This is a genomic window from Pedobacter sp. P26 (genome assembly GCF_050632135.1).
Lineage (GTDB): Bacteria > Bacteroidota > Bacteroidia > Sphingobacteriales > Sphingobacteriaceae > Pedobacter.
In genome coordinates this window covers 5,132,767-5,190,437 of the sequence record NZ_CP192574.1, presented here as the reverse complement: position 1 = coordinate 5,190,437, position 57,671 = coordinate 5,132,767, and the positions used below count along the sequence as shown (strand labels likewise).

Genomic DNA, 57,671 nt, shown 5'->3' with positions numbered 1-57,671 from the left:
GTATATGCATCATTGTGTCTTTGCTAAAGACTAACCCAATATGAAAAGAAGAACCTTAATTAAAGGCATAGCGTTAAGTTTACCATCGCTATACCTATCCAAAAGTTATGCAGGCCAACTGATTAATGTACCCTATGCGGCAGGTCCATTTAAGCCCACCTGGGATTCGCTCTCTAATTATCAAGTGCCCGAATGGTTTCGTGATGCCAAATTTGGGATGTGGGCACATTGGGGGCCACAGTGCCAGCCAGAATTTGGCGATTGGTATGCCCGGGAAATGTACATGGAAGGCGGGCACAAATATAAATATCACTTAGAAAAATATGGACACCCCTCTAAATTCGGTTTTAAAGACGTAATTAACGAATGGAAAGCGGATAGGTGGGATCCTGAAGAATTGGTTGGATTATATAAAAAAGCAGGTGCAAAGTATTTTATGGCTATGGCCAACCATCATGACAATTTTGATATGTTCGATAGCACCCATCAGAAATGGAATTCAACCCGGATAGGTCCTAAAAAAGATATCATCGGCGGTTGGGCGAAGGCGGCTAAAAATAATGACCTCCGCTTTGGGGTGAGTGTTCATGCTGCGCATGCCTGGAGCTGGATGGAAACGGCACAACGAGCAGATAAACATGGGCCAATGGCCGGCATTCCTTATGATGGAAATGTAACCAAAGCTGATGGTGCAGGAAAATGGTGGAATGGTGAAGATCCACAGGAACTTTATGCACAAACTCACCCACTTAGCAAAAACAGTGAAGATAATGGCATGATCCATAGCCAGTGGGCCTGGGGCAATGGCGTTTCGGTACCTTCAAAAGCTTATTGCGAAAAATTCTACAAACGTACCATTGAACTTTTAGATAAATATGAACCAGATGTGATCTATTTTGATGATACCATATTGCCATTATATCCGATCAACGATGCCGGGTTAAGGATTGCTGCCCACATGTACAACCAGAGCATCAAAAAATATGGTAAGCTGGAAGCGGTGTTGTTCGGTAAAGTATTGAACGAACAGCAACGTAAATGTATGGTATGGGATATCGAAAGAGGACAAACCAGTGGAATTGAAAATGAACCTTTTCAAACCGATACCTGTATCGGTGCATGGCATTATGATCGCCCTATTTATGATCATAATGGCTATAAAGATGCTAAAACGGTGATCCATATGTTACTGGATATTGTGAGTAAGAATGGTAACCTGATGCTGAATGTTCCGGTGAGGGGCAATGGCACAATCGATGAAAAGGAGCGGGCAGTAGTGGAAGGCATAACCGCCTGGATGCAGCAAAACAGTGAATGTATCTATAGTAGCCGCCCATGGAATTTCTTTGGTGAAGGTCCCGCGATGGCATCGGCTAAACCACTAAGCGCGCAAGGGTTTAATGAAGGTAGCGGAGTGCCGTTTGGTCCGAACGATTTCCGCTTTACCACTAAAGGCAAAGATTTGTATGCTGCAATGCTGGGCTGGCCATCAGATCGAGCGGCACTTATACAAAGCTTATCATCAAACAAAGTAAATAAAATACAAAAGGTAAGTTTGTTAGGTTATCCAGGATCAATTGAGTTTGAACAGAGTGGAGAAGGTTTAAAAATTAAGCTTCCTGAACAGGCACCAGGTGCTATTGCCTATGTATTTAAAATTCATGGAGCTATTGTGTAAATAATATCAGGCTGCTGAAATGAGTAGGTTATCTCTCAATCCTGAAATCAAGGGAACCAGATATTAAATTGTTAAAACACATCATTCAGGCGCTATATTGCTGCATGAATGACTTATTCAAGTCGATATATGATTGTTAATAAAGTGATACGAAAGCATCTGCTTATGCTGCTTTTCGTGAAGCTATGTTTATACACCTTTACTTTCGCACAATCTCCGGTTGCTGCACCCACCTGGGGCAATTGGACACATTGGGGAGATCAGGGTGATGGTACTTATCGTAATCCCGTTTTACCTGGCGATTACAGCGATGTAGATTGCATCCGCGTGGGTGATTATTACTATGCTGTCTCCTCTACTTTTCAATATTCACCCGGATTTGTGATCCTGAAATCTAAAGATCTGGTAAACTGGCAAATACTGGGCCATGCCGTTAAAGATATTACTACCATTTCTCCAGCTATGAACTATAACCAGATGAACCTGTACGGAAAGGGAATATGGGCCGGCGCCATCCGTTATCACAACAATCGTTTCTGGATTTATTTCGGAGATCCGGATGAAGGCTATTTTATGAGTTCTGCAGCTAAGCCTGAAGGACCATGGTCACCCTTACACCGGGTGTGGGCTGAAAAGGGTTGGGATGATTGCTGTCCTTTCTGGGATGAAGATGGGCAGGGTTATCTCATCGGAACCCACTTTGCAGATGGCTATAAAATTCATCTTTTTAAAATGACGGACGATGGCAAGTCGCTGATCAAAGATTCAGATCAGGTAATTTATCAATCCCATGGGAGCGAAGCCAATAAACTGTACAAAATCAAAGGCTATTATTATCATCTTTTTAGCGAGGTGCGCAACAACGTTCGCGTTTTAATGATGGAGCGGTCTAAAAATATTTATGGGCCTTATGAAGGGCCACGACAGCTGAGCGAAGGTCAACCTGAGTTTAATGAACCCAATCAGGGCGGATTGGTACAAACCCAAACCGGAGGTTGGTACTTCTTAACCCATCATGGTTCGGGCGATTGGTCCGGACGGGTTTTAAGCCTGCTGCCTGTAACCTGGCTGGAGGGCTGGCCGATAATCGGAAAACCTAATGACAAAGGCATCGGCGAGATGGTATGGTCGGCGCCTATGCCCGTAAAATCAACCCGTAAAACCCAACCGCAAAGCAGTGACGACTTTAATGCCCGTATCATTCAGCCGCAATGGGAATGGAACTACCAGCCGAAAAAAGATAAATGGTCTTTATCTGAAAGAAAAGGCTGGTTGCGGTTGCATGCCTTTAAACCTTTAAAAGATCATATTTTTTCTGCCGGCAATACCTTGACGCAAAGGGTTTACCGCACATCGAAAAATACAGTTACCGTAAAGTTTGATCTCCGCGGAATGGCCAATGGGCAAAAAGCCGGTTTATCGCATTTCGGTGTGCCTGATTATGCTATGCTGGGGTTTGAATGTAGCGGCGGGACTAAAAAGCTATCCTTTACTACGAAAGATAAAGCTTTATCAGGTCCTGAATTTCAGGGAAATGAAGTTTGGATCCGCTCAGCCTGGGGACTCGATGGTCAGAGTACCTTTAGTTACAGTACAGATGGCCAAACATTTAAATCATTTGGTGAGCCTTACCAACTTCGCTGGGGATCTTACCGGGGTGATCGGATTGCCATTTACAATTACAATCCTCTTGACAAAGGCGGTTATATTGATGTAGATTACCTTCATTATGATTATGATAAATAAAATATTAAGACACATAAAATTCCCTACACTTTTTATCCGGCAGTATTTTAAACGGTCATTAAAACTAACATGCTGTGCTTTGCTATTCATTTTAAGTGCATCAAAGCTTTATGCCCAAAGCTCCTGGACGGCAGATAATGGAAATGGTACTTATACCAATCCGCTATTTTATGATGAATTCTCCGATCCGGATCTTATTCGCGTAGGTGATGATTTTTACCTCACGGGTACCACCATGCATAGCGTACCCGGATTACCGGTGCTGCATTCTAAGGATCTGGTTAACTGGAAGGTGATCGGCTATGCAATGGACCGTTTTCAGCAGGGAGCAGAATTTAATCTTAAAGATGGTAAAGAAGCCTATGGACAAGGTATATGGGCACCCTGTATCCGGTACCATAACGGGGTTTTCTATATTTTTTCCAATATAAACAAATATGGTTTGCAGATTTTTACGGCCTCCAATCCTGCCGGGCCGTGGAAACAGCACCAACTGAAAGGTCACATTTATGATTTGTCGGTATTGTTTGAGAACGGAAAAATCTATGTTGTTTATGGTGTCGGAGAAATTAAACTCATTGAATTAAAACCTGACCTCAGCGGTTTTATAGAAGGTAGCGACCGCGTGATCATCCCCAGGGGAAATGCCATGGGCGAAGGTAATCACCTTTACAAAATCAACGGAAAATATTACATTACCAATGCCGATAACGGCCGCCTGCAATGTGCCCGGGCCGCTAATATTGAAGGGCCTTACGAAACTACCGTAGTAAGTGCTAAAGAAACAATGGGTACAACCCTGGGTTGGTTTACCCAAGATATGGGGCAGGATTCTGCCTTACCTGCTGCGGATGCCAAATTATCGATGACAAAGCAAAGCGATCAGTTGTTGGGATCGGTTCCCATGCACCAGGGTGGTATTGTAGACCTGCCCAATGGGGAATGGTGGGGCTTTTCAATGATGGATTTCAGGGCAGTGGGTAGAACAACCTTTCTATCACCTGTTACCTGGAAAGAAGGCTGGCCTTTCTTTGGCCTTGAAGGTAACCTGGGCAGATCTCCACGAACCTGGTTTAAACCCAATGTGGCCCAACCCGATCGTCCGCAGGTACCTTACCAACGCAATGACAACTTTAATGCGCCACAGTTGGCCTCTGCATGGCAATGGAACCACAATCCTGTTGATGGCAAATGGCAATTGAAGGGAGGAAGCCTGCGCCTGCATACCTTACCGGCAAAGGATTTCCTTTGGGCAAGAAATACCCTGACCCAACGGGGTGTTGGCCCTGAATCCGAAGCTACTGTAGAATTAAACGCTCAAAAACTGAAAGACGGCGATATTGCCGGTTTGGGTTTAATGAACATCCCTTATGCCTGGATGGGCATCCTTCGGGAAGGAAATCATTTTGTTTTCCGCATATTTGACCAGTACCGGCAAAAAACAATCAACAAACCCTTAAAATCGCCACGTATTTATTTACGTGCCTTCGGGAATTTCGACGAGGATATTGCCCGGTTGAGTTACAGTACCGATGGCAAAACATTTGAGAACGTAGCCGACAGCATCAGGCTTCCCTATCAGTTGAAAACTTTTCAGGGAACCCGGTATGCCTTATTTGCTTATAATACCAAAGGAAAGGAGGGTGGCTATGCTGAGTTTGATCACTTTCAGTTAAATGAACCCTTAGCCGACCGTACTAAAAATCTTCCGCTGGGAAAAATAATTACATTAACCAATCTGGCCGACAGTCGTCAGCTTTGGCCAAATCCTCATGGTATGCTTTGCCCGGGACGTAGTTTTACCGTGAATAGCGATTCTGCCTATCAGTTTCGCGTGTTAGACCGTGAGCAGGGTAAAGTAGCCCTGCAGGCACTTAACGGAACTGGCTTTTTAACTATTACCAGCCAGGGTTTATCTGCAGATGTACGGCTGATCAAGGAGGAAACACCGGGCAGCCTGTTCGTATGGCAGGATATGTTGAAGGGGCAGTGTATGCTGCTATCTTTAAAAACTAAACGTTTTGTCGGCTTAGATCCGCATACCGGAGAATTATACGGTGCAGATTGGCCAGGCACTTTACCTAACCGGAAAGACGGAACCGTTTTCAGCTGGCAGGTGGTGAATGAATAAACATTAAGCTGAATAATTAAAATATTAAAAACACAAATCACAAATGACACTTCGAAAATCTTTTATCTTTTATACCTTGTTAACTTCGCTTTGCTGCAGCGTCACTTACGCGCAAAAAGGCCAGTCATACCCTATAATATCGCCCAATGGCAAAATCAAGCTGGTAATGGAATATCATCAGCTGGCAACTGCTGACAGTACCACATCCGCGCAGTTTGATGTCTATTATCAGACCAATGGAAAATGGGAGCCAATTCTTTCCGACACCGAAATCGGTATTGCAACCAAACAGGAGCAATTTAAAAATCTTACCTTGAAAAGTGCCGGATCAGTTAAGCGCCTGAACACCCAATATGAAATGGTAAGCGGTAAAAGAAAGCTTTGCAGCAACCAGGCAAATGAAAGCACATATACCTTTGTCAATGCGAACGGAAAGTCGCTCAATGTCGTTTTTCGTGTCTATAATGATGGTATTGCTTTCAGGTATGAATTTCCGAAATGGTCAGACCAACTGGTTCATATCGAAGATGAATATACCACCTTTAACATTCCCGTACAAACGGATCGATGGGCACAGGCTTATGATCCGGGATATGAAGATTTTTATCCCTACAACAATAATGGTAAAGGAGAAAAAAGCCAGGAATGGTCTTATCCTGCATTGTTCAAAACCAAACAATTGCAAGTGTGGTATCTCATTTCTGAAGCCGGAAACAGCGAATTTAATGCAGCTTCCAGGTTGGTGAATAATAAAGATATTAACCGGTACAAAATCAGCTACTCGGCAGGACGGAAAAGTTTTCCGCAACAAGGTGACATGAGCACTTTACCATGGAAGTCACAGTGGCATACCGTCATGATTGGAAGCCTGGCAACTGTTGTAGAATCTACCCTGATTACGGACGTGAGTGAACCTAGCCGCATTGCACAAAAAGAATGGATTAAGCCTGGTGCGGTGGCCTGGATTTATTGGGCCTACAACCATGGATCTAAAGATTACCAAAAGGCAGTGGCATACACCGATCTGGCCAAAAATATGAACTGGCCTTATGTACTAATCGATTGGGAATGGGACGTGATGGGCAATGGTGGCAAACTGGAAGATGCCGTTAATTATGCCAAGTCGAAAGGTATTAAACCCATGATCTGGTACAATTCAGGCACGACCGACTGGTCTGATGCTACACCTGTGGACCGCATGAGAACCCGCGAAAAACGCATCAAAGAGTTTGAATGGTTAAATAAGATCGGGGTTTACGGAATTAAGGTAGATTTTTTTGCCGGCGACCAGCAGGACATGATGAAATTATACCTGGATATCCTCAAAGATGCTGCCGATCATCACCTCATGGTAAACTTTCATGGTGCTACTATTCCGCGTGGGTGGTCAAGAACCTACCCGAATTTAATGTCTGTAGAAGCGGTTTACGGTGCAGAATGGTATAATAACCGTGATATTTTGACTAATAAGGCGGCCGTACATAATACCACTTTACCTTTTACCAGGAATGTAATTGGTCCTATGGATTATACACCGGTTACCTTTTCTAACAGTCAACACCCGCACATTACTTCTTATGGACATGAACTGGCACTCTCCGTGGTATTCGAATCGGCCTTGCAGCATTTTGCAGACCGTCCGGAAGCATACTATGCACTACCGGATGCCCCAAAAAACTTTTTAAAGGCCTTACCAACCGCCTGGGCTGAAACACGTTTGTTGAGCGGTTATCCGGGTAGTCATGTGGTTATGGCGAGAAGAAAGGGTACAAAATGGTATATTGGTGGATTGAATGGACTGGAGGATGCTAAAGTTTTACAATTTAGTTTAGATTTCCTGAAAAATAAGGAAGCCAGGATCAGCATCATCCAGGATGGTGAATACGATAAATCTTTTAAAACAAAAATGCTGGTATGGCGCAAAGGACAGCCGGTGAAAATTAACTGTTTGCCTCGTGGCGGTTTCGTAGCGGTGGTTGAATAAAGGTTTTGCATCAGGCCCTGAGCCGTGATGATTCCGAAAACAATAAAAAAGCAAAATGGAAAACCATAAAAGAAGGAAATTTTCAGGTATCGATCACAACTGGGCAATATTTCAGAGAAGGTCCTGATCTTTTGGTAGTTTGTTAATTTAACTGAAGCGCATTCTGGCTGTTTTTCCACGTAGGGCACTAAGACTTGTGTTACTAGATATGGGATTTCATATATTTTATTCCTTACTACAATATTTGCCCAAATTTAAAACGCAAAAAGCCGATCTTTTGGTGAGCTTTTGATCAGTAGCCCGCGTTAGACAATTCTCGAACTGTTTTTTGGATGATTTACGTGAATTAGCTTTCTTAAACTATGATCTGAATGTTTGAAATCAATTTGTTCTGTTGCAACCGCGTTATGCAAAATCCACAAGGTTATTTATATTCACAAGATATTTACTAACCTTTTCGCCATTAATGAAAAAACTGTTAACATTGATTACCCTGTTTATCGTAGCGCAAAATGCAATAGCACAAAAAAATGCGCTGAGAAAGATTGCTGACAGCATTAATACAGAGGGGGAAACACTTTATCGTTCTGAATGGGCTTCAGGTCATAGTACACAGATTTTTACCTCCGGTTTCGGCGGGAAGAAGCGTTTATCCGGGGGATATTTTTCTTATGAGAAAGAAAAAAAATGACCACTATCTTTTTTTCTAAAAATAACGATCCGGTAGTGTTGGCGACAGTTAAGTTTGGCCATAGTTTAGACTCGTCTAAATATAGTATAGACACTGCAACAAGAAAATTTACCGAATTTGAAAAAGACTTGTATGCTATCCGGTCGAAAGCTGCACAGGCTGTTTTAAACGACACGCTTTTTAAATTTTATGAAAATACCAGTTTAAATCTTATCCCCATTATAAAAAATGGGGCAAAAAAAGTATATGTCATCACTGCGCAAACAGCACCGGATGAAGTGTTATTAGGAAATGATTACCTGATTAATTTTGACAGAGACAATAATATCATTAAAAAGACAAAGCTTCATAACAACCTTATTCCCCTGGGAACCGGTGGTATAGACGCGATAGAAGCATCCTCACATCAACACTTAGGTGAAACAAGTCCTTATATTACCGCGACAGATATTTGTGCATTTAAATTATGGAAGGCAAAGACCACTTGGGTGATCAGTTTCACTGTCTCAGCTGGATATGTATCTGCATGGCACTTTCGCGATGAATTTTTAGAAATTCTAACCCAAGCCGAATGGGAAAAAATAATGAAAAACAAATAGTATAGGCATTCAAGCTTTATAAATTCGAAATAGAAAATCTACCTATGTCTTACCGGCACCTTTTAGATCAGATGTTAACACAAAAAAGCCCCGGCTTTTCAGATCCGGGGCTTTATGTTTATATCTCTGCGAGCAGTTTTTCTGCTGATTTGGAGGGGATTACGTCAGGTTGCTTCGCCAAACTTTTCCCCGGCTTCTTACTCTTTTTCTTAAACTTCCGGCCATACCATACCAAGAATCCTGTAACCGGTAAGCTAGCGCCAATAAGTGAAGCCAGGAAGGCCATTACCTTACCCGGAAATCCCAGGATACTGCCTACGTGGATATCGTAATTCATTTTTCGCAGTTTCTGACCAAACGAGGCTTGCGCATATTCTACCGAATAGGCATCCTGTCGCTTTAACTCCTTCAGGCTATGTTGGTCAAAAGTGTAGCCTTGGCTATTATAAAACTGCCCTTTATTTGGATAGACGGTGATGTTGATGGCAGCCTTAGCTTCTGCCGTATCCGCAAAACTGTAATAAAAACCCATCGATTTAGGATGGCGCGAAATGACCTGATCCCAGGCCATATCCATTGCTTTTTCCGGTGCATAACCCTTTCCTTTTAATGTCGAGTCTGAGTCTAAACGCTTGTATTCTGCGAGCTTATCGCCACCTGATGTAACCCAATACATCCCCTCACTATACCATTTAATACCATATACCATTCCTGTAAGGGCTATAGCTGCCAGGAACAATAAGGCATAAAAGCCAGGTACGTTGTGCAAGTCGAGGTTTACCCGTTTAAAAGATGCACCCCATTTAATCTTAAAACTTTTATCGCGGGTTGATTTATTCCATTTCTTCGGGTACCACCAGATCAGTCCGGTGATCAGCAGAACTACAAAGATCATGGTACCGTAATTAACAATTGGTCGCCCTATTTCAGAAGGCATCCAGAGAAAACGGTGCCCGTTTAAAATAAACCTGAAGAAATCTGATTCACCTGGTTTATGTTCCTCGATACTAATCACCCCACCTGTATAAGGATTTATTTTTAGTATGGTATTTCCCGTACGGCGATCCCGCGGACCGGCATTAGCCGCCCGTAAATTTAAGTTGATGGCCCTGCCTTGCTGGTAATTGGCGTACGATGGCACTTTCTCCGGGTACAGCTTCGCAGCTATCCGCATCAACTCGGAGGGTTTAACCACAGGCTTATCTTGCCAGGCTACTTTTGTTTCAGGCTCCAGCAAACCGGTAATTTCTTCATTAAATACCCACATGCAACCGGTAAGGCATACAATCAGGACAATGATACCAGATATCAAACCTAACCACAAGTGCAGCCAGTTGTTAATGCGCTTAAAAAGCGTGTCCTTTTGCTTCTTCTTTCCCGGATTTTGATTCTTCGTCATTGTGCCTGTGTTTATTGATCAGATATGCTTATTTAAACCTGTAGGTAATGCTCAATCGTGCGTTGCGCGGAACCTCATAGATATAGGTATAGTAAGAAACAGATGTTGCAGTTTCAGTTGCCAGCTTGGTATATGATCCCTGTGTCAGCAACCTGCGATCCAAAAGGTTATTCACTACCGCAGCGATGGTTATTTTACCTTTTTCATAAGAAACACCTGCGTCAAAACGGTAATAAGCAGGTAACATCAATGGAACAGAAGTTGATCCCGCGTAACGATCCAGTTGAATCTGGTAACCCGCGCTCAATCCAAAGCCGTTTAATAAAGCACCTTGTTTCTGATAGCGGTAAGATAACCAGCCATTGGTAATGTGCTTAGCAGAGTTAGGGGTGTGTCTGCCTACCAATTCTGGTTTAGCATCTTCACTTACCTTGGCATCAGTGAGCGCATAATTTAATACAAGGTTCAATCCAGGGGTAATTTCCCCGTTTATATCCAGTTCAATACCTTTTGAGATAACACCCCCCAATTGGATCTGGGCATTTGGGTTTGCAGCCAGATGTGCCGGATCCAGGTCTGCGGTTAATACATTTTTCTTCTTAATGCGGAAAGCGGCAGCCGTTACGTTCCATCTACCGTCAAAGAAATCCTTTTTCAAACCCAGTTCGATGTTATTACCGCGGATAGGCTTGAAAGGGTTTCCGGCATAGTCCTGGCCGGCAACAGGCAGGAAGCTCTGATCATAGAGTGTATAGGCACTGAAATCTTTTGCCAGGGTTACACTCAAACCAGCCCTGGGGCTGAAAACATTATCAGATATCTGTGTAAGGTTTGTTTTTCCCACCGTTACCGCATGTGTGAAACGGCCGGCTAATGTTAAACGCACACGTCCATCCAGCATGCGAATTTCGTCCTGTAAATAAGCGCCGGTATAGGTCAGGTTGGTGGCATATACATTTGATCCCGAACGGTTCTGAATGCTTCGCGAACGATCAAAGACAGGAATATTGGCAAAAGGAATCCCGTAAACCGGGTTGTAAATGTTGAATTTAGTGCCGTTTGCCAACTGAAGATCAGACTGCGTTACGCTGGAAAAATCACCCCAGGTTTTCAGGTTGCCCATATCTAGTCCGCCTAAAATACGGTGTACAACAGATCCCGTAGCAACATCGCCCATCAGGCTAACCTGTATGTTTTTGTTAATGGCCAGCTCCTCACTGATATTGAGGTAACGTTTCATATCGCCATTTGGTGCAATTGTTGAAGGCCACGGGGTACCTCCATCTAAACCATAACGGAGATAAGCAGCTTGTGCATTAATCTTCCAGTTATTATTTAAACGGTGGCTCACATAAAGCGTGGCATTGTGGTCATAAAGCTTTGCAGGGTCCAGTGCCGGGTCGCCCAGGAAGAAACTGGGATCTGTATCGGCGAAGCCTTTCGGCGAAAAACCATAAGAGCCCAATGCCTGTGCCTCTACATGCTGGGTAGTATATTCAGCTGTGATTAAAGTATTGCTGTCTACCTGATAGCTAATTACGGGTGCGATAACGTACTTATCCGTGTAATTGTATTTGTTGTAGCTGTCTTTACTTTGTGCTGCCACATTCAGGCGAAACAACAATTTACCGTCGCGACTTAACTTACCATCCAGGTCAACAGCGGCGCGTCCCAGGTTATAACCTCCGCCTGCTACACTTACCGAACTGTGGTTTTGACCTGTAGGCTTCTTAGTTACCACATTATAAATACCGCCGGGTTCACCGTTGGCCATCATAAAGCCAGAAGGACCTTTTACGAATTCGATGCGATCAATAGTTGCCGCATCGTCAGCTAACGGGCCCCATGGCATTTTTTGGTTCATCCCGTTCCGGAAAGCAGGAATACTCGTGCCGCGCATGAAAATATTGGCATATTGAGCGTCCCAATGGCCTACGCGCATGGTACCGCTCACATTCCTGGTTACGCCATCTACAATATCAAACACCTGCTGATCAGCCAGTACCTTGCTGGTTACCACCTGAATGTTCTGCGGTACTTCGATCAGAGGAGATTGTAACCGTAATGAGGAGGACACTTTATCCACCTTATATTTTTTCTTATTCGTGCTTACCTGTACCTCGTCTAACTCTGAACGATTTTCTTTTAAAGAAAAATCAACAATTACGGTACCACGGAATGAAACATGTATCTGTTTTTCTTTTGGATAAAGGCCAACCGCAGAAACTACAAGTGTATAATCGCCAACCGGAACACGCCGGATTTGGTATAAGCCATCCTCGTCGGTAACCGAGCCAAAGCGGGTGCCTTTCAGCACTACCGTTACATTAGCAGCTACGCTACCATCAGAAGTGGTGATCCTGCCTCTCACTATCCCGGTTTGTTCATCATTCCGGCTTTGAACAAGACTATCTGTAGGATTTGTGTAACTTCCTGTCAGAACATGAGCAGAACTGGCATGAGCTGCAAATATTCCGGTACAGCACACACCTAAGCGTAAAATTTTCTTAAATTGCATTTACTTTTAATTTGATGTTAAAGGTGTCAGGGCTTAGCGCCTGTATCGCCACACGGGGTCGGACCCGTGTGGCATTTTTTTGCAAAGTTAAGTTTATTAAGAATAAATCCAAATAGATGGGCAAATTTGAAAATTATACCTTGAAAATAATGAGGCGTGTAACCAACTCATAATTTCGTACTGTATCCGATGGCATATATAGAGATCAGTATAAATTACAAAGATATTTTTTTACTAGCGCTCCAAAATTTTTGGTACTGCTCCGAAAATGTCGAACCGGTATTTTATACTGCTCTCCGGCCCAGTGTATATGATGACCTAAAAGCCGTCGGTAAAAAATCTTATAGCTAGAACAAGATAAATATAGTGCTGATACAGATCTGATTGATTATATAAAAGTACTGGAGGGACAAACAGAAAATCTGGTTGATGGCCATGGAGAATTGCTTGAGATAAAGCAAAAACAGATGGAACACATCATGCTCCACCTGAATTCAACTTATAGAAAACATAAGCAGGAACTTTTTTCTCTGGTCATTTTATTAATACAGGATAGAAAGCGGTAGATTGTCGTTTAAATATTATTAATTGGTTTTTAATTTCCTTTTAATAGATGACCTTGTAAATGCTATGTGCGTAAGAATGTTTTAAGTGGTTGTTTATATGTGATTATATCTGAAATAATACAACGATTTTGTTGTGGTGCATGCCGAAGGGTTATTCCAGTAATTTTCTGTAAAAAGGAAGAAGCTGCTCGGCAAGTATCAAGTGGTCTTCTGTGCTGGGATGGCCTGTGCATCCATGTGGGGCCATTGCCGGGAAGAAAAAGTTTTAACTCCTCGGCCTGATGGGTACAGGGAATCAACTCTTTTTTATGCTATTGAGACAGTTTTCAAGAATATCACGGGATTTTCCTTTTACCATTGGGCTACTTAATAAAGCGATCTGTGCTTTTGGGTATTTTGATTTTACAAGTTTAATGAAGTTTACATATTGGTCTAGGAATATCTTTTCATCAAACGGCTTTCTTACGTTTTTTCCGTCGCCATTACTAAGGTCGTTGGTGCCTAGTGCAATACTGACGATTTTAGGGCTATACTTTTTGAAGTCCCACTTTTGTTGTGTATCTGTTTTAAAATCTATTTGCTCATAAACCTTTGGCATAGAAGGGCCTTCCATATTCCATGTCCTGTAAATTCCGATACCACTTACACTGCTCATGATATAGTTGACTCCCAGTTTTCGAGATACCCTTGGGCCATAGGCCAGATAGGCGTTGTGCTGATCATGGTATTCGCCGGTTCCACAGGCAAAATCTGTGGTGTCTGATGCAGCTCCACAGGTAATGCTATTGCCAATAAACTCGATTAACGGGGCTTTGTGGACTTTTATGGCTTTGATATGGTTTGCCGCGATCTTTGAGATCTGAATTGCCCCTGTGTGTGCTTCGGTGGCCTTATAAATCCATATCGTATGTTCTCCACGGCCTTTTACGCTTAAAATTATGGGGCTAGTGGTATTCCCTTCAATACGGATGCGTTTCTGGTATACGCCGTCTATTTCATATTGGATATAATTATGTCCTTGGCTTTGATTTAACTGGGCATATATAGCGCAACTGTCACCAGTAAACTTAAAACCAAAATGCACTGCTGAGCTGATCATTTCCAGTTTATTCTGATCATTGAGCAAGTACCTGCCGTAAGGTTTTAGTTGTTTGGCATAAAGCGTATCCGTATAATTTTTGACCGTATTGGCCTGACTTGCCTGGAATAGACAGATTAATGCCGTAAATAAATAGAAAATCTTGAGTTTCATTGTTGGATTTATATTGTGGGTACCACAATAATATAGAAACAAAAAATCTTAATGGCTAAAAGACAGAAAACTATCATCAAATGTTTGGAAAGTATAATTAACAAGACTAAAACCGAAGGGGCTATTGTGTTTAATCGTTTTCTTTTTGCAACCGATTGCTTTTAGCTGTTTTTAAAAGGTATTTTCATATAACTGGCTGTATTCATTTATATATAGTCTAGAAGGCTTTGATGTAGGTATAAGCAAAATAGTATCAATAATTAATTAATTTGGGAGAAAAAAGTATAGGCTTGCTGTAATCGTATACTCAGTTAAATTAGTTGATAATGATTATTTTAAGCTTTTATTTATTTATATGATAGTATTTTTTAGATTATTATAAGTTAAAATAATACTATAAAAGCGATTAACATTGCTGTTAAATTTGAGTTAACAAATAATAACTAAATATAAACATTATGAGTACAACTTTACGAATAGTAATTCTGTTTGTGATGTGTATGGGCTTTCTAACCAGGGCTTCTGCGCAAAATGCCTCCAGGGTAATCACAGGAACAGTTTATGATGAAAAAGGTACAACCTTACCTGGAGTAGGTGTTATGGTAAAAGGAACCGCCATAGCAACCAGTACCAATATTGATGGAAAGTATACAATTACAGTACCGGCCAGCGGAACAGTTTTAGTGTATAGCTTTATCGGTTCTACAAGCCAAGAAATCGTAATCGGCACAAAAAAACAGATCGATGTTAACTTAAAATCAGCATCAACTGCCTTGTCGGATGTTGTGGTAATAGGTTATGGTACACAGAAACGTCAGGATGTTAATGGTTCGGTGTCTTCAGTTCTGGCAAAGGATATTGCAAATATTCCCCAGCCAAGTTTAGATCAGCTGATTCAGGGTAAAGCTGCAGGTGTTACCATTACGCAAAATTCTGGCGGCCCTGGTAGCGCAACTTCTGTGCGTATCCGCGGTATTACTTCATTTGGGGGCAGTGAACCTTTATATGTTATCGATGGTGTACCTATCCTGGGAGATGCAACCAATAAAAGCGGAAACGGAAGGTCTCCCCAATTGACCCGCACCGGCGGTGGTCAGGAAGAAACAGGCGTGAGCCCACTTTCAAGGATCAATCCCAACGATATAGAATCAATCGATATATTAAAAGATGCTTCTGCAACGGCTATTTACGGTAGCCGTGGTGCTAATGGGGTAGTCATTGTAACTACTAAACGTGGGAAAAATGGTAGTGCCAAGATCAGTTATGATGGTTATTATGGTTTTCAGGAGCAGGGTAAGTTTTTGGATATGATGGACTTAAAGCAATTCGCGAATCTTCAAAATGCATTGGCCGATAAGTTTGGTTTGCAGAGAAGGATAGAATTTGCAGATCCAAGTATTTTGGGTACTGGTACAGACTGGCAGGACGCCATTTTTCAGACCGCACCGCAACAGAATCATCAATTGTCATTCTCGGGAGGAAAAGACGGTGTCGATTATTACGTATCTGGAGGATACCTTAAGCAGGAAGGAACCATTATTGGAAGTGATTTCAAACGTTACTCGTTCCGTACCAATGTGAACGGACAGGTAAAAGACTGGCTAAAAATCGGTAGTACAATCGGCGCGGCACGAACCAACCAGAATATTGGCCTGGGCAGTAATACAGGGATTGTTTATAATGCACTTTCCAGTGCACCGGATAATCCGATCTATAATGCAGATGGATCTTATGCAGGGCCCACGCTTGATGCAGGAGGGCTAGCGCAAGGTACAGTTAATCCGGTTGCGCAGGCATTAAGCCTGACAAATACTTTGTTGAGCAATAACATTAACGGAAGTGCTTATGCTGATTTAAAGATTTTTAAAGACCTGAGCTTACGTTCGGAACTGAATGGCGATTTTAACTGGTCGGAAGCCCAAACTTTTAAGCCAACTTATCAATGGGGGGCATTTTCAAATCAGACGGCACGACTTGATCAATACAACTCCAATAGTACTTATTGGGGCTGGAAAGAGTATTTAAACTACGCACATACATTTGGTACCAAGCACAATTTAACCGCATTGGCCGGATATGAGGTTTGGCAGGCCACCTGGGGCGGGGTTTCGAACAAAATAGAAAATTTTGCATCGGGAAATACCATTCAGACACTTGGTTTTGGTGATCAGACCACCGCTCTGATCGATCAGAACAAAGGCAGTCAGGTGATGGAATCTTTACTGGCAAGGGCAATCTATACCTATAATAACAGATACAGTATCACGGCAAGTATCCGCTCTGATAAATCTTCGAAATTTGCTGAAGGGCACAAAGTTGGTTATTTCCCTGCTGCGGCTATTTCCTGGAGATTATCGGAAGAATCGTTCATGGAAAGCACCAAGTCTGTAGTCGATAACATCAAAATCAGGTTAAACTATGGTGAAACCGGAAACCAGAACATTCCCAACTATCTTTATGGTTCATCGATTAAGGCAGTTGCCACAGGTTTGGGTACTGGTTTTGTAACCAACAACGTAGCCAATTTAGATTTAACCTGGGAATCTGCCATTCAAAAAGGTGCTGGTGTCGATTTTAGTTTGTTTAAAGGAAGAATTGATGCCAGTTTTGATTACTACATTAAAAACTCTAAAAACTTCCTTTTCCAAAAACCACTTCCGGCGTTCCTGCTCGGAGGACCAGCCGAATACTCTGATGTGGCTGCAATTAAATCGCCTTATTACAATGCTGGCCAGATAGAAAATAAAGGCTTCGAATTCAGTATCAATACAAAGAACATTGTAAATGACAATTTCAAATGGAATACAACTTTAATCTTTTCGAAATATAAAAACAATGTAGTATCCTTAAACGGTTCTCCGGCATTAATTGGTAGTATCAACAGCAGTTTTATCAGTTTGCCTGTAACCAAAACAACCGAAGGCGGGCCTGTAGGAGAGTTCTTCGGTTATAAAGTTAAAGGTGTGATTAAAAACACTGCCGACCTGCAGTATATTGCTTCCCATCCTCAGAACGTAACCGGGGGGACATCGCCAGCAGTGATTACAAACGATCCTTCAATTGCCAATTCGATTTATCTGGGTGATCTAATGTATGAGGATACCAACGGTGATGGTAAGGTGGATGCGAATGACCAGGTTGCGCTGGGTAACCCGAATCCGGATTTTACCTACAGTATTACCAATAACTTCACTTATAAAAACTTCGATCTGTCTATCTTTTTGAATGGATCCTATGGAGGTAAAATCCTTAATGCATTAAATTATCAGATCGCAGGACTTTCGGGACTATATACCAATCAGCTGGCTACTTCCAGCAATTTCTGGAGTCCAGGCAATCCAAATTCTGATATCCCTGCACCAAAGGGCGGTATAGCCAACAACAACTTGGTGATGTCTGACCGCTTTTTGGAAAGTGCCTCCTTTTTAAGGGTTCAGAATATCAGGCTAGGTTATACTTTTCCTGAAAAATGGATTAAGCATGCAAAGCTAAGCCGTTTGAATGTTTTTGCCAGTGGTCAGAATCTATATGTATTTACCAAATATTCAGGTCTGGATCCCGAGATCGGTTCGTTGAACCAGAACCCGATTTATACCAATATAGACATGGGTAGATATCCGATTCCACGTACCATTACATTTGGATTAAACGCACAGTTTTAACATTTAAAGAGATCGATATGAAACGATATATAAAACAGATCATAGCAATGGCAACCCTAGTATCTTTATCTGCAACAGGTTGTAAGAAAGAATTTTTAACCGGCCACCGGAAGATCAATATACTGTTGGCGGATATTATACTACAGCGGCTCAGGTCCAGTCCAGTACAAACGCACTTTATGCCGCGCCATGGTTTGGCTGGAACACAAAAGTAAGCTGGGCAATAACCGAAATGGCAAGCGGTAACGGAAGAAGCGGTTCGGATGATGTGAAGGCCTTTGGAAACTTTTCAGTTTCAAACGGTAACTTTGAATTAAGTGCGGCCTGGAACTCATTGTTCACCGTCGTTGCACAGTCTAACGCCGTAATCTACAATCTTCCAACGGTGCCTGCCTCAGTTCCTGTTTCGGTTGTAAACAATGCGCTGGGCGAAGCACATGTATTAAGGGCGCTGGCCTATTTTCATCTGGTTAGGATTTTTGGAAATGTTCCGATTATCGAAAATCCCCTTGATTTCGTAGGTAGTCCATCAACAATACGTACAAATCCGGTAACTGATGTTTATAAGTTCATTATCAACGATCTGAAATTTGGTGAAGCGAACTGTACGCCCAATGTTGCGGGTAGCGGGCATGTTTCCAGTGGTTCGGCATCTGCATTGATGGCAAAAGTTTACCTGTATATGCAGGATTATGCAAATGCAAAGGCCCAGGCAGAAAAAGTGATCAACAGCCATGAGTTTGGTCTGTTTGGCGTAGACGTTGCAGGCAGAACTTATGCTGATCTTTTCAAGATTGCCAACAATAATAATAAAGAATCTATCATCGCTTTACAGTGGCTGTCAAATGGTGGTTATGGTTTTGGAAATGGAATGCAGGCTTCGTTAGCCTATAGTTCTGCCATTACACAGACCGGCGATGGTTATGGTGTGCTGGCTCCAACTTTTGACCTGATTGATGCCTACTCTTCAAATGATCAGAGAAGAAAAGCAACCATTATGCTGCCTGGCGATTATTATCCCGAACTGAATCAGGCCGGTGGCGGTTATACCCTTCCTGCAAATGCAGGTTCTCAGGGTACACACGCACAGATCAAAAAATATGTAACCGGTTCGCCTGCAGATAATGGTGGCAAAAGTGCTTTCCAATCTACCGGTATGAATACTTATATGCTGCGTTTAGCAGATATGTACCTAATTGCTGCGGAAGCAATTTTGGGCGCATCTGCAGGAAGCAGTCCAACAGGTTTGTCATTAACAGCAAGTACAAGTGATTTAACAGCTGTTAAATACCTTAATATTATCAGGCAACGCGCAGGTTTAGGCGTTGTATCATCATTTACCTTTCAGGATCTACTAAAAGAGCGCAGGCTTGAATTTGCAATCGAAGGCGATTACTGGTTTGATTTATGCCGTATTGATGGCTTTAATGTAACCCGCCATCCTAAAGCAATTGCAATTATTAAAGCGCAAGATAGGGGCGATTCAAGTAATGACACACCTCCTGTTAGATTTGGAAACGGATATTTTACACCTGTCGACGCAAATTTCCTGTTGCCTTACCCGGCTACGGAAGTTGCCAACGATCCGGCTTTAGCCCTTCCGCCGGTACCTTACACTTTTAAATAAAATATGTTTTGGGGTATCACATTTAAAAAGAAAAGAAATGAAAATATTAATGAATAAAAAAAGCATAATCCCGTTTCTGTTATCTGTATTGGTAGCTTTGGGGATCGCATCTTGTAAGAAAGATGATGCAGAAGGCGGAAAGGGTGCGCCAACCATTACTAGGGTACGTACCATCAGTAAATCTTACATCGATAGTAAATTAACAACAACCATCACCACTTACGATGCGAATGGAAAAGCGACATCAGTTACCTTTCCGAATACTACGCCTCAAGTTGTTGCAATGGATTCGACAACAACCGATGGGAATCTGCAGAATATGTACGCCATTATCGGTACTAATTTAGCAAGTGTTACCACGGTTTCGTTTAATGGGCTTTCTGTATATTTTAATAAAGCCTTGGGCTCAGATAGTACAATTTTGGTGGGTATTCCAAAAAATACCCCTGCTGGGCCAACCCAAAGTAATACTTTGTCAGTTACAACCCTTTACGGAAAGGTGGATTATAAATTTTCGATATTACTTCCTCCACCAACGGTTACAGAAGCTTCGAACTATAATTTTTCTGCTGACGCTGAAATTACTTTAACCGGTATCGGGCTTGCCAGTGTTACTGATATTCAACTGGGAACCTCCACTGCTAAAGCAATAATTTTAACTAAAAACGATACAGAATTAACGCTTAAAATGCCAAGCTCTACGCTCACTTCTACAACCTTACTGCTAACTTATCCAGGAGGACAGGTTGCACCAAAGCAGGTTTATGTTAATCTCGATCAGGCCTATAAGTTCTTTACTGAAGATTATGGTACAAATTGGAGTGGCAATTTTTGGGGAAGTGGTGAAGTATCTTCTGCAGCTGCAAAATCCGGAGTGAAATCACTGAAGCTTAACTATGCAAAAGGTAACTGGAGTGCTAATGGTGTGGCCAACTGGAATGTGGGGTTGCCTAGTACCGGCGGATATACTTACCTGTCTTTTTACATCAAAGGCGGTTCCCAGGATTATACTTTATACATCACTGGTGATAAACGTGCCGGAGGTTATGGAAACGGAGACCAGTCTGCTCCAATAACGGTAAAAGCAAATGTGTGGAACTATTATAAAATTCCACTCTCTACATTAGGGCTTTGGGCTACAGGATCGCCTTCAAATGCTTTGGGCTTCTGGATTAAAGGACCCGATGCGCAGGATGAAAGCTTTTATATTGATGATTGGATTCTTGTAAAATAAAACTAAAATAACTTTAACCCGGCCCGTCATAAAACAGGAGTGATGTGCCGGGTTTTTTATGCCCTGAAATAAAAAAGAATATGGATTTTTTTCAAAAAAGAATGTTTAGGATTATTTTGTTATTTACGCTGATACTTTCCTTTTCAGCTTCAAATGCTCAGAAACCAGCCTTTGTTAAATCGCTTGGGCCACCAGTTTGTAATTAGTGGAGCACCTTACTATTATGTGGGTGCAAATTACTGGTACGGCGGGTTGCTTGCTTTACAAAAGGACCCTATTAAGGGCAAACGGAGATTGATCAGTGAACTTGATTTTTGAAATCGCAGGGTGTAAATAACCTCCGTATTTTGGTTGGCTCAGAGGGTGAAGGAAAAATTAATGGAGTTGACCGTGTTAAACCCGCATTGCAGGCCCGGCATCTGGTTTTTAATGCTGAACTTTTAAAAGGATTGGATTTTTTACTGGTAGAAATGGCAAAACGCAAGATGTATGCTGTTTTGTTTTTAAGCAATAACTGGGAGTGGAGTGGCGGTTTTCTCCAATACCTGAACTGGAATGGCCAGATTGACAATGAAACACTAAAACGAAAGTTAAATTGGGATGAGCAACGCGATTATACGAGTAAGTTTTATAGTTGCGAAGCCTGTAAAAGCGATTATCAAAAGCAGTTAAAATTTATACTCGGGCACAAAAATACTTACTCAGGTAAAAAATATGTTAATGAGCCTGCTATTATGGCCTGGGAGCTTGCAAATGAGCCCCGCCCAATGCGGACTGATGCTATTGATAATTATAAAAAATGGATTTCTTCCACTGCCAATTTTATTAAATCAATTGATAAGAACCATCTTGTTACTATAGGCACCGAAGGTTTTATGGGGACTGATGAGAATTGGGATCTGTTTAAGGAGATTCACGCAGATAAAAGTATTGATTATTTAACTATCCACATCTGGCCAAAAAACTGGGGCTGGTTTAAAGATGCGCCCACGGCTGAAAACCTACCTTTGGTTATTGAAAGAACAGCTGCTTACATTAATAGGCATGAAAGCATTGCCCGGCAATTAAATAAACCGCTTGTAATTGAGGAGTTTGGCCTGCCCAGGGATGGGCATGCTTTTGATCCATCATCAACAACCAAATTACGGGATGAATATTTCGGAAATATTTTCGCATTGTGGGCAGATAGCCGGAAGAATAAAGGGGCAATTGCGGGCTGTAATTTTTGGGCATTTGGAGGAACATCAAGACCTATACCAGGACAGTTGTTCTGGAAAGATGGCGATGAATTCTCTGGCGACCCCCGCAGGAAGAGCAAGGGTTAAATGCTGTCTTCGATTCTGATAAATCTACCTGGAAAACTATACAAACCTATTTAAAAAAATAATCCAGCCCATAAACCAACTATTCATGAACCTTAAAAATATATGCTTCGGAGTTGCAATGGCTGCTATTGCATTCTTTTCCTGTAAAAAGAGTGGAGAAGAGGCAGTTGAAAACCCAACTGTAATCCCTGTTTTGCCAGTTACCACTTCAACGGATCTACCAGAGGTTAAAACCTGGTTGGTAGATAAAAATGCAACAGACGAAACCGCTTCCCTTTTCTATAACCTCAAACAGATTTCAAAAAACAATGTTCTTTTTGGTCATCAGGACGATACGAAAAGAGGGGTAACAGGTGCGACATCGCAATGGGCTAACGAACAGCAGTTTTCGGGGATTTCTTCCACGCAAAGTGATGTTAAAACGGTTACAGGTGTTTATCCTTCAGTTTATGGTCACGATTTTATCCATATGACAAATTTTGCAACGGGTGCCTGGTTCGATTACGAAAAATCTATCGCCCGCACCCTCACTATCGAGGCTTATAACCGTGGAGGAATAAATACCTATTGCTGGCATTATGCAAATCCGGTTTCAAAGGGCGGGTTTTATTGGTCAGATTCTCCGGTTATGGCAGTTAACCAGGTTTTGCCCGGCGGATCGGCAAACGAAACTTTTAAGGCTTCGTTAAAAATTGTAGCAGATTACGCCAAAACCCTTATTGGTGCAGATGGGAAACTGATTCCCGTTATTTTTCGCCCTTTTCATGAAATGGATGGCAGCTGGTTCTGGTGGGGAAATGGACATTGCTCAGCCGCAGAATATATTGACATGTATCAGTACACGGTTAAATACCTTCGGGACGATTTGGGAGTGAGGAATTTTCTTTATGCATGGTCTCCAGACCGGAATTTTAATTCCCAAACCCAGTATCTTAATTATTTTCCTGGCGATGAATACGTAGATTTGGTGGGTACCGATAATTATGAAGATATGAAAGCAGGTATTTCGCCAGATATTGCAGCGTCAAAATTTAAAATCGTTTCCGATTACGCAAAGGCACATAATAAATTAGCAGCACTAACAGAAACTGGTCTGCAAAACTTAACCAAAACAGATTGGTTTACGCAGCAACTGCTAAAATCCCTGAAAAATCAGCGCCTGGAATTTGCTTATGTACTGCTTTGGGCAAATACCAAAGATGCTTATTGGACACCCTATGCCGGGCATCCTGCGGCAAGTGATTTTAGGGCTTTTAAGAATGATGGTTTTGTGCTTTTTGCCGATAAAATGCCTTCAGTGTACCTTATTAAATAGATTCCTTATGAAAAAAGTTGTGTTTCTTTCAGTATTTGTCTTTTTCGCTATCACCTCCTTTGCCCAAAAAGTAAACTGGGTGGGGCGCAACGGAGCATTAAAAGTTGTTGACGGGAAAATTTTAAACAGTAAAAATATCCAGCCGCAACTTCGTGGTGTAAGTTTATCATGGAGCATTTGGGAAGGAAAAAATATTATAACCAGGATGTTGTAAACTGGCTTCAGTCTGATTTTAATATTAGTTTATTGCGCGTTTCAATGGCGGTACAGCCAGATGGAGGTTATCTGCAGAATCCGGTAGAACAGGAAGAACTGGTAACCAGAACAATCGATGCTGCGGTTAAGAAAAATCTGTATGTGCTGATTGATTGGCACGATCACCATGCAAACGAACATCTGGATCAGTCAAAAATGTTTTTTGCAAAAATGGCTAAAAGATATGCTGGCAAACCCAATATCATTTATGAGATATTTAATGAGCCAGAAAAAATAACATGGCAGGCTGTTAAAGATTACGCGGTACAGGTGATTGCCGAAATCAGAAAATACGATACCGAAAACATAATTGTTGTAGGTAGTCCGCATTGGGATCAGGACATTGATGTAGCTGCCAAAGATCCAATTAAAGGATTCAGCAACATTGCTTATTCATTTCATTTTTACGCTTCAGAACCAAGCCATCAAGAAATTTTAATGAAGCGGGCCGATGAGGCTATTTCTTCAGGTCTGCCAGTTTTTGTAACAGAGTGGGGCGTTGGAGAGGCCAATGGCGACGGTAAGTTTGATGTTGAAAAAACGGATAAATGGTATTCCTGGATGGAGAAAAATAAATTGAGCTGGGCAAACTGGAATATTACCGATAAAACAGAAACCACTGCACTGCTGGCACCTGGAGCATCTCCGAAAGGGAAATGGAAGCCTGAAATGCTCACACCAGCAGGAAAATATATTAAGATGCAACTCAGAAAACTGAATAAATAATCAGGCTGCCCGATTTAAATAAATACCCTTGTTCCTGAAAAATTCTCTCTAAATTCTTTGGGTGTGCAGTGTTTCTTTTTCTTGAATAGCCGGTTAAAGTTTGAAATGTTGTTAAACCCACAATTGTAAGAAATCTCCGCTACTGAATGTGTAGTTTCGATAAGCATGCGGGTAGCATGACCCAGACGAATTTCATTCAGGCTATCAATAAAGGTATTTCCCGTCCGTTTTTTAATAAACCGGCTGAAAGAAATCTCTGCCATGTTAACCAGTTTGGCTAAATCTTTCAGGGTAATGGGCTTATCAAAATTGGCATTCATAAATTCGAAAGCCTTATCAATCCTTCTACTGTTGTAATTTAATACCTGGTCGTTGTTAAAAGTAGCATCTGACAGCACCCGCATACTTTTCGAGGTAGATAAATCATGAAGGATACTCATCAGTTCAAGAACAGAATCAAAACCCTGCAGCTGGTTTATATCCAAAATACGTTTGTAAACCTTTTCAATGGTTTCACGGGGGAACAGAATACCCCTTGCCGAGCGTTCGAACATTTTACGGATAAAACTTAGCTGGTTCCTGCGCAGCATTTTGTCATCAAAAAGGTCCTTATGCCACTGGATTGTGACTTCGGTAATTTCTTCACTTTTGCAATTGTGGGTAGTCCAAACATGGGAAAGATTAGGGCCAACGAGTACCAGTTCCATGTCTGTAATTTCTTCAATATTATCGCCAACAATCCGTTTAGCACCCGGTGCATTCAAAATTAAATTAAGTTCAAATTCTTCATGGAAATGGAGCGGGAAATCAAAATCCTGTTTTACCCTGGAAAATATAGTGAAACAATCATTCTGGGTAAGGGGGTAATTTCTTTAATGATGTTATTCATAACTTTTGGTCCTGAAAAAAATATTTTTAAGATAAAAGAACATTGATGCAATGTAGTAAAAAAATACTTGTTTACTTATATTTTGAGCTGTAATTGGAGGTGAAATAAGACGGATTATATATTGATTGGTTAAAATAGTATTATTGTTTATGTTAATTACATCAGTATTTTAGATAATTATTATGAGTGCCAAAATACTAGCCAAAATAGATTCGAATGATTAAAAAAATAGTCCCGTTGTTCTTGTTTTTTTGCATGCTTTTCGTTGTTGTTTTCGGGCAGTTAATAGATAGAAAAGCTACGCCCGAAACTAAAAACCTATATAAGAATTTAATCAGGCTTTCTGGTAAAAAAGTGTTGTTTGGTCACCAGGATGATATGGCCTATGGTGTTGGTTGGAAATATCAGGAAGGCAGAAGCGATATCAAGGATCTAACTGGAGAATATCCGGCTGTTTTTGGCTGGGATGTCTCGGGGCTGGAGACGGGTAAAGCGCAGAATATTGATGGTGTTCCATTCGAAAAAATGCGGAGGTACATCAAAAAAGCCTATGACATGGGAGCAATAAATACCCTGAGCTGGCATATGGATAATCCCTTTAATGGAAAAACTTCATGGGATACCGTTTCAATAGCTGTTAGATCGATTCTTCCAAAAGGGGAAAGGCATGTGCTTTATAAAAGCTGGTTAGACAGGTTTTCTGTATTTGCAAACTCATTGAAAGGAACTGACGGAAAATTGATCCCTGTTTTATTCAGGCCATTCCATGAAAATGGTGGCGGCTGGTTCTGGTGGGGTAAAAATCCTGCAGTCCCCAGGAATATGAGGCGTTGTGGCAGTTTACTGTTCAGTATTTAAGGGATAAAAAGCATCTGCAAAATCTGATTTATGTGTTTAATCCATGTGATTTTAGAACCGAAGAACAGTATCTGGAGCGCTATCCGGGCAATAATTTTGTTGATGTACTCAGTTTTGATTACTATCAGTATGGTGGGATAGAAAAAGGTGTATTATTTAAACAAGATGTTTCCACCTGCCTGGCCATCCAGAACAAGATTGCCAAAAAGACTAGAAAATTAAGTGCACTTGCTGAAACAGGCTTTGTGGAAATTCCTGATGCCGCTTGGTGGACAGGTGTTTTTTCTAAGGCAATTGAGGATAATAAACCATCTTATGTGCTATTCTGGCGAAACGCAGGTTATCGCGAAAAAGAAAAAGACAACCATTATTATGTGCCCTATCCCGGGCAGGTTTCCGCGCCAGATTTCCTGAGGTTTTTAAAGGGTAATAATATTCTTCTTCAAAAGGGGCTAAGAAGATATTCAATCTATAAATAGCGTGGGTAAGAAATCATTTCATTCATATTATAACACAAATAACCATATACAACAGTGCAATAACCAAATAAATGAAATTACAATTAATAGATGTCTTAATCATTATCCTCTACCTCGCCACAATGATTTTTATCGGCTTTTGGTACCGGAAAAAGGCAAAACAGAATAAAGAAAGTTATATGATGGGCGGTAAATCACTGCCTTGGTATAAACTCGGCTTGAGTGATGCATCAGATATGTTCGATATTAGTGGAACCATGTGGATGGTGGCATTATGTTTTGTTTATGGCTTAAAAAGCATTTGGATTCCCTGGCTCTGGCCGGTATTCAATCAGGTTTTTATGATGATGTTCTTAAGTAAATGGTTGCGTAGAAGCAATGCAAATACGGGTGCAGAATGGCTTCAAACACGGTTTGGCTCAATAGGTAAAGGAGTGAAAAGTTCTCATATTGTTGTAATTGCATTTGCATTAATCAGCTGTTTCGGGTTTTTGGCCTATGGTTTTATCGGACTGGGCAAATTTATGGAAATTTTCATCCCATGGGATTATGTAAAAGGCTATGTACCCTTTGATATCCCCACCAGGTATATTCCCCATTTCTATGGGATCGTATTTACACTTTTCGCTATGTTTTATTCCATTTTAGGAGGTATGCACAGTATTGTTCTGGGCGATATGATCAAATATGCGTTTATGACGGTTGGCTGCCTGGCAATTGCCGTTATCGCCATGAACCATCTCCACGGACAAACTTTAAATATTCCCAAAGGCTGGGACGATCCGTTTTTTAGCTGGAAACTGGATCTGGACTGGAGTAAAATTGCCGCCGATGCCAATAAAAAAATTGCCGATGACGGTTTCAGTCTGTTCGGGATTTTCTTTGGAATGATGCTTTTGAAAGGTGTTTTTGCCTCTTTGGCGGGTCCGGCGCCAAACTACGACATGCAAAAGGTACTCAGTACCAGAAGCCCCAAAGAGGCGAGTAAAATGACCGGCTTTGTGAGCATCATATTACTGCCCATCCGCTACTCCATGGTAATCGGTTTAACCGTGCTCGCGCTTTTATATTACAACCAGATTTATTTAAAAGGGCCGGACGGGGTTACGGACTTTGAAAGGATTTTGCCCGCAACAATCAATAATTTTTTACCGGTCGGGATTTTAGGTATTGTACTTACAGGATTGTTAGGCGCATTTATGGGTACTTTCAGCGGAACGCTTAATGCTGCCCAGGCTTATATCGTCAATGATATTTATTTAAAATACATCAATCCAAAAGCCAGTACAAAGAAGGTCATCAACATGAATTATATCGTTGGTATAATCGTGGTAACAATAGGGGTAGTTCTGGGCTTTTTCGCTAACAATGTAAACGACATCCTTCAATGGATCGTCGGTGGCCTGTACGGTGGTTATGTAGCCGCCAACTGCCTGAAATGGTATTGGTGGCGGTTTAATGCCAATGGGTTTTTCTGGGGAATGGCTGTTGGGATAGCGGCTGCGCTGGCAATGCCCTATGTTACCCACGGTTTACCACTTTACTGGTGGCCATTACTGTTTGTACTTTCTGTGATCGGCTGTATCGCAGGTACTTACGCTGCTCCTCCAGCAGATGAAACGGTCTTAAAATCATTTTACAAAACCGTAAGGCCATGGGGATTTTGGAAACCCGTCCATGAACTTGTTGTTGCTGAAGACCCAACTTTTCAGGGGAATAAAAGGTTTAAGCTCGATATGTTCAATGTACTGCTAGGGATAATTGCCCAGCTGTGTTTAACCATTCTGCCAATGTATTTTATATTGAGTATGCACACGCCGCTGTTTATCACCGTTGCTGTTTTAGCTGTAATCGTATTGATCCTGAAAAGAACCTGGTGGAATAAATTAGAAGATTAAAAAAAATAATAGCATATTTTTATGATAGATTTTGAGAAAAGAAAAAAGCAGTTAGAAGAAGAACACAAAAAATAGTTGCGCTTAAAAATAAGAAGCTGACTTTGGGGAATGGGATTTTCGATAGATATGAAAACCCTATTTTAACTGCTGCACATGTACCATTAAATTGGAAATACGATTTCAATTCACAGACCAATCCTTATTTATTGGAGCGGATCGGTATAAATGCAACTTTTAATGCTGGTGCGATTAAGTTTAATAACAAGTATATCTTAATTGTAAGGGTAGAGGCAGCCGACCGGAAATCGTTTTTTGCCGTGGCGGAAAGTGACAACGGAATAGATAATTTTAATTTCTGGGAGGAGCCTGTAACGCTTCCGGAAGGGGATAATCCTGATACCAATGTTTACGATATGCGTATTATTGCGCATGAAGATGGTTGGATGTACGGTCTGTTTTGCACTGAAAGAAAAGATCCTGATGCGCCTGTACACGACCAATCGATGGCGGTAGCACAATGTGGAATTGTTCGCACGAAAGATTTAAAGACCTGGGAGCGTTTGGCCGACCTGAAAACCCCTCTCCACAACAGCGCAACGTTGTATTGCATCCAGAGTTTGTTGATGGACAATATGCTTTTTATACCCGTCCGCAGGATGGCTTTATTGAAAGCGGTACCGGTGGTGGAATTGGGTTCGGATTAAGTGCTTCAATTGAAAATGCGGTTATTGAAAAGGAACTGATTGTCGACAATAAAAACTATCACACCGTTTACGAAGCTAAAAACGGAATGGGACCGGAGCCGATCAAAACAAAATATGGCTGGTTGTTTTTGGCCCATGGGGTGAGAAATACAGCCGCAGGTTTACGCTATGTGCTATACATGTTTATGACCGATCTAAAGGATCTGACCAAGGTGATCTATAAACCTGCAGGTTATTTTTTGGCTCCGGAAGGCGAAGAACGTATCGGGGATGTTTCTAACGTGGTTTTTAGCAACGGCTGGATTCTGGACGAGCAGGGAATGGTGTTTATCTATTACGCCTCATCAGATACAAGGATGCATGTTGCAACCAGTACACTTGATATATTGGTGGATTATGTGATGAACACACCAGCAGATGGATTGCGCTCAGCTGCCACGGTTGATCGGATTTTGGGCAATATTGAAAAAAATAAAGTGGGTTATGTAATTTAGGCATAAATTGAGATCGGATTTAATAAAATATAAAGAAGAATTAAGCCTGGAACTGGAAAATATTCTGAGTTATTGGAAGAACTTTACTGTTGATGAAGTTAACGGAGGCTTTGTAGGTAAGATTGATAATAATAACAATATTGATTATTCTGCTCCAAAAGGGAGTGTTTTAAATGCAAGGATTCTATGGTCGTTTTCTGCTGCTTACAATCTAAATGCAGATCCTGGATGTCTGGAAATGGCAGATAGGGCCTTTCAATATATAAATGACTATTTTATCGATAAAGAATTTGGCGGTGTTTATTGGCTGCTCGATGCCAAGGGTAGCCCTGTTGATACCAAAAAGCAGGTTTATGCTATAGCTTTTGCCATTTATGCTTTTAGTGAGTATTTTAGTGCAAGCAAGAACCCCTTTGCAAAAGAAAAGGCTATCAAGCTGTACAATGACTTAATCAAACATAGTTATGATATTGAAAGAGGGGGTATCTCGAGGCCTTCAACCGCGAATGGAATTCTTTAGATGATCTAAGGCTTAGTGAAAAGGACGCGAACGAAAAAAAGACGATGAATACGCATCTCCATGTTCTGGAGGCTTTTACAACACTTTATCGGATCTGGCCGAACGAAAACTTAAGACGTAAAATTATTGAGCTTGTGCACTGCTTTACCACGCAGATAATCAATAAGGAAACGGGGAGCCTGATTTTGTTTTTTGATGAGAACTGGGAAGCCAAATCAGATATAGTTTCTTATGGACACGACATAGAAGCCGCCTGGTTACTGCTGGAAGCTGCAGAAGCTGTTCACGATGAGGCGCTGACGGGCATGGTAAAAACAGTTTCGGTGAAGATGGCCCAAGCTGCCAAGAATGGCCTTGACGCTGATGGAGGACTATGGTATGAATATGAGCCTTCCAGGAATCATCTTGTCAGGGAAAAGCACTGGTGGGTACAGGCAGAAGCTATGGTTGGGTTTTTTAATGCATGGCAGTTATCAACAGATGAAAGCTTTCTGGAGATCAGTCTGAAAAATTGGGAGTCTGTGAAACGTAAAATCATCAATTATCAAAAAGGAGAATGGTTTTGGGGTGTAAATGAACAGGATGAGGTTATGCAAGGTGAAGATAAGGTAGGTGTCTGGAAATGTCCTTATCATAATAGTAGGGCCTGTGTGGAGTTAATTAAAAGGATTGATTTATACCCCTAACGGAAGGATTATCTTCGCGTAGCACATTCTGTCGTAGCCTCTCGCTAAGGCCATTGCAAAATCAATTTATAACAAAAAAAGCCCATCTTTCGTGAGCTTTAATGGGTAGAGTCAATCGGCGGAAAATCGACTCTGTATGAGCATTGCGAAGCAGTAGTTAATTTTGAGAATTTGGTTAATAACCGTGCTAAAGGTGAATATCAAAAGAAGAAGCAATAGCTAGAAAAAATACTCATTGTCAACCTAAGCTAGTCCACTTTAATACCCCTTTATCCTTTAGTAGCAGTCTTCCATAATTTAGTCCTTTTTTTATTTATACAGAAATGTGACAATTTGCCGAATTTCTGGCTTCTCTATCTTTTCCAGTGCAAAGTTGACGTTCTGATTATTGGTTTAAAATATTAAGTTTGTAAAAAAAATCATGTCTAAGCTTTTTGCATTTTTGACAGTCCTGTTTGTCTTAGTATCCTGCAAAAAAGACAAATCACGGGAAGTGTCTTTTAATGAAAGTATATTGCAATTAAGTACGCATAACCTGGCAACCTATTCCATTGGGTCAAGCAGTAAATACCTGGTTGTTTTTGAATCAGGGCTTGGTAATGACCATTCTATATGGCAAACCAAGAGAGTTGCTGAAAATATTGGTGCTAAAATGGATGTGGTGATTTATGACCGGGGCGGCTACGGAAAATCTACTATTGATCATACACCAAGGGATATCAATAGACTTAGAATTGAGCTCCAATCAGTAGTAGGCAAATACGCTAATGGCCGAAAAGTGATATTGGTTGGACATTCTTTAGGAGGCATGGTTATAAGGGATTTTGCCATTAAAAACCCCGGCAGGATTGCAGCATTATTGTTCGTTGATCCCTCACACGAAAACGTTCTTCGTTTTACACAGGAGGCAGAGGATATGCTTTATAATTCTATCAATAGCAGTAATGGTCCAGATTTTGGAGGAACGAAAGAAACCAGACAATTAATTGAAGATGTACAATACATGACAACCTTACCCAATCTACCGAATGTTCCGGTGGTTGTTTTGACTGGAATGAAATCAGATCCAGGCTCAACTGGAAATACTCAGGATCTATATAACGCCCACGAATTGTTAAAAAGCGGTGTTACGGACTTTATTCATATCTCGGATACAAATTCCGGGCATTTTATTATGATAGATAACCCAGCTCTTATAATTGAACAATTTAATCTTTTGATTTCTAAATTGCCGTAAAATCAGGTTTTTTACACAGTATGTAGTTTCCCATAATAGTCTAAGTCAAATATAATAAAATTGAATTTAGCTCTATGTCAAGTGTGCAATTTCCATTTTGTTCCTAGCTGGGCATTTCGGCAAAAATGGCCGCCCGTTTCGCATTTAAACTGTCACCCCATTTCGCTTTCACCGAAATACACACCATAAGCTTCTGTTGGTATTCCAAACCTATAAGCTAGAACTGGCATATTTTCAGTTTTCAAAGCTTCTGCCTTGTCTTCGTCCTTTATAATTTCATCAGTTTGTGTTCGGCCGCAAAGGGACACGAAATCGAATGATACATCGTTAATTACCTAAAATATTTTAATCAGCAAGTTAGCATGGTCAAAGTGCAGCGGAACGCTCTGAATTCTTTTCCGAAACACCGTGGTAATTGACTCCGGAATATCCAGATAAACCGGCCTATGATAATTCGCTATTGCCGGTTAAAAAGCAGAAAAGAAGAGGACACGAACAGAGTCAGGGAATGGGATTGTCATCTGTGAGCTTTTATACCAACATAAAAAAGTCAATTCCTTTACTATACCTGACGAACAGCTATTTTAAATTTATTAGACCACTCAGCTAAGTTGAGATAGTATTGTAATCATTTAACCTTGCCTTATATGCCATCGATTTAATGGTTTTTATTCCACTCTTACAATTTCTATTTGCTTAGTAACGTAAACCTTTACAGGTGTTGAGTTTTTTTGAGCATTAACTAGTCGCCCCCAATAACTATTAGCATCAACCCTATTTAAGTCAAATCTGTAATTTCGATCTGAACCAACGAAAGACACCGTTGCTATACTATTTTTATCCATAGCAACAGAGCGTGGTATCAGCTCACCCAATAGAACAATTTTAAGATCGCCACCAATAAGGGATTCTGTTTGTTTGCTTTTTTTGCACCCTACACTAAGAACTATTAGCAAACTTAAAAAGCAAATTTTAATAATAATTTTCATGCATTTTTCATTATAGGTTAGTCTAAATTTAATGATTAAATATTAAACTGTAATGAACAGATAGAATTATTCCTTAATTATTTTTTTAATTCGGGCAAGACAGTTTTTAGCTCCGTTTAGTGACAGAAGGCAGGCATACGACATATAGCCTTTTTAAAAATCGAAATCATCATAACTTACCTTGATATAATTTCAAAGCAGTTAAATTATATGTACTTCACCAAATCAATTATTCAAACAAGCTATAATCTGTTTGAAAAGATGAAAGATAGGCGGGCTTGAACACATGGGCATTAAATATTATCCTTGATAATCCTGTGTTTAATTAACCAATAATGGTTTTTAATATTAGCTAAGTATAATAAAAATGGCGGAAAGGCTTTCACCTTCCGCCACTCACTTCCTTATTTGATTTTTTTCTCAACTCGTAGTTTCGTATTTAAATGACATCTTGGTAACATCACATAACATGTTTACTTAGGTCTGGCGTTACCGGCCATCTGCATATCCAGACCATATTGGCGTGTATCCCACGCTACATCGAAAGATAAATTCCAGTCAGTACCTACTAAAAACCATCCGGTATCACTTCCTCCCCATCCCAAGTTCGCATGCAAATAAAGGTCATACTGGTGAACCAAATCACCAGGGGTGCTGCCATTCATTTTATCACAGATCGCATAGCCATCCACTACCCAGGCATGCCTGATCTTTTCTGTGCCGCTCAATCTGGATCCAGCGGCTATAACAGACCGATTATTATCTAATGAAGCCTTGATCTGTTGTACGTTAAAAGCTGCTGCGTTATCTATATTAATATAGCCTCTTAAGAAATCGATCATTTTATTCATCTGAGTTCCTGACCCTTCACAGGCCGGAGTTGTTTGTGTACTGGTGAAAATTTTATAAATTAAACGACTATACATGGTTTGCTTATCTTGCGGGTCATAATAGCCGATATAGGGATTCTGCTTCAAATAGGACCAATTCACATTTTCATATATTGGTATATATGGACCAGCAATTGGGAATAAGGGGCCTGATGGTCTTTGTCCCACAACAACTGGAAAAGTTGGCGTCAATTGAGCTAGCACCTGAGCACCGGCAATAACCAGGCAGCCTGCCGGTACACGAGTACAAGTACTACCGCTAGGAAGCAACTGGTCTGCTACGCCTGACTGGTCCCACTCCGTAGTGGCAAACGGTCCTACCTGGCTAATAACCTGTGTGGGTAACCATGATTCAACCGGGCTTTTCGTCTTTGGTGCGGTCGATTGCACCCTGATCTTATTTTTTACAAAGCTAAACACATCCTGTTCAGGCAGCTTGCCCAGTTTTTCTTCCAGTTTACTTAAAGTCTTCGAGCGCAAAGAATCACGCAGGTGCCCGATATAAACTAAGCGATCTGTGATATACCTCTTAGAGCTTTGGTACATCAGGTTTTCACCAAGTAACTCTGGCCTTAAGTGGTTTACAGGCATGTAGGCCAGCACGACAGGCGCACGTTCATCAGCACAAACCAATGCGCTACCGGTCTTATTACCACTCGTAATGTTCACGTTGTAAACAGCAATCTTATTATCACTGACTTGGCTTTTGGTGGCTGGACTAACTGATGCCTTTTCAAGCGCACCCTTCTGATCAATGTAATATTTTTCGGCAACCTCGAACTGGATATCATTACTGCCTTTGGTGGCAGGGTTGCCTTTCAACGGATATGCCTGAATCACTTTCTTGATCTCGTCAGCACTAAGCTCTTTGGGGTTGTCATAAGCAATACTGGCATATTCGTCAGGTGTGATTTCTAATAAAGTTTTGTCAATACTGACTGATTGCTCTGCGTCATTGCCCTTCTTACAAGAGTAGATAGACAAGCAAATTGAAAAAATGAGCGTGGCCTTAAAAAGATCTTGTCTTGCGGTAGATTTAGATTGCATACATTGTAGTGAATTAATGTTTACGTGGTTTTGTTATGGTTAATCAGGAATTATATTAATAGAAAAGGCTGCTCCATGCAGAATCCGAAGCCCAGGCAAAGCCATTGTAGTAGTTTTTCAACGGATCGCCCTGCTTTGGAAGGTATACACTAAGCCCACAAAACACTTTGATAGGTATGTTAAAAGAGTTTTTAGTATGCGCTTTGTAAATTATGGCTTTTTCTAACTGTGCGTTAACAGCAGCATATTGTTCCACACTAAAATTTTGTTGTAAAAAACTCAGAAAATCATAGGCGGGAATACCTGAATTTATTTCAAAATCCAGTTGTTGCAAAGCTTTTACGTTATAATCAACTCTATTTACTGAAAGCAATAATTTTTTAGTTTCAAAACTTAAATTTTCCAACTGCTTAGTATCTATGAGAGATACGGTTGCCGAAGCGGCCAAACCTGTATAGGAATCATAATATTGAACGAATTGATTGGCAATTTTTTGTAGATCTTCCACACCCCCAAACAGGTTGGGAGTGATAATTTCATATGGAAAGCTATCAGACAATACCTCAGAAGGAGATGATAAGATATATTTTGTTTTTATTCTTAAGTTCATACGCCACTTCAATGCTTCCCATCGAACAGGCATCAAACATGATATAAGTAAAATCTGAAGGAATGGCATTTTTAAAATCCTTAATGTCCATTTCAACTTCGTCATCATAACCGAAAGACTTTGTTTTTTTATTGGAAGGTGGAGCCCAAGATGTAGCATGCGACCACATAACAAGGCTATATGAGTTTGCTGGTGATAGCTCCCGCGAGTCTTGTATCACTTGCCTAAGAAACTCAGGATCGGACGAATTTCTTTTACCATAAGTCTTGATAGTGTCACTTTTTATTAAGCTTGTGTTATCATACTTAATTTTGAGAAGATGGGAGTTACCCGAATTTGTCTTTACAAATACAATCAGATTTCCTGTAAGTCCTTTAGCTCCCTTCTCCATTCTATTAATACTGTTGATAGCATCGAATTCAAGAGTGTTATTAGCTGCTATATACACGAGTACTGTTCTCTGGACTGGCTGAACTGGTTTGGGCTCGCTCTTATCTTTTTTGCATCCAACAAGGATAGCTAGCATCAAGATAAACACCAGCAACTTATAGATTTCTATACGTGGCTGTATCATATTAAAAATTATTGTGGCCATTTCTCATCACTCCATTTAGTTTCACTTTTATTAATTACTGTATAATTGGTATTGTCTTGATTAGCTTCTAACATCAGATTATAATGGCGGTCTTGTTTGACGTCCTGCGCGTTGATTATTTTTTTGCAATAAATGACTTATCTACATTATAAATTAATACTGTAACATCGGCAGGAGTATACCAGCTTCCTGTAATAACAGCTCTGTATCTATTGTTCGTTAAGCGAAGAGGCTTAAACTGTTCATTACGAATAACCAGCTTAATACTTTCGATTTTATCAGAAACGATATTTTTGATTTCAAAGTCCAAAAGATTATTAGCATGCGTAAAGTTTATGTTAGCTAAATTATTCGATGGTACACCGAAAAACTTACCTATTAGCATATCAGCGTTAATCAAGTTCTTTTCAGTTTCCTGATCTTTTATTATTGGTCTTGGAGGGGAGGATCCTTAAGTTCGTTGTTTTGAAACAAATATCCCGAAGCTACAAGTTGTATAATTAGAGCTTGTTGCTCAGATATGGGTTGTAAATTACCACCGGTATCTTTTTTATATGGAAGTTGGTAAGGGGCCCTGACCGGTGATGCTACCAATTGTGCCTTACTCAAACTATAATTATATTCAATGCCTCTTAAAAGGATGCGATAGTTATCCCTTAAAGTTATATCTATGTTATCAACAACAGTTGCCTGAATTTTTTCAACTGCAATAGTTGGTTCAGGTATTGTTAAACGGTCGGAGCCCGATTGTTTTTTACAAGATGATACGCTGCCAGCTATCGCAATTAAAGAAATAAAAACAAGCTTAGTCTTTTTAAATTTATGCATTTTGAGTTTAAAAATGATGATCAGATATATCGGCAAAGAGACATCTGTTATTGAATTTAAAAGTTAAATCTTTATCTGGACTATTTTGCTCCGTGAATCGTCGGCGGAAGTATAGGCTACCTCTATTACTTTTTTTGTTTTGTAACTGTCTTTTAACGACTTGAGAATTTTTTTATAATTCTTATCGTTTTTATTCAGATAAAAGGCCCTTGCTGAAATTCCTAATCCTACAACATAATTACCGTTGTCATAATTGTAAAGCGAATTAACCGAGGCCTTATACCAAGTCAAACCAGATTGACTCTCAGATTTATTACATCCATTGCACAAAATAAAGGTGTACATAGTCAGAACTTTTATGATACTCATGAGTAATAAGCTTAATTAACGGATGACTATTTATAATGCTTTAAAAAATGATATTCAAATATAAACACTTGACTAAGTGTTTGAAATCACCCAATCAAGTGTTCATTTTTACTAATTAAATGCAAGGAGGATTAGGTGCGCCTGAACAACCAAAATAATTTATAAAATGGCTTATAGTGCAATTTGTACTCGTATAATTATCATCATAAATTGTCGAGCTTCCATTTTGAGAAGTATAATACACGTTTCCAGCAGTTAATTTGGTTGCGGACTGTGAAGCACTTGAATTACATGACGTTTTTACGCAAGCAGCAAACCATTGGGCCTGTGTAACTGGCTGATTGAATAACGATGGATCTAATATCCTTAATTGTATTTGTCCGTTTCCGTCTCTAAAGCGAACTAAAGGTGCAACGTGATAAGACCAACTGGCGCAACATCCACTAACGCTTTGAGCGGCAAGGTTACCATAGATGAATTGTTTTGCACAATCATATCCTGCATTGATTATAATTTGCCTCATTTTATGTGCTCTTGCATAACAACCGTCACCGGCATAATTATACGAAATTGAGGGTGTTGAACAAGAAGAAAAGAGTGAATTTAACGCCGCTTCGTTTGGAATAATGGGAAGGTTCTCTTTTGTGGTAAGAGAGGGCTCCCCTTTTTGTAAATTGAATGCTTTAACCGTTGCTGTACTAGCTGTTTTAACTTCAGCAATTTCGGTAGTTTTATCATAAACATAAACTTCTACAGGAATACCATTCTGAATACCGGCTTTTAAAATAGCTTCATATTTTTTGCATCAGGCGAAGACAAATCAAGCGTATACTGCGCAGCTGATGGTAATAAGCGCACGATCGCCACATTATTCTTTTGGACATTAATATCATCTGGCAGATAATTTCCAAGCAGTGATTTAAGACCTTTGTCAGTTTTAACCGCGGAGCCACTTCCAGCTACACCGTTCTTGTCTTTGTTACAGGAGATTACAATTAAGGCAACAAAACATATTGCCGTTAATAAAGAAAGGATTTTTTTCATAAATTATAATTGTTTAAGGTGATTTATTCGGGTAATTACTTATTTCGGGCGTTGGTGGCCATCTGCATATCCAAGCCATATTGACGTGTATCCCAAGCTACATCAAAGGATAAATTCCAGTCAGTACCTACTAAAAACCATCCGGTATCACTTCCTCCCCATCCCAAGTTCGCGTGCAGATAGAGGTCATACTGGTGAACCAAATCACCAGGAGTGCTGCCGTTCATTTTATCACAGATCGCATAGCCGTCTACTACCCAAGCATGCCTGATCTTTTCCGTACCGCTCAATCTGGAACCAGCGGCTATAACAGACCGATTATTATCTAATGATGCCTTGATCTGCTGTACGTTAAAGCCAGCTGGATTATCTATATCTATGTAATTTCTTAGTAGATCAATCATCTTTTGCATCTGAGTGCCTGACCCTTCGCAACTCGGTATTGTTTGAGTCCTATTAAAAATGTCGCGAATGAGGCGGCTGTACATAGTTTGCTTATCTTGAGGATCATAATAACCGATAAATGGGTTTGCCTTTAAATAAGGCCAGTTTACATTTTCGTAAATTGGAATTGTAATCGTTCGTGTTACGCCCCCGTGCCCAGCACCGGGAATATTTACTTCCCTAGTTTCGTATCTAACAATAACTGGAAAAGTTGGCGCCAATTGAGCTAGCACCTGAGCACCGGCAATAACCAGGCAGCCTGCCGGTACACGAGTACAAGTACTACCGCTCGGAAGCAACTGGTCTGCTACGCCTGACTGGTCCCACTCCGTAGTGGCAAACGGTCCTACCTGGCTAATAACCTGTGTGGGTAACCATGATTCAACCGGGCTTTTCGTTTTTGGTGCGGTCGATTGCACCCTGATCTTATTTTTTACAAAGCTAAACACATCCTGTTCAGGCAGCTTGCCCAGCTTTTCTTCCAGTTTACTTAAAGTCTTTGAGCGCAAAGAATCACGCAGGTGCCCGATATAAACTAAGCGATCTGTGATATACCTCTTAGAGCTTTGGTACATCAGGTTTTCACCAAGTAACTCTGGCCTTAAGTGGTTTACAGGCATGTAGGCCAGCACGACAGGCGCACGTTCATCAGCACAAACCAATGCGCTACCGGTCTTGTTACCACTCGTAATGTTCACGTTGTAAACAGCAATCTTATTATCACTGACTTGGCTTTTGGTGGCTGGACTAACTGATGCCTTTTCAAGCGCACCCTTCTGATCAATGTAATATTTTTCGGCAACCTCGAACTGGATATCATTACTGCCTTTGGTGGCAGGGTTGTCTTTCAACGGATACGCCTGAATCACTTTCTTGATCTCGTCGGTACTAAGCTCTTTGGGGTTGTCATAAGCAATACTGGCATATTCGGCAGGTGTGATTTCTAATAAAGTTTTGTCAATACTGACTGATTGCTCTGCGTCATTGCCCTTCTTACAAGAGTAGATAGACAAGCAAATTGAAAAAATGAGCGTGGCCTTAAAAAGACCTTGTCTTGCGGTAGATTTAGATTGCATACATTATCGAGAATTAGTGTTTATGATAGTTTTATTACCGTTAATTAATAGAATGCTTGTATTAACTGATATGTAAATTTAGCTTTCAGTATAAAGGAATGATACATTTCGAGTATGTATATGCACAGAATTTGGGGTGATTCATGCCGAAAATTTAAGAAGTCGCGAATCAGAAAAGTACCTTCTATTTTTTCCAAGGGAATATTTGGAATATCTATTACCTTGGGTGTTTGATTTTCCTTCTTGCATGCTACTATAAAGCATATCATAGACACAAAGGCTATGTACCTTGATTGTTTCATGAAATTTTTACTTAGAATTATTTGAATTTCGATTTATTTAGACCTCGCATTAGTCGCCATTCGTAAATCAATCCCATATTGTCGATCTCCAAAAGCTACATCAAAAGAAAGGTTCCAGTCTGTTCCAACAAGAAACCAACCTGTTTCTGCGCCACCCCAACCCATATTTGCATGTAGATATAAATCATACTGGTTAACTAGATCGCCAGTACCGGTGCCGCCAGGTTTCTGACAGATAGCATAACCATCCACCACCCAAGCATGACCTATCTGCTGTGAACCAGACAGTCTGATCCCGGTTACAAGAACATTATGTGAGTTATCAAGTGAATTTTTTATCTGCTGTACATTAAATGTCTGAGGGTCATCTATATCAATGTATCGCCTTAAAAAAGTAATCATTTTTGGGAGTTCAGTACTGGAACCATCGCAAAGTGGGGTTGAATAACTTTGTGTGAATACGTGATTGATTAATCTTTCCGTTATTTTCTTTTTTTGTGCTGGAGCATTTGTTCCAATATAAGGAGTTTCTTTTAAATATGGCCAGTCAACCGCTTCAGTAATAAATCTTAATTCCATAGTAGGAGGATATACGTATGTTCCGGTAACTACTGACATTGGTGGTTCAATTGTGGCTAATACCTGAGCGCCAGCAATTACAAGACAGCCAGCCGACGCTTGCGCACAGCCATTTGCTGAAGGGATTCCTTGTTTAAATACTCCATCTTGCTCCCATTCGGTTGTGGCAAAGGGTCCGACTTGAGTTAATACTTGTCCCCATAAATAATACTCTACTAAACTTTTTGTCTTTGGTAAAGCATCAGTTATCTTAATTTTATTCTTGATGAATGCCGCTAAATCACTTGACGGTAATCTTCCTAACTGAGACTGAAGTTTAATTAATGTTTTCGTTCTTAAAGAATCTTTTAAATGGTTCAAATACTTAATTCTTTGCCTGAGGTAAGACTTTGCGTTTTCCAACATGAGATTCTCTGCATCCTTCGAGTTTTCTCCATCTTTGTACGATAAAACACCAGGAATCCTTTCGTCAGCAGATAATAACACGGTAGAGAATTTACCGCCTACATTAATTTCAACATTATATAAAGGAATACTATTTTCCGAAAGACCCTTTGTTCGGACTACTTCGGATGGAGATTGAGAAATACCCTTGCCGTCAAGATAATATTTTTCAATTTTATTAATTTTAGAATTTAAATCCTTAGTTCCAGGCTTTTTAAGTAAAGGATAATTGACAGCAATTCTTTCAATTTCTTCAACTGTCAATTCCCGAGGATCATCATATACAACACTGAAATATTCATCTGCAGATATTTCTATAAGTTTACCATCAAGCTTATAAGCTAAATCATCAAAGTTCTTTTGGCATGAATAAAGGCAAATAGTTATTGCCATACCCGCTAAATACATAGCGCTTGTTTTGAGAGAGAGAGTTTTCATTTAGATTTTAAAGTTTCAAGGAAGGTATTAGTAGTTGTTACATAAAGCAATAATAGCTATAAAAATTTAATAGCGCAATAGGTTTTGTGATTTTATTATACTTATTTTTATAATTTATACTATAATAATATAAAATTAATGATACATATATTATTCGTGCATCAATGATAACGCGACTTCACCGATTGGAAAATCTTGATGGAAATGTTTAAATTTAAACACCATTAATATAGCTTATATGGCCTTTAAGCGCCCTTAGTTAGTATTTCTTTATTTAATTTGTGTAGATAATATAACCTCTTCAGATGGACAAATTCAGAGGTTGCCTACACAGGATTAAAATTACTTCTCCTAGAATACAGAGCTATTCTAAATGCTAAGCCTTTAAATGGAAAAAAATAACAAACCTATTTGGATTTGTATTAAAAATTTCCTCTCGCTGTAGCTTTTCATTAATGGAACTTTATCAGAAGTAATTTTAACTGTATCTCAAAAAACTAAATTTATTAGCTTATGTTATTTATAATTCATATAATATTTAGTGCTCATGTCCAAACCAGTTAACCATTATTTCGTTTCTTAGACCAGACATAAAAATTTTGTGCGTTGTAATTTGATGTTTAACTAATGTTCTTTAATCTGTAACTTGTACTTCGGCCACCACTTTCCTCCTGTTCGAGTACACCTTTTTTTATCAGGTCCTGTATATCCCTTAGTGCAGTATCTGTAGATGTTTTGGTGATTGTCGCCCATTTGGAAACATTTAGTTTACCAAAAAAATTGTCAAGCAGGACCTGCAGCATTTTTTGCTGACGCAGGTTGAATTCCTGTCCGCTATGGTTTTCCCAAAACCTTGCTCGTTCTAAAATCCTGGATATGGTTTGCTCTGTTTCCTCCATCGAATGATAAAGACAGTCAAGGAACCATTCCAGCCAGGGTGTTATATCTAGCTCACCTCGCTGAGTGGATTCTAAGATCTCATAATAGCCCTTCCTTTCTTTGAGTATTTGGGCCGACATGGAATAAAATCTTTGCCTGCTTTTATCTGCACGAGCCAGTTGCATATCGGCAATAGCTCTCGCGATACGCCCATTTCCGTCATCAAAGGGGTGAATGGTTACAAACCAAAGATGCGCTATCGCTGCCTTGATCACCAGGTCCAGTTCCTGCTGATCATTCAGCCAGTGTAAAAAGCCGTCCATCTCTGCTGGAACTTTTTCTGCGGCAGGGGCTGTAAAATGCACCGTTTCCCGTCCCATTGCACCCGGGACGACTTCCATTGGACCGTCTCTCCAGTCGGCCACCTTTATTTTATACATACCGCTGCGTCCGGTTGGAAAGAGTGCCGCATGCCATCCGAAAATTCTGTCCTGGCTGAGGGGATGGTCGTATCTTTGGGTAGCATCAAGCATCATTTCAACCACACCTTCCACATCCCGCTCTGTAGTTACAGTACCCGCAACCTCTATACCTAAACGCCTGGCGATAGAAGACCTAACCTGTTCTTCGCTGAGCAGTTTGCCTTCAATTTCACTAGATTTCACAACATCTAAAGTCAATGCCTGAAGCATCGCTTCTTCCTGAATCTTGAAACCAAATGCCTGCATCTGACCTAAGATTTTGCCTTGCCGATGCCTGACATCACCTAATTTTGCGAAGAGTTTCTCCCGGTCCCAGTTAAAATCTGGCCACTTTTCTCGCTGATGAATAAACATAATTACCGCATTTGTGCGGTGAATATAGGGTTTAATTACCGCATATTAAAATTTTATCCATTTTTTGCGGTGAAGAGTGTTGCTAATCGCCTTATTTTTGCGGTGAATAAAGGTTCTATTTGCCGCACAGCATAAAGTTAATTTATGGTGTTTGAGAAATGGCGGACTAAGACAATATTTACCATTCCCATAGACTTCTCAGGTCATGTATTGGTATAGTCGATGAGCAGCGCCAGTTAAATCATGGATCCGAGATAGATGTTTTCAGTGGAAATGCAAATTTGGATATAGCGGATAAAAAACAGCTTGTGCAGCTCTTACCGCCTGAACATATAAATTTACTGACGGGAGATGTTTCGTTCAAGTCAAACCCCGCACTCTCAAAAGTATTAGAAACCAGTAACGTTGTTTAAATATATGAATTTTATAGAAAGGAAAATTTCAAGCAGAAAAGCTATCTCTATTTTGGCCAAGAGTGGGATTGAAGTGGAAGATCATAAATCCCATATCATCTTGGATTTTCTTTACCTAATGGCAAAGAATTATACCAAGAATGATAAAGTGGAAAATGACCGGCACCCAAACGAAAAATCGAACTTGCCAAAATCCATCAAGAGGAGTGAACCAATATCGTTTTTAGACTGATTCACGCAAGAGTCTAAGGAGGTTTTTAACTAGTTGTCGAACACCCGTTGGCCAAGCTGCAACAATTTGGTTATCAGATTTTTATTGGCATAAAAAAAGGAAATACCATGCTTTTGGTATTTCCTTAAGTAGAGTCAATCCGCGGAAGTTCGAACTTTTATGAGCATTGCGAAGCGATAGTTGATTTTGAGAATTTGTTAAACAATAAGGTGGAAAGGCAGTATCGTAAAAAGAAATTACTATAAGTTTTACCAAGGAATTTATCATTTTGAAATCTATTCCAATAGCCTCTTCAATGAATTGTTTCGCCCATTTTTGTATTATCAAGAAACGACCGTTTTTTGATAATTGGAAGAAGAGAAATAATGATCGCAATATTTCTCTTGCTCTGCCGTGTATTAGAACCCCTAGCTGAACTATCATAGATAGCTTAAACCTTGGTCTTGCAGCTTTGAATTGGTGCTTGCTCTAAAAAACTGTTAAATAGCAAATTAAATTGTTCAGAGAAATCCAAAAGGCGTACCAGTTAATGCAATAACGTGATCGTAAATTTGAGGTATTCCCTTTTATAAGTCCAGCAACTTCTAAGGCTTTAAGATGCTTTGCAACTGAAGATTCTTCAATTGGCAGATCGTTTATTACTCCTTCAGTACAACTTTCTTTCCTTGCAAGCCGGATCATTATAGCCATCCGGGCTGGGTGTGCCAAGACCCGCATGAACTTTGCAAGCTGCTTTTCTATTGGCGCATAGTCTCTGGTGTTGACCTCCATTTGGTTAGTGTTATTTGGCTAGTCGCAATGCATCTGCAAATTCACTTTGCAACAAACTATTTTCAATAGCTCTTGCTGAGGCTTCTACGTCATATTCAAACCTTATAAACTCTACCTGTATGCTGTTTTTATCTGATAGGGAGCTGTCTGCAGCAATGGTAAGTATCACATAGCAGCCCCTGGGATCTCCGTCTTTAGGCTTTCCTACCGACCCGAGGTTAACTACGTGCTTAAACTTATTATCATTATCCTCTAAAATACGATGGTAAGGCTTGTGAGAATGACCAACAAAGAGCATGTCTGCACCTGCTTCCTGCATCATATCTAAAACATACTTTTCATCCGTATCTATTAAAATATATTCATCTATACTTCTGGTGCTGCCGTGGGCAAAAACAAGATTGAGTGTTTCGGATTGTAGTTTGTATTCCAATTTAATGTGCGCAGGCAGTGTCTTCAGGTAATCTCTATTATCCTGGCTGATTAAATGATACGCATAATTCTTCCCTGGCTCCTGGAGACTATTCGGGGTTGTAATTAATTTTTCAACCTTCTGGTCATGATTACCTTTCAAAGTTCCGATTCCACGCTTACGGATCTCCTGGATAATTTCGTTTGGATAGATGTGGTATCCCACCAGATCACCGAGACAATAAACGGCATCGGGTTTTTGGTCATCCATATCGTCTAACATTGATTTAAATGCAGGTAGATTGGCATGAATATCTGAAAATAGTGCTATTCTCATACCTTATCCTCTACGCAACATGTCTGCATATTCATTCGGAAGAGGACTATCCTCTACGGCTTTAGCTGCCTTTTCTATATCATACTCAAAGCGAATAAATTCGACTTTAACACTGTCCTTATTGTTTACTGTACTATCAGGGTTGATGGTTAAAATAACATAACCACCCCTTGGGTCGCTGTCTTTTGGTTTACCTACTGAGCCAATATTAATGGCATGCCTGAAATGATCCGCACCTTCATTCCCTGAGTTTAAAATTCTATGATAAGGCTTGTGGGTATGGCCAAAACACATAATATCTGCATCTGCCTGTTCCATGATCCGAAGCATGCTTTTTTCATCACGGTCTTCAAAAAGGTATTCATTGACCTTACAGGGGCTACCATGTACAAACAGAATATTGCGTTTATCGTGGTTCAACTGGTATTCTAGTCTAATGTGAGCAGGAAGGGTTCTTAGATAAGCACGCTGTTCGTCCCTTACCACTTCGTTTGTGTAGGAGATAGAAACCTTACCTAATGCTTTTTCTTCTTCTGTTTTATAGGCACAACCGCAATCATCACTAGACCTGCCAATGCCCCAGTCATAATTTCCTGCGATAGTTGGTATGCCTCGTTTGCGAATTTCATCTATTACTTCGTTTGGCCAGATGTTATATCCAACTAAATCTCCAAGGCAATAAATTGCATCAGTGTTTCTGGTTTCAACGTGTTTAAAAAAGGCTTCCAGGGCAGGAAGATTAGCATGGATATCTGAAAAAAGTGCAATTCTCATTAATGTATGGTGTTTAATTTTTTTGACGGATAGTATTTCTTGCGGAAGTAAAAAGCAAGGTTGACCAGGGCAATCAGTGCCGGGACTTCAACCAAAGGGCCAATAACGCCCGCAAATGCTTGTCCCGAATTGATTCCAAAAACACCAATAGCAACTGCTATGGCCAGTTCGAAATTATTTCCTGTGGCCGTAAAAGCAATTGATGTACTTCTTGAATAGTCTGCACCGAAGTAACGGCCAGCAAAAAAGCTGATCACAAACATGATAGAAAAATAAATAACAAGGGGTATAGCAATTCTCACTACATCCATTGGAATTTGTACAATCAGTTCGCCCTTCAGGCTAAACATAATTACGATAGTAAAAAGTAGCGCTATCAAAGTAATTGGGGAAATCAGCGGGATAAACTTGTTTTGAAACCAGTCTTCACCTTTCAGTTTAATAAGGCCGTACCGACTGATTATACCCATTGCAAAGGGAAGCCCCAGGTAGATTCCTACGCTTTTAGCAATCTCGGAAATGGTGATGTTTACTTCAAGGCTCTCCAGACCAAAAAAAGGTGGCAAAACGGTAATAAAGATATAAGCAAACACACTGTAGAGCAATACCTGAAAAATGCTGTTCAGTGCAATCAAGCCTGCTGCATATTCCCTGTTACCCTCTGCAAGCTCGTTCCAGACCACCACCATAGCAATACACCTTGCCAGGCCAATAAGGATCAGCCCAACCATATATTCCGGATAATCTCTTAAAAAAGTGATTGCTAAAAAAAACATTAGAAGTGGACCAATTACCCAATTCAGAACCAGGGATACGCTTAAGACTTTAGTGTCTTTAAAAACTTCTCCCATCTTTTCATATTTCACCTTAGCAAGTGGCGGATACATCATTAAGATCAGTCCGATAGCTAATGGGATGTTTGTGGTTCCACTGGAAAACGAGTTTATAAATCCGGAGGAAGATGGTAGAAAATAGCCGGTAGCTACACCGATACCCATCGCTAGAAAAATCCATAGTGTAAGGTACCGGTCTAAAAAGCTTAATTTTCTTCTTTCGGCAGCAGGTGCACAGTTGTTTGCAGACATAGTTTATGATTGATTATTTAGCAGCAACCGCCACCTGGTGTACACGCTGATCCTGAAGCAGCAAGATTCTGAAATTGTACTTTTTGTTTTACTTCAGGAACACCACATAGTTCCGGAGCAAGGCACGCTGTTGTCTTAGCAATAAGCAGGAAGTTTTTACCATCGTAACCAAGGTCGTATTTACCAATAGTTTGAGCCTGGTATTCTACCTCAATTTCCAGATCTTCCATCGCCAATACTTCTTCAGAAAGAGATATGATGTTTAGCAACTTGCCTGCTTTCAAACGATGCTCAAAATCGTTGGCATCCCAAAGTTGGAAGTTGGCTACTTTTTCATGACGTACCGTACCGCCACAATCAATAAAATCTTTAGTAACAACACCAACTTCGGTCACATGGAAATGTTCAGGAACTGGTGTACCGTTTTCTAATTGAAAGTTTACGCTTTCAGCCTGCGCCAAGTGGGCTTTTATTTCTGATAGTTTCATAATTAAAGATTTAAGTATTTTTATATTGCAATTAAACGATTGATTTGATTAAAAAAAGCTAGCAGCAGCTAGCTTCTAGCTTATATGATCCAAGGAAGGCACCGATTTGGGCTTCCAGTAATTTCCATGTTTCAGGGTTTATGCAATAGCAAACGCTAACCCCTTCGATGGTACCCTGGATAATCCCGACAGACTTTAATTCCCTTAAATGCTGGGAGATTGTAGCTTGGGCAAGACCCAGCTCCTCTACAAGATCTCCACAAATACAAGTATTGAAAACTAGTATTCTTTGCAGAATAGCAATACGTGCAGGGTGAGCCATTGCTTTTAATAGCTGAGCAAGCTGGTTCTGCTCGGAGGTAAACATTTCGGTTTTTGTAAGTCCCATATAATATTGCAATATTACGATTTATTAATGAAACAACAAATTTATCAGAATATTAATTTTAATTCTTCTGATCTCTCTTTTTGCTGCTAAGGTTTAAAATCAAATAACCTAATAGTCCTGATATTACGGAGCCGACAAGAATTGAAAACTTTGCTTCCTGAACAAGCAGCGGGTCAGCGAAGGATAAGATTGATATAAATATGGACATGGTAAACCCGATACCTGCAAGTAGGCCAACACCAAGGATATGAACCCATTTTGCATTTTCAGGTAGCTCACTTAGCTTAAGCTTTACGCTGAGCCATGATATAAATAATATACCCAAAGATTTACCAATAACCAGACCTAGCACAATGCCCATTCCCAGACCTGTAAAAAGCCCTTCTACCATGCCGTTTTCAAAACGGATGTTGGTGTTGGCCAGTGCAAATATTGGAATGATCAGAAAATTAACGGGTTTAGTAAGTGCATGCTCTAGTTTTTCCAGTGGAGACTCTTTATGATCTGCTGTTGTGGGTAGTGTAAGCGCTATCAAAACTCCTGCAATAGTTGCATGAATGCCTGAGTGATGAACAAAGTACCAGATAAAAATACCTGGAATTAGGTAAAAGGCAAGGTTCTTTAACCCGAAGCGATTAAAGAGGAACAGTAGTATCAATATAGCCCCGGAATAAACCATATTCATATAGTGGAGATCCGAAGAGTAAAATACCGCGATTACTAATATTGCAAGCAGATCATCAACAATAGCCAGGGCAGCTAGAAAGATCTTTAGGGAAAGTGGAACCTTTACTCAGGAGCGATAGAATGGCTAGTGCAAAAGCAATGTCTGTAGCCATTGGTATACCCCATCCGCTAGCAGTTGGCGTATCACGGTTAAATATGGTATAGATTATTGCCGGCACAATGGCACCACCAATCGCACATATAATCGGAAGTATTGCCTTTTTAGGTGAGGAAAGTTCACCTTCCACAATTTCCCTTTTAATTTCAAGTCCCACCAAAAGAAAGAAAATGGCCATCAGGCCATCATTGATCCATAGCGCAACAGAATACTTTAAATGTAAACTGGTGGTTTCATATCCAATTTGATTCGCTAAAAAGTTATCAAAGCCTTCACCCAGTGGCGAGTTTGCTATTATTAAAGACAAAATTAAACAGGAAAATAAGATAATCCCACTTGATGTTGTAGAGTTGAAAAAGTCTTTAAAAACCTTTTTGTTGATCGACATTGGCATATTTTTCAAATATAACATTTTCATTTTTACGGTCTAAATCTGCCTCCTGTTAATTCAGACACCAGAGCAAAACCATAGGTAATGACAGATTTTAAAAATATTTTTCTATTTTTGCATCAATCGAAATGAGAAAAGTTAAACAAGTTTCATATAACCCTGTGACAAAGCCCTGAATTCTTTCAGTGACTCTTTTCTCCCTTAGCATAATCCCTTGCTAGGGCAATGCCCCTTATTTTATAATTTTTGACCTTTAATTTTATTGGTATGTTCTTACGTACACGTTTTTTTGACTTATCTCAAAAAGTCAACTACAAAACCGAAATTTTGGCTGGCATCACTGTGGCCATGACCATGATGCCTGAATCGCTCTCCTTCGCTATCCTTGCGGGTTTCCCCCCTTGGTCGGTCTTTATGCAGCTTTTATTATGGGGCTTGTAACCTCAGTTCTGGGCGGTCGTCCAGGTCTGATCTCAGGCGGTGCAGGAGCAGTCGTAGTTGTGCTGATTGCTTTGATGCAGGCGCATGGAATTGAATATGTATTCGCCGCTGTAGCCCTCGCCGGCGCCTTTCAGATCCTGGTAGGTCTTTTCAAGCTTGGGAAATTTATCAGACTTGTTCCCCAACCGGTAATGTATGGCTTTGTTAATGGACTGGCAGTTATTATATTCATGGCCCAGATTGAACAGTTCAAAACCATCATCAATGGAAAAGAGGCCTGGTTGACCGGTAGCCCACTTTTAATCATGGCCGGGTTGGTTGCGCTTACCATTGCTATCGTACTATTCTTTCCAAAGATAACAAAGGCGGTACCACCATCCCTGGTTGCTATTATTGTTGTTTTTCTTGTCGTCCTCGGGTTCGGTATCGATACTAAAACAGTAAGCGATATTGCCTCTGTCAGCGGAGGGTTTCCACCATTTCACATTCCTCAGATTCCATTGACATTTGAAACCTTTCAAATTATATTGCCCTATGCCGCGATCATGGCAGGAGTTGGGCTTACCGAGGGGCTGTTAACACTTAACCTAGTAGACGAAATTACTGCAACCAGGGGGAATGGTAACCGTGAATCAATAGCTCAGGGTATTGCCAATATTCTGAATGGCTTTTTCTATGGTATGGGAGGATGTCCAATGATTGCTCAGACTTTGGTAAATCTTTCAGCAGGGGCGAGAGCCCGCCTGTCGGGCATAGTGGCAGCACTCACTATTTTGCTTATCATTCTGTTTGGCGCACCGATAATTGGTTTAGTTCCAATGGCTGCCCTTACAGGCGTGATGATCATGGTGGCCGTAGGAACCTTTGAGTGGATCAGTTTACGGATCATCAATAAAATGCCAAAACAAGATATATTTATTGGCATACTGGTGGCTGCGATCACCATTTGGCTTCATAACCTCGCCCTTGCAGTTTTAATTGGTGTAATTATATCGGCACTTGTTTTTGCCTGGGAGAGTGCAAAAAGGATTCGTGCAAGAAAATTCGTGGATGGAAGTGGCACCAAGCACTACGAAATTTATGGGCCATTGTTTTTTGGTTCAGTTACAGCGTTCACTGAAAAGTTCGATGTTAATGAAGACCCATCTGAAGTAATTGTTGATTTTAAGGACAGTCGAGTGTCGGATATGTCTGCTATTGAAGCATTAAACAAGTTAACAGAACGATACCATCTCGCGGGTAAAAAACTTCATTTAAAACATTTAAGCGAAGATTGTAGGCTACTACTTAAAAACGCTGAAAGTGTTATTGATGTTAATATATATGAAGATCCGACATATCGTGTCGCTATTGACAAATCTTAAGTATAAATTAGAAATTTGGATGGAGCTTTTTATATAGCTCCTCCAGTATTTCCGTTATCATTATTCCCTCGTTTTTTGAAAGATGACTGCTAGTCCTATCACTATTCCACCGTTTTTTGATAGAAATTGAGATGAGTATTTGATAAACAGTTATAGAACTATTGTGTCTTTTCTAGCAGGCCAGCGATGAAGTAAAGTCTACAGTTGTTTCCTTTCAACCATCAAGAAAAAGGAAGAATACAAGTTATCCTATGAGAGATTTTTGGCTATATTGTAATCACCTACATTTATTGAAATGAAAAACGACAAAACATCACAAAACTACACGTTAAACAGACGTAATTTTGTTACTGGAATTATCCCGGTGATAGCTGGCGCAACAATACCATCCTGGGCTTCGGCGAAGGAGATTCAACAAACCAGAGAAGACAATGACTTTCCAGGACTTATTACGCGAGAGAAAAAGCCATTAAATATGGAGTTTCCATTTCCTACGTTAAAAAACAGGATTACTCCAAATAACCAGTTCTTCATCAGGAGTCATTTTAATATTCCCAATATTGATGCTACAAATTGGGAATTAGAGATTGGCGGCAACACCAATCATGTCATAAAGATCAATCTGAGCGAACTTAAAAAGCTTCCTGCAAAAAAGGTAATGGCTACTATAGAATGTGCCGGAAACGGACGTGCTAACCTCGCCCCAAAAGTGAAGGGTTTAGGATGGGAACAAGGTGGGATCAGCAATGCTGAATGGACAGGAGTACCTTTATCCGTATTGTTAAAGAAGGCTGGCATAAAGGTGGGTACGGTAGACATTATTTTGGAAGGGAATGATGAGGGGATGATTACAGAAGAGCCGAAATCACCAGGAAAAATCAAATTCGCCCGAAGCATTCCGTTAAATATAGCAATGCAGGATCACATCATCATCGCCTATGAAATGAATGGAAAACCATTGAGTGCTGAACATGGTTTCCCGGCAAGGGCAATTATTCCAGGATGGTATGGTATGGCATCTGTGAAATGGCTGATGAAAATTACTGCATCTGAAAAGCCGTTTGATGGCTATTGGCAGACGATTGAATATGCTTACTGGAAGCGTGTTGAAGGACTACCTACCTTGACGCCCGTAACCACTACATTGGTTAAGTCTGAAATATCAAGGCCGGTATTGTTTGAAGCGGTGCCGGCTGGAAAACCTTATCAAGTAAGGGGTGCAGGATGGTCAGGTGATAGTAACCTATCGAAAGTAGAAATAAGCACGGATAAAGGAAATTCATGGCAACCAGCAAAATTAATTGGTCCTGCTATCCCTTTCGCCTGGCAGCTATTTGAATTTGAATGGGTGGTTCCTGCTAAGACTGGAAGATATAGTTTAATGGCTAGAGCGACAGATCAAAATGGCAAAACGCAACCCATGGAGCATGATTTAGACAGAAGAACTTACATGGTTAATTTTATCTCGCCAATTGATGTAGATGTAATATAGCTCAATAAGAACAAATTTCAGGATCTTGCGGTTATCGCATAAGGCTTGTTTGGCATAAACAGTTTATCACAATTAATATTCTACATCAAACCATGATCAGATTCACGTCTATACTTCTACTATTTGCTAGTTTCTCTGCACGAGCACAACATGAACACATGCAAATGGCAACTAAAAAAAATGTCTTCCTTGGGCAAATGGCTCATATGATGATGAAGATGGATGAAATATCAGCTACCACATCTGCAGACAGAGATTTCATACAAATGATGATCCCACATCACCAGGGTGCTATTGATATGGCAGAAGAAGAGATTAAGACCGGAAAAAATAAAGAAATGATTCAGCTAGCTAAAAGTATCAAAGCTGAGCAACAAACCCAGATTCAGCAAATGCGACTCCTGCTCAGCCATCCTGAAGGATTTATCGCTACAGGCAACCAACATCAAAACGCCAACCAGAAGATGATGAAAGTGATGATGGAACAAATGCCTGAAGAAAAACAATTGTCTGATACTGATCTGTCCTTTGCAAGGATAATGCTTCCTCACCATCAGGCTGCCATCGACATGGCTAAAGTTGAGTTGCGGTATGGAAAAAATAAAAATGTAAAAAGACTGGCCGAGAATATTATCTCAGATGAACAGATAGAAATCCAACAAATGAAGACATTTACAAACTCCCATTAACATATGAAAAAGATATCCTTGTTTACGCTATTAATATTCAGTTTTGCCCTACAATCAAAAGCACAATCAATCTATGCCCAAGACAGGGTTTATACAGGCAATCAGATATCTAATACGGTTTCTGTCTTAGATCCCTCAACACAAACGCTATTAGGAAATATTGTTCTTGGTAAACCCCAACCTGATATCTTAAGTCCTCTATATAAGGGACAGGCCCTGGTTCATGGCCTGGGTTATTCCCCTAAAAGGCAATTACTAGCAGCGGTTTCCATTGGATCAAATTCAGTAACCTTTATTTCAACAGCAAAAAATAAAGTTTTAAAAACTGTTTATATCGGACGTTCACCGCATGAGGCAACCTTTAACCCTTCAGGATCACAGGCATGGATATCGGTAAGAGGAGAATCGTATATCAGCGTAATTGATGCAAATAAACTGATTGAAATCAAGCAAATTCCAGTAGCCGACGGCCCGGGAATGGTTGCTTTTACTCCAGATGGAAAATGGGCTTATATTTGTTCCAGCTTTACTGCAGAAGTGGATGTAGTGAATGCAACTTCTTATGCTATTGTAAAGCGTATTCCAGTAGTTAGTCCATTTTCTCCAAATATATTCTGTAGTCCTGATGGGAAATGGATTGCATTGACACATAAGGATGTAGGGAAGATCACTGTCATCAGCACGGAGACAAATACGATACATACAGTACTAAATACAGGTCCAATTACCAACCATGTCACTTTTACTTTAGTTAATGATTCACCTGTGATGCTGGCAACCATTGGCGGAGAAAACAGCTTAAAAGTATTTAGTGTTTCACAAGATTTCAAGCTTACTGATAGCGTTGCGACAGGATCATTGCCACATGGCGTCTGGACTTCGGCAGATGGTAAATTTGCATATGTCGGATTAGAAAATGATGACCAGGTACAAGTGGTTGATCTGGTAAAAATGGCCGTTGTAAAAACCATTGCTATTGGACAATGTCCGCAAGCATTGTTGTACGCCGCTAATGCCAGCCCTGCAAATGCCTCAAAAGAAAATTTAACCCCGCTTAATCTTGCAGACAAAAGTCAGGTGATTAAATTGATGAATAAGGATAATTCAATGTCATCAGGCATGCTAAACGTAAGAAGCGTAGGCTTGACTGATCTTGTCCAACAGGACTTTAAAAAACTCGAGCCAAATACTTCGTATACTTTAGCGTTAACCAACTCCTCAAATGATACGTTTAACGCAGATTATGTCATCAATTCTTTTAAGACCGATGAAAAAGGAGCTTTTAGCGGTCAATCCTCGGGGATAATTAAGAGTGTAGGAACAGGTGGCGCCGATTATAAACATGTGGTTCTTATTGATGATCTTTCAAAAAAGCTGGTGATGATCAGTAACTAATGTATTTTAAACCAAAGATATAACTGCCCATAATGCAGCACTTGAAATTACTATCCATAAAATTACGCCTTGTAACAGTGGCATTATCCCCACTGCTTTCAAGATAGTAAATGAGAGTCCGCTTCCTATCAGGAACAAGGTTAAAGTTAAGCCTGCTTTTGCTAATGCTACAAAGTAGGGCGCAAAAGGCTTAATAAAAGGTAAGTAGGTGTTGGCGATCATTGCCAGGATAAATAGCCCTATAAAATAGGGTATACTAACTTTGCTATTGTTGCTTTTGAACAGGAAAGATGTACCAAACGCTACGGGAACAATCCATAGTGCTCTGGCTAACTTAACAGTTGTGGCTATCTGTAGTGCTTGTTCACCATATTTACTGGCTGCCCCAACAACAGAACTGGTATCGTGAATAGCAATGGCACACCACATACCAAATTGTGACTGTGACAAGTTAAGCGCATGTCCGATAGCGGGGAAAAGAAATAAGGCCACCGAGTTGAGTATAAAAACAGTACCCATTGCAACGGAGATCTGTTTTTCTTCTGCGTTCATTACAGGCGACAATGCAGCAATAGCACTTCCACCACAGATCGCCGTTCCAGCTGATATCAAAAAAGATGTTTTACGTTCTATTTTAAATACTTTTCCCAGGATAAAACCAATGATAAGCACTCCGAAAATAGAAACTACGGTAAACAGTACGCCTTCTTTTCCTGCTTTCATTGCACTGAATACATTCATTCCAAATCCTAGCCCGACAACAGAAATTTTTAGCAGCAGGTTTGTGGCCTTGTGATTTAAATGCAGATAGGGATGTTCCATTAGTTGCGCCAATACTAATCCTAGCAATAAGGCTAAAGGAGGCGACATAAATGGAAAGAGGCACAGCAAAACTGCCAGGATGAAGATAATTTTACGGGTGTTTAAATTTAAGTTTAGCAGGTTACCCGCCTTTATTTTAGAAGAATTTGAATTGTCTTTGATTTGTGTCATAATTTTGATTGTCTTTATTTTCTAATTCAAAGATCCATAACTAATAAACCCCGATCAAATCATTAAAACTTATCTTCCATAACTTCATGTTATAGAAGATAAGTTTTTAGACATTATTTATTCCCAACCCCATTTTTTGAAAATGAGATGTCCTTTATCGGATTGCATAAACTTGATAAAATCCTCAGTTTCCGACTTATGCGTACCAGTGCTACCCCTCACTACAGGTGTACCTCTATAGACTGTTTGTGTAACAGGAATCCTAACCATTGAGGTGAGGTCTGGTAAACGGTTATGCCAGGAGCCAAATGTTATCCAGGCATCATATTGAGGATCATTTTTCCATGCAGCAATACCCAATGCCGAATTTGCAAATGTACCTGCTATACGCTGCTGTATGTTTGCAATCAGATCTTGTCGACCTGCCAAATCTTCCCAAAGCCCCATTTGCCCAGCCCCATTCACATCAAGAATTTTCACACCTGGTTTACAGAGATCGCCCAGATTTTTGATGTTTTTAGGATTGCCGGGCCGTACCAGGATCGCTGCCGCACGTTTATATAACTCTGTCCGAGAGTTCGCCACTATCATGTTTGGGTGGTCAGACATGAATTTTGAAAGCATGTATTCTGCTCCTCCAAAGAACAGATCTGCATGTTTCATTGCATCCGGCATCCATTCATTATCTGGCCCGGCAGTGACTTTAATTACGATATCATGCTGCTTTCCAAAAACCTTCGCACATTCATTGATCGGTCCGAGCGGCCCACCGGGACCATAGACATATAAAGTATCGTTTGGGATTTGTGCATTCCCAATGGTCACTACAGCAACGACTGACAATATGGTTAAAAATATATTTTTCATTGTGTTTATGTTTAAGGTAAATCAAAACCAAACTTTTTGTAGATGGCAGCAGCCTGCGGACTGATCAAAAAATCCATAAAATCTTTTGCAGCGGCCGGATGTGGCGCATCTTTTAACTGTCCCGCTATATATTGCGCATGGATATTCTCTTTTTCAGGAATTTCAATGAGCTCAACAGGATGGCCAATCATTTTCTGATAGTAGGCCTCAGTATACCATACTGGAGCGGCGTCACTTTCGTTGTATAGGATCCTCATTGGTGATTGGCGATGATGGATCATGGTAAGATAAGTAGTCTTATCTTTAACTTTATCTTCCATGATGGTAGATTTTAATGTTTCCCCTCCAGCTTTCACATAGGCTTCTTCAATACGTTTACCGATCCCTTCATTCTCTGGATTGGGCATACTGATCCTCAGCTCTTTATTTGCTAAATCTTTGAGTGACTTCAAT

46 protein-coding genes and 3 pseudogenes (1 of these 49 running past the window's edge) are annotated in these 57,671 nt (G+C 40.4%); 25 read left to right on the top strand and 24 right to left on the bottom strand.

Annotation, left to right across the window (positions count from 1 at the left end; all coding sequences use genetic code 11):
* Nucleotides 1–40 precede the first annotated feature (40 nt).
* From ACQ86H_RS23995 to ACQ86H_RS23970, 6 genes are all read left to right on the top strand, one after another.
* Nucleotides 41–1,678, top strand: a complete 1,638-nt coding sequence (locus ACQ86H_RS23995; protein ID WP_431292732.1) for an alpha-L-fucosidase — start codon at nt 41–43, stop codon at nt 1,676–1,678.
* Between the two features lie 177 nt (nt 1,679–1,855).
* Complete coding sequence (locus ACQ86H_RS23990) at nt 1,856–3,424, top strand: glycoside hydrolase family 43 protein (protein WP_431292731.1); 1,569 nt, start codon at nt 1,856–1,858, stop codon at nt 3,422–3,424.
* A 79-nt stretch (nt 3,425–3,503) separates the two neighbouring features.
* Nucleotides 3,504–5,555, top strand: a complete 2,052-nt coding sequence (locus ACQ86H_RS23985; protein ID WP_431292730.1) for a glycoside hydrolase family 43 protein — start codon at nt 3,504–3,506, stop codon at nt 5,553–5,555.
* 166 nt (nt 5,556–5,721) lie between these two features.
* The gene (locus ACQ86H_RS23980; RefSeq protein ID WP_431292729.1) at nt 5,722–7,539 is read left to right on the top strand and encodes a glycoside hydrolase family 97 catalytic domain-containing protein; all 1,818 of its coding nucleotides are present in this window, start codon (nt 5,722–5,724) and stop codon (nt 7,537–7,539) included.
* A gap of 466 nt (nt 7,540–8,005) precedes the next feature.
* The gene (locus tag ACQ86H_RS23975) at nt 8,006–8,230 is read left to right on the top strand and encodes a hypothetical protein (RefSeq protein ID WP_431292728.1); all 225 of its coding nucleotides are present in this window, start codon (nt 8,006–8,008) and stop codon (nt 8,228–8,230) included.
* Nucleotides 8,227–8,829, top strand: coding sequence for a hypothetical protein (locus ACQ86H_RS23970; protein ID WP_431292727.1), 603 nt, complete (start codon nt 8,227–8,229; stop codon nt 8,827–8,829). The genes ACQ86H_RS23975 and ACQ86H_RS23970 overlap by 4 nt, the downstream gene beginning before the upstream one ends.
* Nucleotides 8,830–8,947: 118 nt before the next feature.
* On the opposite strand, the gene ACQ86H_RS23965 is transcribed toward ACQ86H_RS23970, so the two are convergent.
* The 3 genes from ACQ86H_RS23965 to ACQ86H_RS23955 form a co-directional block, all read right to left on the bottom strand.
* Complete coding sequence (locus ACQ86H_RS23965) at nt 8,948–10,228, bottom strand: PepSY-associated TM helix domain-containing protein (RefSeq protein ID WP_431292726.1); 1,281 nt, start codon at nt 10,226–10,228, stop codon at nt 8,948–8,950.
* Nucleotides 10,229–10,256: 28 nt separating this feature from the next.
* On the bottom strand, nt 10,257–12,746 hold the full coding sequence (locus ACQ86H_RS23960; RefSeq protein ID WP_431292725.1) for a TonB-dependent siderophore receptor: 2,490 nt from the start codon (nt 12,744–12,746) through the stop codon (nt 10,257–10,259).
* An 861-nt stretch (nt 12,747–13,607) separates the two neighbouring features.
* A complete protein-coding gene (locus ACQ86H_RS23955) occupies nt 13,608–14,564 on the bottom strand; it encodes a GDSL-type esterase/lipase family protein (RefSeq protein ID WP_431292724.1) in 957 nt (318 codons plus the stop codon).
* 458 nt (nt 14,565–15,022) lie between these two features.
* On the opposite strand from ACQ86H_RS23955, the gene ACQ86H_RS23950 reads away from it, so the two are divergent.
* From ACQ86H_RS23950 to ACQ86H_RS23920, 7 genes are all read left to right on the top strand, one after another.
* Complete coding sequence (locus ACQ86H_RS23950; protein WP_431292723.1) at nt 15,023–18,226, top strand: SusC/RagA family TonB-linked outer membrane protein; 3,204 nt, start codon at nt 15,023–15,025, stop codon at nt 18,224–18,226.
* 232 nt (nt 18,227–18,458) lie between these two features.
* Nucleotides 18,459–19,853, top strand: coding sequence for a RagB/SusD family nutrient uptake outer membrane protein (locus ACQ86H_RS23945; RefSeq protein WP_431292722.1), 1,395 nt, complete (start codon nt 18,459–18,461; stop codon nt 19,851–19,853).
* A 37-nt stretch (nt 19,854–19,890) separates the two neighbouring features.
* Nucleotides 19,891–21,087 (top strand): cell shape determination protein CcmA, encoded by a 1,197-nt coding sequence (locus ACQ86H_RS23940; protein WP_431292721.1) that lies wholly within the window; start codon nt 19,891–19,893, stop codon nt 21,085–21,087.
* A 314-nt stretch (nt 21,088–21,401) separates the two neighbouring features.
* Nucleotides 21,402–22,412: a glycoside hydrolase 5 family protein gene (locus ACQ86H_RS23935; RefSeq protein ID WP_431292720.1), complete on the top strand. Its 1,011-nt coding sequence runs from the start codon at nt 21,402–21,404 to the stop codon at nt 22,410–22,412.
* Between the two features lie 85 nt (nt 22,413–22,497).
* Complete coding sequence (locus tag ACQ86H_RS23930; RefSeq protein ID WP_431292719.1) at nt 22,498–23,727, top strand: glycoside hydrolase family 26 protein; 1,230 nt, start codon at nt 22,498–22,500, stop codon at nt 23,725–23,727.
* A gap of 7 nt (nt 23,728–23,734) precedes the next feature.
* Nucleotides 23,735–23,941, top strand: coding sequence for a hypothetical protein (locus tag ACQ86H_RS23925; protein WP_431292718.1), 207 nt, complete (start codon nt 23,735–23,737; stop codon nt 23,939–23,941).
* A complete protein-coding gene (locus tag ACQ86H_RS23920) occupies nt 23,905–24,708 on the top strand; it encodes a glycoside hydrolase family 5 protein (protein ID WP_431292717.1) in 804 nt (267 codons plus the stop codon). The genes ACQ86H_RS23925 and ACQ86H_RS23920 overlap by 37 nt, the downstream gene beginning before the upstream one ends.
* 14 nt (nt 24,709–24,722) lie before the next feature.
* Here the strand turns inward: ACQ86H_RS23920 and ACQ86H_RS23915 are convergent, their stop codons facing one another.
* Complete coding sequence (locus tag ACQ86H_RS23915; protein ID WP_431292716.1) at nt 24,723–25,472, bottom strand: helix-turn-helix domain-containing protein; 750 nt, start codon at nt 25,470–25,472, stop codon at nt 24,723–24,725.
* 341 nt (nt 25,473–25,813) lie between these two features.
* Here ACQ86H_RS23915 and ACQ86H_RS23910 point away from each other — a divergent pair, with 341 nt between their 5' ends.
* The 8 genes from ACQ86H_RS23910 to ACQ86H_RS23875 all read left to right on the top strand — a co-directional run bounded on the left by ACQ86H_RS23910 (nt 25,814) and on the right by ACQ86H_RS23875 (nt 32,473).
* Entirely contained in the window at nt 25,814–26,455 is a 642-nt protein-coding gene (locus ACQ86H_RS23910) for a glycosyl hydrolase (RefSeq protein ID WP_431292715.1), read from the top strand.
* Nucleotides 26,428–26,934, top strand: coding sequence for a glycoside hydrolase family 26 protein (locus ACQ86H_RS23905; protein ID WP_431292714.1), 507 nt, complete (start codon nt 26,428–26,430; stop codon nt 26,932–26,934). The genes ACQ86H_RS23910 and ACQ86H_RS23905 overlap by 28 nt, the downstream gene beginning before the upstream one ends.
* Nucleotides 26,935–27,005: 71 nt before the next feature.
* The gene (locus ACQ86H_RS23900; RefSeq protein WP_431292713.1) at nt 27,006–28,832 is read left to right on the top strand and encodes a sodium:solute symporter family protein; all 1,827 of its coding nucleotides are present in this window, start codon (nt 27,006–27,008) and stop codon (nt 28,830–28,832) included.
* Between the two features lie 101 nt (nt 28,833–28,933).
* A complete protein-coding gene (locus ACQ86H_RS23895; RefSeq protein WP_431292712.1) occupies nt 28,934–29,536 on the top strand; it encodes a hypothetical protein in 603 nt (200 codons plus the stop codon).
* Nucleotides 29,437–30,030 (top strand): glycoside hydrolase family 130 protein, encoded by a 594-nt coding sequence (locus tag ACQ86H_RS23890; protein WP_431292711.1) that lies wholly within the window; start codon nt 29,437–29,439, stop codon nt 30,028–30,030. Before ACQ86H_RS23895 ends, ACQ86H_RS23890 begins: the two co-directional genes overlap by 100 nt.
* Nucleotides 30,031–30,037: 7 nt before the next feature.
* Nucleotides 30,038–30,550, top strand: coding sequence for an AGE family epimerase/isomerase (locus tag ACQ86H_RS23885; RefSeq protein WP_431292710.1), 513 nt, complete (start codon nt 30,038–30,040; stop codon nt 30,548–30,550).
* Nucleotides 30,551–30,594: 44 nt separating this feature from the next.
* A complete protein-coding gene (locus tag ACQ86H_RS23880) occupies nt 30,595–31,236 on the top strand; it encodes an AGE family epimerase/isomerase (protein ID WP_431292709.1) in 642 nt (213 codons plus the stop codon).
* A 421-nt stretch (nt 31,237–31,657) separates the two neighbouring features.
* A complete protein-coding gene (locus tag ACQ86H_RS23875; protein WP_431292708.1) occupies nt 31,658–32,473 on the top strand; it encodes an alpha/beta fold hydrolase in 816 nt (271 codons plus the stop codon).
* A 668-nt stretch (nt 32,474–33,141) separates the two neighbouring features.
* Here the strand turns inward: ACQ86H_RS23875 and ACQ86H_RS23870 are convergent.
* From ACQ86H_RS23870 to nhaA, 17 genes and pseudogenes are all read right to left on the bottom strand, one after another.
* Nucleotides 33,142–33,462: a hypothetical protein gene (locus ACQ86H_RS23870; RefSeq protein WP_431292707.1), complete on the bottom strand. Its 321-nt coding sequence runs from the start codon at nt 33,460–33,462 to the stop codon at nt 33,142–33,144.
* Between the two features lie 473 nt (nt 33,463–33,935).
* Complete coding sequence (locus ACQ86H_RS23865; RefSeq protein WP_431292706.1) at nt 33,936–35,399, bottom strand: C10 family peptidase; 1,464 nt, start codon at nt 35,397–35,399, stop codon at nt 33,936–33,938.
* A gap of 55 nt (nt 35,400–35,454) precedes the next feature.
* A pseudogene (locus ACQ86H_RS23860) lies at nt 35,455–36,400 on the bottom strand (clostripain-related cysteine peptidase).
* Between the two features lie 319 nt (nt 36,401–36,719).
* Entirely contained in the window at nt 36,720–37,004 is a 285-nt protein-coding gene (locus ACQ86H_RS23855) for a hypothetical protein (RefSeq protein WP_431292705.1), read from the bottom strand.
* A 26-nt stretch (nt 37,005–37,030) separates the two neighbouring features.
* Nucleotides 37,031–37,432 carry a hypothetical protein gene (locus tag ACQ86H_RS23850; RefSeq protein WP_431292704.1) on the bottom strand — a complete coding sequence of 134 codons (402 nt, stop codon included), beginning with the start codon at nt 37,430–37,432 and terminating at the stop codon, nt 37,031–37,033.
* 484 nt (nt 37,433–37,916) lie between these two features.
* Nucleotides 37,917–38,372, bottom strand: a complete 456-nt coding sequence (locus ACQ86H_RS23845) for a protein-glutamine glutaminase family protein (RefSeq protein ID WP_431295463.1) — start codon at nt 38,370–38,372, stop codon at nt 37,917–37,919.
* Between the two features lie 209 nt (nt 38,373–38,581).
* Nucleotides 38,582–38,845 (bottom strand): hypothetical protein, encoded by a 264-nt coding sequence (locus ACQ86H_RS23840; RefSeq protein WP_431292703.1) that lies wholly within the window; start codon nt 38,843–38,845, stop codon nt 38,582–38,584.
* 35 nt (nt 38,846–38,880) lie between these two features.
* Nucleotides 38,881–40,365, bottom strand: a complete 1,485-nt coding sequence (locus tag ACQ86H_RS23835) for a C10 family peptidase (RefSeq protein ID WP_431292702.1) — start codon at nt 40,363–40,365, stop codon at nt 38,881–38,883.
* Between the two features lie 335 nt (nt 40,366–40,700).
* The gene (locus ACQ86H_RS23830; RefSeq protein ID WP_431292701.1) at nt 40,701–42,128 is read right to left on the bottom strand and encodes a C10 family peptidase; all 1,428 of its coding nucleotides are present in this window, start codon (nt 42,126–42,128) and stop codon (nt 40,701–40,703) included.
* A 620-nt stretch (nt 42,129–42,748) separates the two neighbouring features.
* Nucleotides 42,749–43,843: a Fic family protein gene (locus ACQ86H_RS23825; RefSeq protein WP_431292700.1), complete on the bottom strand. Its 1,095-nt coding sequence runs from the start codon at nt 43,841–43,843 to the stop codon at nt 42,749–42,751.
* A 1,113-nt stretch (nt 43,844–44,956) separates the two neighbouring features.
* The gene (locus ACQ86H_RS23820; RefSeq protein WP_088300346.1) at nt 44,957–45,259 is read right to left on the bottom strand and encodes an ArsR/SmtB family transcription factor; all 303 of its coding nucleotides are present in this window, start codon (nt 45,257–45,259) and stop codon (nt 44,957–44,959) included.
* Between the two features lie 10 nt (nt 45,260–45,269).
* Complete coding sequence (locus ACQ86H_RS23815; RefSeq protein WP_088300345.1) at nt 45,270–46,007, bottom strand: metallophosphoesterase family protein; 738 nt, start codon at nt 46,005–46,007, stop codon at nt 45,270–45,272.
* Nucleotides 46,008–46,010: 3 nt separating this feature from the next.
* Nucleotides 46,011–46,781, bottom strand: coding sequence for a metallophosphoesterase family protein (locus ACQ86H_RS23810; protein WP_431292699.1), 771 nt, complete (start codon nt 46,779–46,781; stop codon nt 46,011–46,013).
* Nucleotides 46,781–47,866, bottom strand: a complete 1,086-nt coding sequence (arsB, locus tag ACQ86H_RS23805) for an ACR3 family arsenite efflux transporter (RefSeq protein WP_088300343.1) — start codon at nt 47,864–47,866, stop codon at nt 46,781–46,783. Before arsB ends, ACQ86H_RS23810 begins: the two co-directional genes overlap by 1 nt.
* A gap of 17 nt (nt 47,867–47,883) precedes the next feature.
* Entirely contained in the window at nt 47,884–48,354 is a 471-nt protein-coding gene (locus tag ACQ86H_RS23800) for a DUF6428 family protein (RefSeq protein ID WP_088300342.1), read from the bottom strand.
* Between the two features lie 58 nt (nt 48,355–48,412).
* The gene (locus ACQ86H_RS23795; RefSeq protein ID WP_088300341.1) at nt 48,413–48,742 is read right to left on the bottom strand and encodes an ArsR/SmtB family transcription factor; all 330 of its coding nucleotides are present in this window, start codon (nt 48,740–48,742) and stop codon (nt 48,413–48,415) included.
* 58 nt (nt 48,743–48,800) lie between these two features.
* Nucleotides 48,801–49,974, bottom strand: a pseudogene (nhaA, locus tag ACQ86H_RS23790) (Na+/H+ antiporter NhaA).
* A gap of 270 nt (nt 49,975–50,244) precedes the next feature.
* On the opposite strand from nhaA, the pseudogene ACQ86H_RS23785 reads away from it, so the two are divergent.
* The 4 genes and pseudogenes from ACQ86H_RS23785 (at nt 50,245) to ACQ86H_RS23770 (ending at nt 55,358) form a co-directional block, all read left to right on the top strand.
* Nucleotides 50,245–51,782 (top strand): annotated as a pseudogene (locus ACQ86H_RS23785) (SulP family inorganic anion transporter).
* A gap of 295 nt (nt 51,783–52,077) precedes the next feature.
* Entirely contained in the window at nt 52,078–53,274 is a 1,197-nt protein-coding gene (locus tag ACQ86H_RS23780) for a sulfite oxidase (RefSeq protein WP_008245487.1), read from the top strand.
* A gap of 92 nt (nt 53,275–53,366) precedes the next feature.
* The gene (locus ACQ86H_RS23775) at nt 53,367–53,963 is read left to right on the top strand and encodes a DUF305 domain-containing protein (protein WP_082489588.1); all 597 of its coding nucleotides are present in this window, start codon (nt 53,367–53,369) and stop codon (nt 53,961–53,963) included.
* Nucleotides 53,964–53,966: 3 nt separating this feature from the next.
* Nucleotides 53,967–55,358 carry a beta-propeller fold lactonase family protein gene (locus ACQ86H_RS23770; protein ID WP_056095402.1) on the top strand — a complete coding sequence of 464 codons (1,392 nt, stop codon included), beginning with the start codon at nt 53,967–53,969 and terminating at the stop codon, nt 55,356–55,358.
* A gap of 6 nt (nt 55,359–55,364) precedes the next feature.
* Here ACQ86H_RS23770 and ACQ86H_RS23765 read toward each other — a convergent pair whose 3' ends face one another.
* The 3 genes from ACQ86H_RS23765 to ACQ86H_RS23755 all read right to left on the bottom strand — a co-directional run.
* Entirely contained in the window at nt 55,365–56,351 is a 987-nt protein-coding gene (locus tag ACQ86H_RS23765) for a YeiH family protein (protein ID WP_008245480.1), read from the bottom strand.
* 117 nt (nt 56,352–56,468) lie between these two features.
* Nucleotides 56,469–57,218, bottom strand: coding sequence for a substrate-binding domain-containing protein (locus ACQ86H_RS23760; protein ID WP_008245473.1), 750 nt, complete (start codon nt 57,216–57,218; stop codon nt 56,469–56,471).
* An 11-nt stretch (nt 57,219–57,229) separates the two neighbouring features.
* Nucleotides 57,230–57,671, bottom strand: partial view of a molybdate ABC transporter substrate-binding protein gene (locus ACQ86H_RS23755; protein ID WP_056870676.1) — the final stretch only. The gene runs 479 nt beyond the window's last position; only the last 442 of its 921 coding nucleotides appear in the window; the start codon falls outside the window, past its right edge — the gene reads right to left on this strand; it ends in the stop codon at nt 57,230–57,232.

Coding starts and splice junctions, on each gene's coding strand:
- ACQ86H_RS23970 (WP_431292727.1), top strand. CDS start 8,227: ATGACCACTATCTTTTTTTCTAAAAATAACGATCCGGTAGTGTTGGCG.
- ACQ86H_RS23815 (WP_088300345.1), bottom strand. CDS start 46,007: ATGAGAATAGCACTATTTTCAGATATTCATGCCAATCTACCTGCATTT.
- ACQ86H_RS23810 (WP_431292699.1), bottom strand. CDS start 46,781: ATGAGAATTGCACTTTTTTCAGATATCCATGCTAATCTTCCTGCCCTG.
- ACQ86H_RS23900 (WP_431292713.1), top strand. CDS start 27,006: ATGAAATTACAATTAATAGATGTCTTAATCATTATCCTCTACCTCGCC.
- ACQ86H_RS23950 (WP_431292723.1), top strand. CDS start 15,023: ATGAGTACAACTTTACGAATAGTAATTCTGTTTGTGATGTGTATGGGC.
- ACQ86H_RS23875 (WP_431292708.1), top strand. CDS start 31,658: ATGTCTAAGCTTTTTGCATTTTTGACAGTCCTGTTTGTCTTAGTATCC.
- ACQ86H_RS23780 (WP_008245487.1), top strand. CDS start 52,078: ATGAAAAACGACAAAACATCACAAAACTACACGTTAAACAGACGTAAT.
- ACQ86H_RS23910 (WP_431292715.1), top strand. CDS start 25,814: ATGATTAAAAAAATAGTCCCGTTGTTCTTGTTTTTTTGCATGCTTTTC.
- ACQ86H_RS23820 (WP_088300346.1), bottom strand. CDS start 45,259: ATGGAGGTCAACACCAGAGACTATGCGCCAATAGAAAAGCAGCTTGCA.
- ACQ86H_RS23975 (WP_431292728.1), top strand. CDS start 8,006: ATGAAAAAACTGTTAACATTGATTACCCTGTTTATCGTAGCGCAAAAT.
- ACQ86H_RS23940 (WP_431292721.1), top strand. CDS start 19,891: ATGAAAATATTAATGAATAAAAAAAGCATAATCCCGTTTCTGTTATCT.
- ACQ86H_RS23865 (WP_431292706.1), bottom strand. CDS start 35,399: ATGCAATCTAAATCTACCGCAAGACAAGATCTTTTTAAGGCCACGCTC.
- ACQ86H_RS23775 (WP_082489588.1), top strand. CDS start 53,367: ATGATCAGATTCACGTCTATACTTCTACTATTTGCTAGTTTCTCTGCA.
- ACQ86H_RS23825 (WP_431292700.1), bottom strand. CDS start 43,843: ATGTTTATTCATCAGCGAGAAAAGTGGCCAGATTTTAACTGGGACCGG.
- ACQ86H_RS23925 (WP_431292718.1), top strand. CDS start 23,735: ATGAAAAAAGTTGTGTTTCTTTCAGTATTTGTCTTTTTCGCTATCACC.
- ACQ86H_RS23760 (WP_008245473.1), bottom strand. CDS start 57,218: ATGAAAAATATATTTTTAACCATATTGTCAGTCGTTGCTGTAGTGACC.
- ACQ86H_RS23960 (WP_431292725.1), bottom strand. CDS start 12,746: ATGCAATTTAAGAAAATTTTACGCTTAGGTGTGTGCTGTACCGGAATA.
- ACQ86H_RS23980 (WP_431292729.1), top strand. CDS start 5,722: ATGGAATATCATCAGCTGGCAACTGCTGACAGTACCACATCCGCGCAG.
- ACQ86H_RS23830 (WP_431292701.1), bottom strand. CDS start 42,128: ATGAAAACTCTCTCTCTCAAAACAAGCGCTATGTATTTAGCGGGTATG.
- ACQ86H_RS23800 (WP_088300342.1), bottom strand. CDS start 48,354: ATGAAACTATCAGAAATAAAAGCCCACTTGGCGCAGGCTGAAAGCGTA.
- ACQ86H_RS23850 (WP_431292704.1), bottom strand. CDS start 37,432: ATGCATAAATTTAAAAAGACTAAGCTTGTTTTTATTTCTTTAATTGCG.
- ACQ86H_RS23965 (WP_431292726.1), bottom strand. CDS start 10,228: ATGACGAAGAATCAAAATCCGGGAAAGAAGAAGCAAAAGGACACGCTT.
- ACQ86H_RS23770 (WP_056095402.1), top strand. CDS start 53,967: ATGAAAAAGATATCCTTGTTTACGCTATTAATATTCAGTTTTGCCCTA.
- ACQ86H_RS23930 (WP_431292719.1), top strand. CDS start 22,498: ATGAACCTTAAAAATATATGCTTCGGAGTTGCAATGGCTGCTATTGCA.
- ACQ86H_RS23870 (WP_431292707.1), bottom strand. CDS start 33,462: ATGAAAATTATTATTAAAATTTGCTTTTTAAGTTTGCTAATAGTTCTT.
- ACQ86H_RS23795 (WP_088300341.1), bottom strand. CDS start 48,742: ATGGGACTTACAAAAACCGAAATGTTTACCTCCGAGCAGAACCAGCTT.
- arsB (WP_088300343.1), bottom strand. CDS start 47,866: ATGTCTGCAAACAACTGTGCACCTGCTGCCGAAAGAAGAAAATTAAGC.
- ACQ86H_RS23765 (WP_008245480.1), bottom strand. CDS start 56,351: ATGACACAAATCAAAGACAATTCAAATTCTTCTAAAATAAAGGCGGGT.
- ACQ86H_RS23840 (WP_431292703.1), bottom strand. CDS start 38,845: ATGAAAAAAATCCTTTCTTTATTAACGGCAATATGTTTTGTTGCCTTA.
- ACQ86H_RS23995 (WP_431292732.1), top strand. CDS start 41: ATGAAAAGAAGAACCTTAATTAAAGGCATAGCGTTAAGTTTACCATCG.
- ACQ86H_RS23880 (WP_431292709.1), top strand. CDS start 30,595: ATGAATACGCATCTCCATGTTCTGGAGGCTTTTACAACACTTTATCGG.
- ACQ86H_RS23955 (WP_431292724.1), bottom strand. CDS start 14,564: ATGAAACTCAAGATTTTCTATTTATTTACGGCATTAATCTGTCTATTC.
- ACQ86H_RS23835 (WP_431292702.1), bottom strand. CDS start 40,365: ATGCAATCTAAATCTACCGCAAGACAAGGTCTTTTTAAGGCCACGCTC.
- ACQ86H_RS23945 (WP_431292722.1), top strand. CDS start 18,459: ATGGCAAGCGGTAACGGAAGAAGCGGTTCGGATGATGTGAAGGCCTTT.